Source organism: Schlesneria paludicola DSM 18645 (assembly GCF_000255655.1).
Taxonomy (GTDB): Bacteria; Planctomycetota; Planctomycetia; order Planctomycetales; family Planctomycetaceae; genus Schlesneria; species Schlesneria paludicola.
In genome coordinates this window covers 2873914-2931584 of sequence record NZ_JH636434.1, presented here as the reverse complement: position 1 = coordinate 2931584, position 57671 = coordinate 2873914, and the positions used below count along the sequence as shown (strand labels likewise).

General features: G+C 55.5%; 39 protein-coding genes (1 of these 39 running past the window's edge). 19 read left to right on the top strand and 20 right to left on the bottom strand.

The annotated features are described in order from the left end of the window. From OSO_RS0114470 to OSO_RS0114420, 9 genes are all read right to left on the bottom strand, one after another. Positions 1-871 carry the 5' portion of a DUF1559 domain-containing protein gene (locus OSO_RS0114470; protein ID WP_010583987.1) on the bottom strand. The gene continues 254 nt to the left of window position 1, outside the view, so 871 of the gene's 1125 nt are visible here — the first part of the coding sequence; it begins with the start codon at positions 869-871; its stop codon lies beyond the left edge, outside the window. Between the two features lie 811 nt (positions 872-1682). Further along, the gene (locus tag OSO_RS0114460) at positions 1683-3386 is read right to left on the bottom strand and encodes a tetratricopeptide repeat protein (protein WP_010583986.1); all 1704 of its coding nucleotides are present in this window, start codon (positions 3384-3386) and stop codon (positions 1683-1685) included. 80 nt (positions 3387-3466) lie between these two features. After that, positions 3467-3934 carry a hypothetical protein gene (locus tag OSO_RS0114455; RefSeq protein ID WP_010583985.1) on the bottom strand — a complete coding sequence of 156 codons (468 nt, stop codon included), beginning with the start codon at positions 3932-3934 and terminating at the stop codon, positions 3467-3469. A 117-nt stretch (positions 3935-4051) separates the two neighbouring features. Beyond that, positions 4052-5155 (bottom strand): DUF1559 family PulG-like putative transporter, encoded by a 1104-nt coding sequence (locus OSO_RS0114450; protein WP_010583984.1) that lies wholly within the window; start codon positions 5153-5155, stop codon positions 4052-4054. Positions 5156-5614: 459 nt separating this feature from the next. After that, positions 5615-7765, bottom strand: a complete 2151-nt coding sequence (locus OSO_RS43530; protein ID WP_010583983.1) for a sulfatase-like hydrolase/transferase — start codon at positions 7763-7765, stop codon at positions 5615-5617. Between the two features lie 10 nt (positions 7766-7775). Then, positions 7776-9542 carry a HEAT repeat domain-containing protein gene (locus tag OSO_RS0114435; protein ID WP_010583982.1) on the bottom strand — a complete coding sequence of 589 codons (1767 nt, stop codon included), beginning with the start codon at positions 9540-9542 and terminating at the stop codon, positions 7776-7778. 26 nt (positions 9543-9568) lie between these two features. After that, a complete protein-coding gene (locus tag OSO_RS47980; protein ID WP_157605190.1) occupies positions 9569-11227 on the bottom strand; it encodes an ABC transporter permease in 1659 nt (552 codons plus the stop codon). Next, positions 11220-12248, bottom strand: coding sequence for an ABC transporter ATP-binding protein (locus OSO_RS43520; protein ID WP_010583980.1), 1029 nt, complete (start codon positions 12246-12248; stop codon positions 11220-11222). Before OSO_RS43520 ends, OSO_RS47980 begins: the two co-directional genes overlap by 8 nt. A 4-nt stretch (positions 12249-12252) precedes the next feature. Beyond that, positions 12253-14844 (bottom strand): hypothetical protein, encoded by a 2592-nt coding sequence (locus OSO_RS0114420; protein WP_010583979.1) that lies wholly within the window; start codon positions 14842-14844, stop codon positions 12253-12255. Between the two features lie 1030 nt (positions 14845-15874). Between OSO_RS0114420 and OSO_RS0114405 the strand changes: the two genes are divergently transcribed. From OSO_RS0114405 to OSO_RS0114390, 5 genes are read left to right on the top strand one after another with little or no spacing between them, the layout of a single operon-like run. Then, positions 15875-17737: an HAD-IIIC family phosphatase gene (locus OSO_RS0114405; protein ID WP_202799936.1), complete on the top strand. Its 1863-nt coding sequence runs from the start codon at positions 15875-15877 to the stop codon at positions 17735-17737. Next, the gene (locus tag OSO_RS0114400) at positions 17734-17979 is read left to right on the top strand and encodes an acyl carrier protein (RefSeq protein WP_010583975.1); all 246 of its coding nucleotides are present in this window, start codon (positions 17734-17736) and stop codon (positions 17977-17979) included. The genes OSO_RS0114405 and OSO_RS0114400 overlap by 4 nt, the downstream gene beginning before the upstream one ends. Positions 17980-17984: 5 nt before the next feature. Beyond that, entirely contained in the window at positions 17985-19085 is a 1101-nt protein-coding gene (locus OSO_RS0114395; protein ID WP_157605189.1) for a hypothetical protein, read from the top strand. Continuing rightward, the gene (locus OSO_RS52270) at positions 19060-19194 is read left to right on the top strand and encodes a hypothetical protein (protein ID WP_261340380.1); all 135 of its coding nucleotides are present in this window, start codon (positions 19060-19062) and stop codon (positions 19192-19194) included. The genes OSO_RS0114395 and OSO_RS52270 overlap by 26 nt, the downstream gene beginning before the upstream one ends. A 2-nt stretch (positions 19195-19196) precedes the next feature. Then, positions 19197-20462, top strand: a complete 1266-nt coding sequence (locus tag OSO_RS0114390) for an MBOAT family O-acyltransferase (RefSeq protein WP_029247010.1) — start codon at positions 19197-19199, stop codon at positions 20460-20462. Between the two features lie 153 nt (positions 20463-20615). Here the strand turns inward: OSO_RS0114390 and OSO_RS0114385 are convergent, their stop codons facing one another. The 4 genes from OSO_RS0114385 to OSO_RS0114365 all read right to left on the bottom strand — a co-directional run bounded on the left by OSO_RS0114385 (position 20616) and on the right by OSO_RS0114365 (position 25066). Then, positions 20616-21515, bottom strand: coding sequence for a hypothetical protein (locus OSO_RS0114385; protein ID WP_157605188.1), 900 nt, complete (start codon positions 21513-21515; stop codon positions 20616-20618). Positions 21516-22005: 490 nt separating this feature from the next. Then, positions 22006-22413, bottom strand: a complete 408-nt coding sequence (locus tag OSO_RS0114380; protein WP_010583972.1) for a hypothetical protein — start codon at positions 22411-22413, stop codon at positions 22006-22008. Positions 22414-22429: 16 nt separating this feature from the next. After that, on the bottom strand, positions 22430-22948 hold the full coding sequence (locus OSO_RS50805; protein WP_157605187.1) for a hypothetical protein: 519 nt from the start codon (positions 22946-22948) through the stop codon (positions 22430-22432). A gap of 501 nt (positions 22949-23449) precedes the next feature. Beyond that, a complete protein-coding gene (locus OSO_RS0114365; RefSeq protein ID WP_010583969.1) occupies positions 23450-25066 on the bottom strand; it encodes a sigma-54-dependent Fis family transcriptional regulator in 1617 nt (538 codons plus the stop codon). 227 nt (positions 25067-25293) lie between these two features. On the opposite strand from OSO_RS0114365, the gene OSO_RS0114360 reads away from it, so the two are divergent. From OSO_RS0114360 to OSO_RS0114350, 3 genes are all read left to right on the top strand, one after another. After that, entirely contained in the window at positions 25294-25848 is a 555-nt protein-coding gene (locus tag OSO_RS0114360; protein ID WP_010583968.1) for a carboxymuconolactone decarboxylase family protein, read from the top strand. Positions 25849-25989: 141 nt separating this feature from the next. Then, positions 25990-26451: a nuclear transport factor 2 family protein gene (locus tag OSO_RS0114355; RefSeq protein WP_010583967.1), complete on the top strand. Its 462-nt coding sequence runs from the start codon at positions 25990-25992 to the stop codon at positions 26449-26451. 66 nt (positions 26452-26517) lie between these two features. Beyond that, the gene (locus OSO_RS0114350; RefSeq protein WP_010583966.1) at positions 26518-27150 is read left to right on the top strand and encodes a pyridoxamine 5'-phosphate oxidase family protein; all 633 of its coding nucleotides are present in this window, start codon (positions 26518-26520) and stop codon (positions 27148-27150) included. 123 nt (positions 27151-27273) lie between these two features. Here OSO_RS0114350 and OSO_RS0114345 read toward each other — a convergent pair whose 3' ends face one another. The 3 genes from OSO_RS0114345 to OSO_RS0114335 form a co-directional block, all read right to left on the bottom strand. Continuing rightward, positions 27274-28746: an arylsulfatase B gene (locus OSO_RS0114345; RefSeq protein WP_010583965.1), complete on the bottom strand. Its 1473-nt coding sequence runs from the start codon at positions 28744-28746 to the stop codon at positions 27274-27276. Positions 28747-28783: 37 nt separating this feature from the next. Next, positions 28784-31147, bottom strand: coding sequence for an arylsulfatase (locus tag OSO_RS0114340; protein WP_010583964.1), 2364 nt, complete (start codon positions 31145-31147; stop codon positions 28784-28786). Positions 31148-31751: 604 nt separating this feature from the next. Continuing rightward, entirely contained in the window at positions 31752-34649 is a 2898-nt protein-coding gene (locus OSO_RS0114335; RefSeq protein ID WP_083842870.1) for an autotransporter outer membrane beta-barrel domain-containing protein, read from the bottom strand. A gap of 714 nt (positions 34650-35363) precedes the next feature. On the opposite strand from OSO_RS0114335, the gene cysD reads away from it, so the two are divergent. Next, complete coding sequence (gene cysD, locus OSO_RS0114325; RefSeq protein ID WP_010583962.1) at positions 35364-36278, top strand: sulfate adenylyltransferase subunit CysD; 915 nt, start codon at positions 35364-35366, stop codon at positions 36276-36278. A gap of 1 nt (position 36279) precedes the next feature. Beyond that, positions 36280-38232: a sulfate adenylyltransferase subunit CysN gene (gene cysN, locus OSO_RS0114320; protein ID WP_010583961.1), complete on the top strand. Its 1953-nt coding sequence runs from the start codon at positions 36280-36282 to the stop codon at positions 38230-38232. Between the two features lie 277 nt (positions 38233-38509). Here cysN and dinB read toward each other — a convergent pair whose 3' ends face one another. Then, the gene (dinB, locus tag OSO_RS43515) at positions 38510-39580 is read right to left on the bottom strand and encodes a DNA polymerase IV (protein WP_202799935.1); all 1071 of its coding nucleotides are present in this window, start codon (positions 39578-39580) and stop codon (positions 38510-38512) included. A 1255-nt stretch (positions 39581-40835) separates the two neighbouring features. On the opposite strand from dinB, the gene OSO_RS0114310 reads away from it, so the two are divergent. Continuing rightward, positions 40836-41147, top strand: coding sequence for a hypothetical protein (locus OSO_RS0114310; protein ID WP_010583958.1), 312 nt, complete (start codon positions 40836-40838; stop codon positions 41145-41147). A gap of 1601 nt (positions 41148-42748) precedes the next feature. Beyond that, positions 42749-43657: a restriction endonuclease gene (locus OSO_RS0114295; protein WP_010583956.1), complete on the top strand. Its 909-nt coding sequence runs from the start codon at positions 42749-42751 to the stop codon at positions 43655-43657. Positions 43658-43832: 175 nt separating this feature from the next. Here the strand turns inward: OSO_RS0114295 and darG are convergent, their stop codons facing one another. Both darG and darT read right to left on the bottom strand, forming a co-directional pair. Then, entirely contained in the window at positions 43833-44930 is a 1098-nt protein-coding gene (gene darG / locus OSO_RS0114290; RefSeq protein WP_202799934.1) for a type II toxin-antitoxin system antitoxin DNA ADP-ribosyl glycohydrolase DarG, read from the bottom strand. After that, positions 44905-45558: a type II toxin-antitoxin system toxin DNA ADP-ribosyl transferase DarT gene (gene darT, locus OSO_RS0114285; RefSeq protein WP_010583954.1), complete on the bottom strand. Its 654-nt coding sequence runs from the start codon at positions 45556-45558 to the stop codon at positions 44905-44907. The genes darG and darT overlap by 26 nt, the downstream gene beginning before the upstream one ends. 435 nt (positions 45559-45993) lie before the next feature. Between darT and OSO_RS0114275 the strand changes: the two genes are divergently transcribed. The 6 genes from OSO_RS0114275 (at position 45994) to OSO_RS0114250 (ending at position 55070) form a co-directional block, all read left to right on the top strand. Next, on the top strand, positions 45994-47565 hold the full coding sequence (locus tag OSO_RS0114275; RefSeq protein ID WP_010583953.1) for a class I SAM-dependent DNA methyltransferase: 1572 nt from the start codon (positions 45994-45996) through the stop codon (positions 47563-47565). Beyond that, a complete protein-coding gene (locus tag OSO_RS43510; protein ID WP_010583952.1) occupies positions 47555-48874 on the top strand; it encodes a restriction endonuclease subunit S in 1320 nt (439 codons plus the stop codon). The genes OSO_RS0114275 and OSO_RS43510 overlap by 11 nt, the downstream gene beginning before the upstream one ends. Beyond that, on the top strand, positions 48871-49740 hold the full coding sequence (locus OSO_RS43505) for a hypothetical protein (protein ID WP_010583951.1): 870 nt from the start codon (positions 48871-48873) through the stop codon (positions 49738-49740). The genes OSO_RS43510 and OSO_RS43505 overlap by 4 nt, the downstream gene beginning before the upstream one ends. Positions 49741-49775: 35 nt before the next feature. Beyond that, entirely contained in the window at positions 49776-52904 is a 3129-nt protein-coding gene (locus tag OSO_RS0114260) for a type I restriction endonuclease subunit R (RefSeq protein WP_010583950.1), read from the top strand. A gap of 161 nt (positions 52905-53065) precedes the next feature. Next, entirely contained in the window at positions 53066-53911 is an 846-nt protein-coding gene (locus OSO_RS0114255) for a DUF2971 domain-containing protein (RefSeq protein WP_157605186.1), read from the top strand. 241 nt (positions 53912-54152) lie between these two features. Then, positions 54153-55070 (top strand): TolB family protein, encoded by a 918-nt coding sequence (locus OSO_RS0114250; protein WP_010583948.1) that lies wholly within the window; start codon positions 54153-54155, stop codon positions 55068-55070. Between the two features lie 367 nt (positions 55071-55437). Here the strand turns inward: OSO_RS0114250 and OSO_RS0114245 are convergent, their stop codons facing one another. Continuing rightward, entirely contained in the window at positions 55438-56577 is a 1140-nt protein-coding gene (locus OSO_RS0114245; protein ID WP_010583947.1) for a hypothetical protein, read from the bottom strand. A gap of 407 nt (positions 56578-56984) precedes the next feature. On the opposite strand from OSO_RS0114245, the gene OSO_RS0114235 reads away from it, so the two are divergent. Beyond that, on the top strand, positions 56985-57671 hold the full coding sequence (locus tag OSO_RS0114235; RefSeq protein ID WP_010583945.1) for a transposase: 687 nt from the start codon (positions 56985-56987) through the stop codon (positions 57669-57671).

The window sequence follows — 57671 nt, the reverse complement described above, 5'->3', positions numbered from 1 at the left end:
CGGCGAACACCGAGCCTGTCGGGGAGGAATCCACTTGCTTGTTCGGCCCAACATTTTTGCCCATGGACCACTGGTTACTTGGGTCGGCAACTTCCATGTTGAGGATCGTATTCGACGCGCCGTCAGTGATCGACGCGATTTTAGAGCATACGTAAGTGTTACTTTCACCGGCGGTCATGATCGTCGGTGCGCTATCCGGTACCCCAGCTATCGCTGTGTCCATGCCCCACATGACTGCGGGAGGCATGTAGTCGATCCCGCTGCCAATACTATACATGGGCACCGACCCAAAGCTGCCGAACCACCAGTCGTTGACGTAATTATACGTGTTTGACGCACGAGGGGCGCTGGGGCACATATAGCCTGAGATCACCGCAGATTTGATAGCGTCGTAGGGTTGCTGGAAAGAAGTCGTCCCCGAGAGGCCCGGGACAGAGCTGACGTCCATGGGGCCGCCCGTGGCGGTGCTGAAGCCCATCGGTCCGTTGAAGTTGATTTGGCTGTAGAGATTCCCCTGGTCGATGTACGGCAAAAGATACTCTGACCAGTTGTGAAGGCTCGCGGCAGCCGTGTTCGCGGGATTGTCGTAGATCCCTTCCCCAATTTCGTGGGGATAACCGACATCGTGCGTTCCAACCATCATCAGGCAAGGCGGGAACATTCCATACGTTGATTCGTAGTTGTGGAATGCAAGCCCCATCTGCTTGAGGTTGTTCTTGCACTGGGTACGGCGAGCCGCCTCACGGGCCTGTTGAACGGCAGGCAGCAGCAATGCGATCAAGACCGCAATGATGGCAATCACCACCAGCAGCTCAATCAGTGTAAATCCCCGCTGTGGATGTCTGCTTTTGTGGAAGATCGGTGTCAACATAATGCTCCCTAAGAACAGAAGGCATACCGCATCCTGATTGGATCGCGCCTCAACAGGATGTACAAAACTCGGCCGACACGTCTCGCAGTTCAGTTCTTGATGTGGGGACAAGCCGGGAACTCAAAGCTCAAACGCGATGGTTCTTGACTAAGGCACTCGTCTTTTCCCCAGATCTCGTCGATTCACTTCAAGGCACTGATGCGAGTCGTAGACAGAATGACATAGGGATCAGCATATCGTTGATGGGCGAAAATGAAACAGTCCTGGCAGGAAATTTCAGGATGCGCAGCGAAAGAAGTCGGTTATAAGAAATTGTCTGGGTTGCTGTGTCTCGGGACGTTCCAGGACTTCTTGCCGCATTTTCCAGTCAGAAACCGAGTGTTCCTGGGTGAAGACTCGCTTTCGAAGCCGGGTTCGAAGTGACTTCACTCTGGGGATGGGCACTCAGTCGATTTGGGCAAGAGAGTTTCGTCTGGCTCCGTTGCGTGTTTGCCCTGGCGCATTTGTGCTGAGTCGCCTATGGGGCGTACGCTGCCGCTTCGACCGTTGATGGCACCGCGCACCCCGATGCGCAATCGCGCTGGGTGCGACTCGAATGGTGACGTGAGTTGGACGCCTTTTGCTCGGAGCCGGTTGACAGAGTCACGGAGTGAGCAGAATCGGATCTCTGTTGATTCCTGTCGCCTCTTTTCTGGATGGAATCGTTGTGACGGTCCCTGGCGCTGCGAGTGCTCGTCGGATGCAGCGCGTTCGAGGGGGCCGATCCATCAAATGAGGGTTCAGGCGATCGCGCGCTGGTCTTCCATTCAGATCAATGGATTGTTTCACGAAGCTTTTGAATGGACACGTCGAGCTTTGGGTTGTCGTGCAAGGCTTCGGCGAATCGTGAGTCGGCCACGGCAGAATCGTGCTGTACTAAGGCGAGCTCACCCAATTTGAAGTTCGCGGAGGCTCTTTCTTTTTCGGTTCTTGCCGCTGACAACGACTTCTGCAGGTATTGGGCCGCCTGATCCATGTTCCCTCGGTACAGATGAATGCTCCCCAGTGTTAAATAGGCGTCGGCAAAGTCGGCGTGTTGCTGCAGCAGTTGTTCAAGTTTGCGAACCGCATCGTCGTTCGATCCAAAGTTTGCCAGCATGATGGCCGCGCGTAATTGGATCTTTCGATCGTCGGGGATCGCAGCTGCGATCGACTGTGTCGTCTTGAAATGCGAATACAACCACTCACGCTCTTTGTCTGTGCGGGGAAGAAGCGAGCTTCCGGTCAGTCCTCGAGAATAGACCTGGCTCAGCGTGTCCTTTTGCTCTGTGGTGAGCGGCGAATCCGAAACATCTGTTGCAAACAGAAGGGCGAGTCCGACAAGCGCGGGCGCCCACTTCAGCAGGTGTGTGAAATCCCCGGCGATCCGCTGCGGAGGGGCGACTGTTTGGGATCGCTGGTTCAGTCCAAGGCTGGTTTGGTTCGATTTTTCCCGAACTTTCCAGATGAAGCCATCGTAGTAATAGTGCAGGATTGTCGAAGCAAACAGGACGGCCATGAAGATTCCGTTGACTGTTCTGTCGAGAACCAGCGGCGCCACGAAGCCGATCGAGCCATAGGCGACGATCAACCCCAGGTAGAGCAGTACCATTCCGCGGCGAAACACGTATTTCATGAATCGACCCAATTGGTCGTTTGAAGTCACGCGGCGGCAATTGAAGAGCCAGACGATCGCCAGATACTGCACATCGTGGCAGATATCAAAGAGAGCGACGCTCAGCAGGAGGTTTTCGATGCAGAGCATGGCAAACCACCAGGTCCCAATCCCGCTGATCAGCATCATCAGCTTGATCGGGTTTGGCTTTACTCCGCGTTGCGATTGATTGAAGGTGTTTAACGCAAAGCCGATGACGACGACGATCGAGGCCGCCAGAAGCGTCCATCGCAGCGGGGTCAAGGCCCAAGGCGGGATGGCGGGGGCCCCCATCGCGTACCAGTGATCCAGAATGCTGGATGCCATGTCGGGACGTAAGAATTGGGGTGTCACGAACCCACACAGGCAAACCAGCCAATCCCAATGGGCTGTCGCTGGGGATGTTGATCCTACTTTCGCATCGTAGATGCGCAAAAAGCCGTAAAGCTGCATCAGCCCGTGCCAGGTCGCCCAGCTCAGGATGATCAACCGATACAGGTCAAAATGGTAGGTGTGGAGCGGGAAGTAGGCGAGGAAGACGAGCGGCGGGGCGAGCAGAAATCGCCAGCGAAACCGCTCGAACAACTCACGATCGCCATAGGCTCGCATCAAGCCGGGCAGATGGTGTCCCGTTGCAAAGAAGGCGGCAACGATCACCGAAATGGTTTCGGCCTTCACGCCGACCCAGTTGGAGGACAGGATCAAGACCGCGGGGGCCGCAATCAGCGGTGTCAGGACAATGAGGGCCAGGTCGACCCATGAGTTGACGATCCACCGCCGAGCGGCCGTCGGTGCGGCTGAGGTCGGCGGTGGGCTCGTGGGGTGAATGGTGGCGGTCGTCATGGCGATAATCTCACTATCCTATCGCAGAGTCGATGACGGCTAACCACAGCGTGAAATTCCTCGCGCCATCATGCGTCGGGCTATTTTTTGAGGCTCAGTTCGTAGTTCACATCCTTCTGCGGCTTGTCCTTTTCGACGGTGAGCTTGAAATCGCCTTTCATGGGGTTTTTGTATTTTCCCTTGAAGAGATCCACGCCGCTGTCGTTCTTTTTCTGCTTTGGAATGTATTCAAATCCCACGAGGTAACTTCCGGCTTCTACGCCGTCGCAAGAGAGGTTCGTGCTCCAGCAATACGTCCCGTTTTCGCCCGAGCGGCAAGTGGCGATCGGCGGTCCGCCTTTATCGGTGTGAAGAAAGAGGTTCACTCCCGCTTGAGGTGTGCCATCAATCGACACTGTTCCGCTCACGGGGACAGTGGCCTTCAATGTTCCGCCCGCCATGGATTTGAGTCGTTCTTGGGTGACATCGTCCTTCCCTGTTCCGCAGCCGATGGCCAGCGAGACAGTCAACGCGCCAATTGCTAGGTAGGGGCGCAACGCGACCTTCATTTTGTCTCATCCTCGATGTTAAATTCGATAGCAAAAAATCAAGAAAAAAACCGACTCGGACATGACGCCCGAGTCGGTGGCTTATCTGCAATGCTTTATCCACACTCGGCGTGGGGATTAGAATTCCCCGACGACCAAGCCGTCGCTCATGATCAGCATGCGGCCGAACGTGACGGCCGACATGTTCTGGTTCAGGAACCGCACCGAGCCATCGCCCAGCAGGGTGTGTGCCCCACCGACGTGGAAGCTGTAAAGGTTCCACTTGTTGTTGCAGTTGATGACGCAGTTTCCGTCAGAGCGACCACCCGGGCAGGTTGCGACGTAATCCTTGTTACACGATCCGGGGGTGATCGGTCGCAAGAACTGAACGGCGGTTGTCCAGTCGTTCCAGGCTCCACCGAAGACGCCGATCTGTTCGTCGGAGTTCACGGCAACCTTCTTGCCCATCGACCACTCGTTGCTGGCATCAGCCACTTCCGAGATAATGATGGTGTTCGAGAGTCCGTCCGTCACGTCCGAAATCTTGGCGCCGACGTAATCGCCTTCGTTGCCGCCGAGAATGTTCCGAGTGACGGTGGCTCCACTAAGATTGCGGAGGGCGCTCAATGGGCATGAATTCAGGTAATCCAGCGCGCTACCAACGGTGTACATTGGTGCCGAGCTGAAGCTTCCGGTCCACCAGTCGTTCAGATAGTTGAGGTTCGAGGACGCGCGAGCGGTCGACGGGCACATGAATCCTGTGATGACGGTGCTGCTCATCGCTTGGAAATTCTGTGTTCCGACGAACGTTTCTGATGTCGTGCCAATCGTGAAGTTTCCGCCGCCAGTGGCCGAGGTGAAGCCCATTGGCACGGAGAAGTTGATCTGATTGTACAGATTCCCCTGATCGATGTAGGGCAGCAGGAATTCTGCGAAGCTGTGCACGTTGTGGTTGACATAACCATTGTTGCTGTACATGCCTTCGCCGATATTCGACGTGGCCCCTGTGTTTTCAACGATCGTCAAGGCGGGCGGGAATCGATTGTAGGTCGATTCGTAATTGTGGAACGCAAGGCCCATCTGCTTGAGATTGTTCTTGCACTGAGTGCGGCGAGCCGCTTCACGCGCCTGCTGAACGGCAGGCAACAACAGCGCGATCAGAACTGCAATGATTGCAATCACCACCAGCAGTTCAATCAGCGTAAAACCACGCTGACGATTCGGTTTCCCAGTCACTAACATAAACGATCTTCCTTAAATAAAGAAAACGCAAAACACGAAACTCAAAGCGAACAACATGAAAAAGGGGGCAACACTTTTTCCAAGCGCTGCCGAACTCGATTTGAACGGAATGAAATCTGCATAAGAAAACTGCAGTTGGTTCATTGTGCTGTATAGGATCAGGACGCGATATCACGACTCGATGCGACGCACTCAATGCGTCGGGTGCCACGGAACGTGGCTGGAACTTAAGGCAGATGTGAACTGCGGCACGACGGCCGCAAATGCCTTATGAGTCCCATAAGTAAAAATGCGCTGTGATGGTATCATTCGAGGAGCAGATAGCAACTAAATTGGTAGGGAAAATTACGAAAAATAAAGGAAAATCGCAAGATTCCTGCCAGTGACGTGGTTTGCCACAATACAATTCACTTACGAAGGCGAAAGTGGATACGCGTGCAGCATCAAAGTGAGTGCCCCCTATTTTATAGGCTGTTTTGTTGCAGATTCGATCCGTTGGATCTGTTGCAAAGGGCGCGGGTTGTTTGGCTGCAAATGGTGTGCCTGACGTAGCTCCGCAACCCCTTCGGCAATCCGCTGCTGGGAGACGAGCAACAGCCCCAGATTGAAGTGACCTTCGAACGAGGCTGGTTCCAATGTGACCGCTTTTTTGCCATGTTCGATGGCGACTTTGGCTTGGCCCAGTTGAGCCAGGACTTGCATCAGGTTCAGGTGGGGGACTGCGGATCGTGGTGCTAATTTGGCCGCTTGAAGAAAGCAGGCCACCGCCTCGGTGGGGCGTTTCCGCATGACCAAGAGTTGGCCCAACAAGAGATGAGCTGGCACCAAATCGGGGGCCAGTTGTTGTGCGGTACGGAATTCTCGTTCCGCCTCGTCAAGCTTCTGAGAGCGGATGAGCAGTTGCGCCAGTTCCAGATGGGTCATTGCGGCAGTCGGGTTCGCCTTGATGTGCTCGCGAAATTGATCGGTGGCTTCGTCCGTGCGTCCCAGGGCGGTGAGAACTTTGCCGAGACTGAAGTGGGCCCGGTCGAAGTCGGGACGCTTTACGAGGACGGCCTGATACGTTTTTGCGGCGTCTTCCAGGCGACCTGCCTGGGCCAGACAATCACCCAGGAGCAGATCTGCTGCAGGAAACTGTTGTGTCTGCCGGACCACCTCTTCGAGCAAGGTGATCGCTTCTTGGACGCGGCCCTCAAGGCCAATATGCTTGGCTTCTTCAAACGACGACAAATAGGGAAGGAAGTCTTTGACGTCGGGAAGCAATTCGTGGTTTTTCGGTCCGCCATCGTCGCGTCGTGTTTTGCCGCCTGACACATAGCCGAGGGCTTGGAGCGCTGCCAGATCTTTCTCTGAAAGGTTGACGTGCTGAGCGTCAATCGGCACAAACGATTCTTGCATGACGGACAGGCGATCTTGCATTTGCCGTCGCTCATCGTGATGGCTCGCTGAATCGATCAGGTTTGTCAGTTCGCCGGGGTCGATCGAAAGGTCATAGAGTTCCGGTTGCGTCGTGTGAATGTACTTCCAGTGATCTGAGATCACCGTTTGAAGTGGTGACCAGCGATTTAAAAGAAACGGAGTTTCCGTCTCAGCATAGCAGTCACGAGGCTCGATTGGTTGCCCTTTTAAAGCGGGTAGAAGGCTTCGCCCGCTGACGTGCCTTGGCGCTGAAAGCTTCATGAGATCCAGCACGGTGGGCATCACATCGACCAGAGAAACGGCCTCGGGAACGCGCGTCCCTCGTTGACACGGCCGTGGCCCAAGGAAGGCCAGTGGCACGTGCAGGGTGGTGTTATAGACCAGCATTCCATGTTCGGTTTCCAGGTGTTCATTCAGTCCTTCGCCGTGATCACCGACGATCACGACGAGCGTGTTCGTGTCGAGTTTTTGGGTGTGAAGAAATTCCATGACCCGATGGAACTGCCTGGCTTCGTACGCAATTCCCGCATCGTAAGGGCTTTTCGCAAAATCTTGACCAAAGAGTTCCGGGCGAGGGTCGTACGGTGCGTGGGCGTCATACAGGTGAATCCAGCAGAAAAACGGCTTGGCGGTTCGATGCTGTAGCCATTTCAATGCCGAATCGACGACCTGTTGGCCATCGCGACGCGGTTCGCCCGCATGTCGGGCCGACCTTTGAATTTCATCATCGTACGTATCGAACCCCCGATCCAGGCCGTACTTGGAGTCGAGGACCACGGCGGCAATAAAAGCGCCGGTTTCGTATCCACGGTCCTTCAGGATTTCCGTTAAGACGGGAATCTCTTTCCCCAACTGTCCGGAGCCGTTCACGCGCAGGCCATGCTCGGGGGGATAGAGTCCGGTTAAGAGCGTGGCATGTGATGGCAGCGTGATGGGGGCCGGCGCATACGCGCGCTCAAAAACCACGCCGTCTTTTGCGAAGACATCGAACCCCGTCGTTTGAGCGTTCTGATCGCCGTAGATTCCCAACCGATCGGCCCGCGTGGTATCGAGCGTGATGAGAATGACGTTCAGGCGAGGGGAGCTCAAACGCCAAATGGCGAACGCTCCCAAGGCGGCGAGCGCGACAATTCCAATCCCGACCAGCCATCGATTCCGCCGCTTGGCAGCCAGCAAGGGGAGAGTGACCATATTGATTCCGTTAAGGGATTGGTTGCAGGAACCACGTTCCCTGGCTGGCAATCAAAGGCTCTGGCGGGGGTAACTCTTCACCCGTCAATTCTTTAAACGCCCAGCGCATCGCCAGCCTGAGCCGAACAGGAAGTGTCGTCGTCGTGGCCATTCCCCGCAAGAGGGGGGCCTGATCAACTTCCTTCATGCGAGCCAGCGAGATGGCGCACATCTCTTTGATGGAATTTCGTTCGGGATTTCGGTCGGCGAAATCATTGATTCGCAGGCTGAATGCATCTGCGATCTCGGCATTGGGTTGTCCTTCTAAGAGTTTCCCAATCGTCCACATGGCGGTGCAGCGAGGTCGTTCACGATATTCCGCTCGATCCGGCTTGGGGATGTAAACGGACAGCAGCGGAATTGCTTCGGTCGCTTTCAGGACCGCCAAGGCTTCAAACAGGTGCATCACTTGTTCTTCAGTGCTCTGTTTAGGTGGGTGCACGTGCAGTTCGGTCATTCGGCGGGCCCTGTCGATGAGCGCGGGGCTCGTTTCTTTGACCGCGACCTTTCGCAAGGCCCACGCGGTGGCAACCATGACTTCCGGGCGAGGCGACTCCAAGAGTTCAACGAGCCGCGTGGCACTCGGCTGGTACTCCAGCAACCCGAGCAGCAACGCCGCCTGTTCCTGTCCCTGCCAGCGATCCCCTTTCAGGATTTGCATGGCCGCTTCTTGGATCGGACCGGTAAGCTCTGGCTGTTTGGCCAGCCGGGCCAAACCTTCACCAACCGTGCCTCGGACGTCAGGATGGGGATCGGCGAGCACCTGTGCGAGTGGTGCGATTCGATCGACGCTGGCGTGACTCAAATACGCCTTTGTGCCTTCCCCTCGAACTCGAGGATCGGGATGTTTCATGGCGGTTTCGGCGAAAGGCACAACCAACACAGTGTCGATTTCATTCAATCGGCGCAGTGCGGCCGCGGCGACAGCAGGTTCGGCATGACTTGCGAATTCCATCAGAAGGCTTCGCGCACCATCGCCTTGGTCGCGGGCCAGCAGTCGAATCGCACAGAGTTGACTGATGAATCCGTTCGATTGGGGGGCTTTCGCCAGACGATTCGCGTTCTCTACGAGGCTCGATTCGGCGATCTGCCCGGCAGCCAAAGCCGCTTCCAGTCGCAAATCTGGATCAATTGTGGAATTCTCGGCCATCGCCAAGAGTTGAGACAGAACCGACTGTTCGCGCGCTACCGCCAATCCACGGATCGCCAGAACCAGATCCCGGCGACGGGTCTCGGGAGCCTCGAGACGTTTGATCCAGACCTCTCGAACCGGAACATAATCCCATCGGGCGAGAGTGGGTTCGATCAGTTGCCGCAGATCCTCGGCAAACTGTTGAGAAGCACTGAAGAGCTTTTGAGCAGAGGCGTGAGAATCGAGCGCGATGAGTGCACGAGCTGCTGCGAACCGAGCCACCTGGTGCGACGAATCGGCCAGCAGGATTTCTTCCAGGCGGGGAACGGCCTGGCTCAGTTCAGGAATGCCAAATTTGTGGCCGCGCGCGATCGTTTCGGCGGCCATTCGCTGCATGTCAATTTCGGGACGATTGAGCGCCGCAATCCAGAGCTCTTTGAGCGCGGGATTGAATTTCTGGACGGGTTCCAGATCACGAATTTCCGGATCGACGTCGGCCAGGAAATCAGGCTGAATTGCGGCTTGACCGTACGGCGTCGCACTGCCTAAAGAGGCGACCGCCAACATCAGGCTGAAAAGCCATTTCAAATAGTGACTACTTCTCATGCGAGTCATCTCACTGGGGTCGCGAATCACTGGGGTCGCGAAATGCGATAGGTTCGAAAAATTAACACCAGCAACGAGACCGCCGACCCTATTCCCAAGTACCACCAGTTAATGGGGATCAGTTCGTATTGCTGAAATCCAGGCATTCGAATGACCGATAGTGCGGCGGCAATCGAACTAAACGACAAGGCGGTTTCGACGGCCTCATGCCCGAAGGGGGCGTCACGTCCCATCCAGACCAGCATGGGAAGGCCGCAGGCTGCGAGTAACACACCATACGCACACGCGGTTGCCGCAGCCGTTCGCGTAAAAAAGCTGCCCACCGCGGCACTCAGCAACATGGCGAAAATCGCCGTCAATGCCAGGCAGATCACGACACGTTGGACTTGGGTTTGCATTCCCGGATCGATGTACGCCATCACGAGATAGCCAGGCATCGTCGCGAAAAGCACAAGCACCAGTGGCAGAAGAACGCTGATGAGCTTTCCCCAGATAATGCTAAACATGCTCATCGGAGTGGTCTTCAGAAGTTGCCATCCGCGATGTTCGCTTTCGACGCTGATCAACCCGGCCGATAAGCTGGGGGCCACCAGGATGATCAGCGCGACTTGCATCACCACCAAGATCGCACCAATGGTCTCGACGCCCCAGTCAAATGTTCCGGCGGTCGTGGCGTACGTCAAACCCAGAGACAGAATGGCGCACACCGCAACGAGGCGCAGCAGCCAATGGAGTCGGCCGAAACGACGGCAGCGAAACTCTTTGACCATGACCGGATTCAGGTACGACGGAATCGAGCCCGATCGCTTCTGGGGGTCGACAAGAAAAAACATTCGGCGGAGAAATTGAAGTGGCCTCGACAAGTCGTCGCTCATCGTTCCGGCCGCGCGCGAGACGTCGAAAATTCGGTGATTCAGGCGGCTGATGGTCCAGATCGATGCCACGAAGGCACAGCTGAGCGACCAAACCGTGAATCGGCCCAGCAGGTTGGCTTTTGTCATGAGCCCTTGGCTTCCGGGATCTTCGACTCCGGTCAATGAGATCATGGCGGCGAGTGGCGAGAAGCAGCGCAAGAGTTCGCCAAGTTGCGCCAGGTAGCCTTCCGTTCCTTGAAAGAAGTAGTGGGGCCCTAGCGTCAATACAGTGGTTCCCAGCACAATCCCGTATGTCAGTCTGACTGCGGCATCGATGGATTGAGCATAGGTGCTGACGAGCAGTCCGATGGCGGCATATTGCAAGGCGACCAGCATTAAAAGCTGATAGACCTTCCAAACCTCACCGTACAGCGACAGCCCGCCCATTGTGTAGCAAGCCCCGGCGGCGGGAAGGCTCATCGCCAGAATCATTCCGGCAAATGCCAGTACGGCGAGCAGCTTGCCGAAATAAATTCGCCATGGACCGAATTGAGAGTTCAGCAGCAGCCCCAGTGTGCCGCGCTTCTTTTCGCTGACAATACTCGTGGCAGGGAACACGGGCAGCAGCAGCAACATGGTTCCGAGCAGTCCGTATGCGAACAGTCGGAAGATTTGCTGGGAACGGGCTCCGCTGAGCGCAACCTGTCCGTCGGTCGGCCAGCGGATGATGACAAGCAGGCCAAACAGTGTTGCCAGCCCCAGCAGAAACACCATGATTCGTTTGCGACGAAGTGGGGTGAGGAGCTCTCGCCTGAGTAGTGCACTAAGCATCGGCTTTCGCTCCGGTGGTGGCCTGTTTCTTTTCTTTGTTGGAATCTTGTGGTCGCGTGAATGAGATGAACGCTTCCTCAAGATCTGTTTGAAGTTCGCGAAATTGCGTCACATTCAGATTCGATTTAATCAGACGTTCAAGCAGGGCACCGAGTACCGTTTCAGGCTGGGCGGTACGAAATCGAACCGTTGCTTCGGCGTGGGCCTCGACCACTTCCGCACTCGACTCGAGTGACTTCCGAATGATGTCTGCGGCCGTGGCCACTTGATCGGAGGAAAGAAACTGGGCTTCGATCGTTCGCTTCTGGCTGACCTGTCGCCCGATTTGCTCGACCGTTCCGAACGCTCGCAGCTTGCCATTCGTGACGATCGCCACTTGCTGGCAGATGCGCGCCAGCTCAGGAAGGATATGACTGGTGATGACCAGGGTTTTGCCTTGTCGCGCCAATTCGATCAGCAGATCACGCATTTCAATTCGTGCCTGCGGATCGAGTCCGTTCACAGGTTCGTCAAGGATCAGAACTTTCGGGTCATGCAGGATGGTGCGGGCAAGTCCGACGCGCTGCTGCATGCCGTGACTCAGGCTTTCGACGTAGCGGTCTTTCATGTAAGCCGTGCCGGTCATCTCCATCACTTCATTGACGCGTTTCGTGCGGATGGAACTGGGGATTTTGAACGCCGAACCAAAAAAGTCGAGGTACTCGCGCACTCGCATATTGTCGTAGGAACCAAACTTATCGGGCATGTACCCGACCAGGCTTTTGATATGCATGGGATTGCGTACGCAATCCACGCCCGCAATCGTGGCCGATCCTGATGTGGGCCGAATCAAGCCCACGAGGATCTTAATGGTGGTCGTTTTTCCGGCACCATTCGGGCCGATCAGCCCCAGAATCTGTCCCGCGTTCAGAGACAGTGACAGGTTGTCGAGTGCCGTGAATGAGCCGTAGCGCTTGGTTAAATTCTCGAGGCAGAGGATCGGCGTACCGACGGACTCTCCTTGGGAAACATTCAGTTTCATGCGGTCAGTCCTTCTCCGATCGGCCGGGCACTTTGGCCCAGATTTGCAACGCGAACGTCTCGATTTTCCAATAGTTGGCTGTTTTCATTCCGCCACTTGACATGTTGGAACCGCTGGATTGCGCGTGGCCTCCCTGGCTGGAATCCGAAAGATCCAGGTTTCCGGTGCTGATTCCCAGGGACAATTCGCCCTGGTCGGAAAGGGTCAACAGATCCGCATCGGTAATCTCGAACGAGAACGCGCCAATCGGGTTGACGACTGTTTTAAGGCTGACAGAAGCACCGCCCTTGATCCCCATGATTTCCGTACGGCCTGATGGACCCGAAATCTTGATTTCGACACGTGCCTTGGTCGCCTCCAGGGGGAGGAGATCATGAGGGATTTGAAAACTCAGCCAGGTCACGCTGGCGCCAGAGCGTTCCTGCCACACCTTGGCCTTGTCGTCCCAGAAGCCGGCCGCCGTCGACCCGTCAGGAGGACGCCGTGTCGAGATGGAAAGGAGAGGCGACGGAATCAGCACCTCGGTGCCACCGGCTGGCCGAGTGAGTTGCAGTGGGACGGCCAAGAGCGAGTTTCCATTATGGACGAGTCCTTCGCCGAACTCGTATCCGGCATCCCAATCCTTCATCCAAAGCAACAGGTGTGGAGTATCGAGATAATCCTTCCAACTTCGGTTTTTGAAGAGGTCTTCAAAAATTCGCCGCCGTCGATCTTGTTCGTCACCCAGGAAGGTCGCGTCAAGGTACTGGTCGGCCTGAAGGACGTTGTCGGCAGAGGCTGTGAACCGGTCGTCAGAGCCCAATTTGACGCCAATTCGACCGTAACGCGTCGCAAGCAAGGCGTCGGTCATGAGGATGGGCTGGCCCTGGTAACTTCCGACAATTCCCTGGTGATCCACTGTCGCCCGAGCTTCGATTCGATTCACGAATGACATTGAGTTTGCATTGGAATACAGTTGCTGGCCCGCAGCTTGGGGCAAACCGTCCCAGTGGAATGTTTTCAGGTCGGTGGTGACCATTCGGCGGGTAGAGCCTTCAGCGCTGGCCAGGCGTGGCCAGAATTTTCCGCCATTTGTTGTGCGAACGAGGGAATCGACTCCCTCAGGACGATAGACGGAAATCACGCCTTGCGTGCGCACGTCTTCTGTCCCTTCGAGCGCTTGAACCAGTTGGACGCTCGCGATGGTTCCGGGGACGCCATAACGGCTGGTTAGCCCAATACCTGTCAAGATGACACCATAAAGCAGTGCCAGCAGTGAGGCGCTCCAGCCGAAATGCTCGGCGCGATCCGTTCTCCACAGCCAGATGGCCGTCGCGAGCAACAGCGCCAAAAAGCTGCACATCGTGCCGACGATCAGTGTCCACCCCGGGACCTTGTACGAGATCCGCTCCTGAGCAAAGGATTCCTGAGTTGCCGGTGCAATCAACTCGGGCTCGCGTTTGCCGAGAACATACGCCGACAGATCTTCCATTGGCGATAGCGGGACATAAGGCGATACAAGGTTCGCAGATTGAGGACCTACAGGCTTTTTCTCATCCGGGGGAGTTGGCTTGATCCAGCCACGTGCTCCGAGTGTTGTAACAAGCAGTCGTCCTTCTCCGAACGATTTGGTCATTGCAACGGGCCAGCCGTTGACCGTATTCCAGACTTTCATTCCGGTCATGACGATCTGTGCCAATTCAACCGGAACATCATGCTCGACGACTGGCCCGCGCTCGCCGTCGGGGGCGGCCAACGTCGGAACCCGATCGATACCGAACGATGTCAGGCCGACTCGATCGACCAGATGCCCTCGGAACTCGTCTCCGAACAATCGTTCGAGGATCACCGGATCGGTTCGGTCCAACATAATCCACAAACGACCGCCGGCATGCAGCCAGCGACGAATGGCGATCAGGGATGCTTCGTCGTCAATCAGCCGATTGTCGGCGACGACAATGTGATCGAGATAAAGCAAACTCGTTTCGTCGCCGGGTAGGAACTGAAGATCAAGCGGCGTCGTCCTGTTGCTCAACCCCTGATCGACCCGACTCGCAATGACGAGATCCAACACCTCTTGCGGCAAATCGTCGCCCGATTCCCAACCTGCGACAATACCGGTATTGCGAGGGGACTCCGTCATTCGCAACGACGAATCATGACGAAGTTGTCCTGAATCGTTCTTGATCAGGACTTCATTTCCTTTGACCGTTTCGACTAGCAGCGAATGGACATTGATCGCATGGTCTTGAGCCTGTTCCACCTTGGGGAACAGGACCGGGTGAGATAGTGTCAACTTGGATCGAGCGGGCAACCAGAGCTGGCGACCGAATTGCAAGCTAGTGTTGTCGCCAAAGTAGGACGTGCACAGAAGGCTCCGGGCCGTATCGGCACTGTTTTCGAGCCTGAGCTGCAACTCGCCCCATTGTTCGGGCAGATAAGTGAGTGTACCAAGCCTCGAACTCGTTTCGACGGTGAATCGCACACCTGACTTCGCAGCGGATGGGTCAACATCGGGTTGACTTGGCGTGCTGCTTTGGGCATTTGTCGATCGAACGATGGCAGCCAACGACATCAAGAGAACGTACAACCGGAGGACAATCGTTTTGCGAAACATTGTGCAAGTCATGATCTCAGATGGTGGAAGATGACCAACGGATGCCTCGCAACGAATGAACGCACGTTACGCTTGATGGCCCCAGTCAATAGGAATTTGCGATCCTATCACTGGTGGCGGCTCGTAGCAACCATATGAGTTGCGAGGCTGGGCATTTGAGGCGGTTTGCCTGCGATGATAAAAATGCCGCGCCTGTGGAGCGGAAAAGCGTGGGACGATGCAAACCCCATCCCACGTCGAGCCCGAGATTTGTGGCTGAGGCGAAATGCGTTGCGGAATGGGGCAATTGTGGAATGGCGCAAGTCGCCCACGTCAACCAGGATTGCGGCTTCAATTCGTTGAGGTGTCATCTGCTTTCGAATGATGCCGTCTGGATCAATCAGATCGAACGTTGGCCAGCCGTTGCAACCACAGGCATTGGAAATGTCGCCCTTCAAAGAGCGATGATTCGGGAACGAACGCCAGCTCATTTTGTGTTCGATCGTGGCGCGCCTGGCGTCTTCGATCAACTTGTCCCCGTTGACTCGACTCCGTCCTGTTCCACGCGGCAGCCCCCAACTCTGGTCCCGAAAGACCTCCGGCTGCAAACCGGGGGACATTAAGAGAATTGCTTGTTTTGCAGCGGTTCTGTCTGTTGATTCCACCTCTCCTCGTTCGAGCCATGGACGTTAATCGTGTTTTCCCGAGTTCCAATTGACGAGATAAATGTCTTGCCCTATGAATCGCCGCCATTCGCGAATCCTTTTGGGCAAAAAAGACCACATTGCGGACACGATTGGGTGAAAAGTGGTTTGCTCAATCTTCTGCAGTTTGACACGTCAACGTTCAAGAGTTGGGGACTGATCCATTTTCATCGCACGCGAGGCGTGATACGGCGCGAAGTGTTCGCAACCAAAATACCAGTCGCCGCTGAAGACGGATCTGTCCCAATCTTTGATCCGTGAACGGTGGTGACCTTCGCAACAGTCGACGAGACAGTGGTCGACAAGACAGACGTCGACAAGACATTGGCAACAGAAAGGAGATTCTGATGGGCGTCATCCTCAACGAAATCAAAGATCTCCTTCGCCGCCATTCGCCCGAGTTCTGGGGGAAGCTGAAACAACAGACGCTTGATGCCACCACGTTCAGTGAGTTGTTCTTGCTTTCATCACTTCGAAAGAAAGCCTTGGCTCTGGGGATCGAACATGAAGGGGCCGCGAAGACGCCATTAAGGCTGGCAATTCTCGGTGGCTACAACCTCTATCCGCTGCATGAATTGGTCTCTCATTATCTTGAATCGAATGGCGTCACGTGCGAGTTGTTTCTCGGCGATTACGACAACTACGTCGCGGAAATGACGGAGGTGGATGGAGCACTGTATCAATTCCGGCCCCAGGTCGTCCTTGTATTACCTGGACTTCAGCGGTGCCGGTACGCAGGTGCGATCGGAGATTCGCGGGAGATTGTACAGGTCGCTGCCAACACCTTGGCGACGCAGCTATTGGGTTTGTGTCGAACGGTGCACGAACAGACCGGCGCGGAAGTCTTACTGGGCAACTTCATGTTGCCCGCGCGATACGATCTGGGTGAATTGCGCTCGCGCAGTCTTGGGACAGACTGGAATTTTCGAAAGTGCGTGAACCTGGAAATGGGACTCACTGCACCGCCGTTTGTCCGAATCCTGGACATTGAATTCCTGGCAAACCGGCATGGCGCTCTCGCTTCAGAAGATTCGCGAGGTTGGTTTGAAAGCAAGCAGTTCTGTGCGCCCTCGCTGCTGTTTGAAGTCTGTCGTGAGGTCGCGCATTTGATTTTTGGTCTGCGCGCGACGCCGAAAAAGGTACTCGTGCTGGATCTTGACAATACCCTTTGGGGGGGCGTCTTGGGTGACGACGGTCTAGAGGGGATCGAAATCGGTGATACGTCGCCGCGCGGGGAAGCCTTTAAAGCATTCCAAAAATACATTGTTTCACTCAAAGATCGCGGCGTATTACTGGCCGTGTCCAGCAAGAACGACGAACGACGAGCCATTGAGCCGTTCGAAAAGCATCCTGAAATGGTCTTGCGGTTGGACGACTTCGTATCGTTCAAAGCGAATTGGGATCCCAAGTCCGAAAATATTCGTCAGATGGCAGCCGAACTGGGGTTGGGAATCGATAGTTTCGTCTTCGTTGATGACAATCCGGCCGAAATCGAAATTGTCCGCCAATTTGTGCCCGAGGTGACGACCATTTTGCTGGGCAGCAGTGCTGCCGACTACGCTGGGCAACTGCAGGATTGCCGATTGTTTGAACCTCGCAGTATCACCGTCGAAGACGCCCAGAGGACCGACCAATACCTGGCCGAACGCAAACGACAAGATTTGCTTGCCTCGGCCACCGATATGCCGGCCTATTTGGAATCTCTTGGGATGGAGGCCGCAATCTGTGAATTCAATCAGATGGATGTCCCGCGACTTGCGCAGCTCATCAACAAGAGCAATCAGTTTAACCTGACCACACGCCGTCGAACCGAAGCCGAAGTTCAGTCGCTGATCAATCAGGAGGATTGGATTTGCCTGTCCGTGCGACTTCAAGATCGGTTTGGTGATCATGGACTGGTTTCCATTGTCGTGGGGCAGGCTCGAAGCGAGGCGGTTTATATTGACACGTGGCTGATGAGCTGCCGCGTGCTTAAGCGACAAGTGGAGGATGCCGTATTGAACGAGCTCTGCCGTCAGGCGCAGGATCGTGGGCATTCACGTCTCGAAGGCGTCTACTTGCCGACCGCGAAGAATGAAATGGTTCGAGATTTTTACTCGCGAATGGGATTCCAAACCAAATCAATCGCGCCCGATCGGGCTGACTTCGTGCTCGAACTCGGTTCCTTTTGCCCGCGTCCAACGAAGATCAACGTTCGGAGTACGACATGAATCAAGATGACGTGATGCTGAAGCTGCAGGGACTTTTCGAAGATATCTTTCTCGATCCTCCCCAATTGACTCGGGAATTGTCGGCCAAGGATGTGCCCGAATGGACGTCACTTATTCAAATCTCGCTTCTGCTGGCGGTTGAGCAGACTTTCAATGTTCGATTTCGTGTTGGAGAAGTCGAGGCGACCAAGAACGTGGGTGAGTTCGCCGATTTGATTCTCCGCCGAACGACAGAGAAATGAATCCGATGTCACCCGCATTTTCCTCGATTCGGCAAATGGTGGCATTCGTCCTGCTGCTCATGACTTTCATCGGATTGCCCGCGTTCATGGGGCGAACCGGATTGTTGGATCGGCGCGACGTCTACCCCACGATTGCGTGGAAGTATGGATTCTTTCCGTGGATCCAACAGCAAGTCTTCACCGAGACGGCGGATGTCGACATCGCATTTGTTGGCACGTCCCATCTGTGGTGGGCGGTCGACACGCCCTACGTCAAAGAAACGCTCAGCAAGCAACTCGGGCACGACGTCAACGCGATCACGCTTGGCTGGCCCTGGCAAGGATTCGACGGCGTCTACACGATGGCCAAGGATCTATTGGACCATCGGCACGTCAAGATGCTCGTGATCACCGATGAAGGCATCGCCAACGTGCCACACAACCACTCCTGTCGCTGGTTTCGGATCGGAGAGAACTCGGACTCACTGAAGGGGTTGTCGTGGCTTGGGCAAGCCCAATTGTACAGTGGCGCCATCCTCGGCATGCCCAGGCACCTGCTGAGTCTCGTGCGTCCCAACATCGTGGAATTCAGCGAGCAGACACCACCCAACTGGTGGAACGCGCGCGCGAACCAGACGGACCTGAATATTTCAGGAAATCTTGGTTCGATCAAGATGCGAAAGTCGATCGACACCTCGCATGATTTCACGCACTTCCGGCCAATGGGGCAGGCAACGAGCGAGGATGTCATCTCCTATTCCGACCGGACCGCGAGTCAGTTTGCATTCGCGGGTCCGCCTCCCGAGTTTCAACTCCATTTCGCCAGGAAGCTCGCCGAGTTATGTCGAGAGCGAGGAACCCGATTGGTTCTGTTGAATATTCCCCTGCTGAGCGATCGCGAGAAAACGGTTGTTCCTGAACGTTGCCATTGGCCGGACGTGTTGGGAACGCCTGTGGACATGGTCGGCATCCCGCCCGCAAAGTTGTTTTCCGGCGTCGAATCGACGGACCTCAACAATCTGTTCTACGACAATGACCATCTCAACCAGAATGGTCAGGAATGGTTCACACAACTCATCACCCCAATGCTGGGAAAACTCTATGTCACCTCAGCCAGCCGTCAGTGAGCGGTTCATGCTGACCCTTGTCGTCATTCTTGCTGTCGCCGCACTGTCATTGACCATGATCTCTCCCTGTTTCATGCTCGACAACGGGCTTGTTTACGGAGGGTTTTGAGCTTGGCAACGGAAACATTGTTGGCTCTTGGTCTCTATCTCCTCCTGGGTCGCTGGCTCGTTGGGCTCACGTCTTCGCTTCGCGATCCGGCGTTTGCCGCGCTCAATATTGGCGCAGTCTACTACTTTTTCTATTGGAACAACGAACAGCGTTTTCCCGTCAAGTTTCAGCTTGTCCTGAACCTGATTTTTGTCGCCTACCTTTTTGCGTTGTACGTCCAGTACCTGGCCATGCGGCGGTGGAGCGATCAACCGGGTTGGCAGCCATGGATTGCGTTCTTCATTCCGATCCTCTTCCTTATCGTTATCCGGTACGCGCCGGTGAAGGAGTTGGCTGCGCTGGTTAGTCCTTCGTTGGGGCGGTTGATCGAGCGTCGTCCGGACTTCACGCTGAATGCGGTCATGGTCGGTTTCTCGTACATCGCATTTCGATCGAGCTATCTGGTGCTGGAAGTTCGCAATGGCGTCGTACCAAAGCCTGGACTGTGGCAGTATTTTGGCTTTGCAATATTTCTTCCAACGCTCTCGGTCGGTCCGATCAGCCCCTATCGGATGCATCACCAGGGTTTTGTCCCATCGAACAAGCCTGAGATTCCGGTCGGCCGGGCCGCGCTGCGAGTGCTCGTCGGTGCAGTCAAGAACCGATTTTTTGGACCACTGCTAAATCAGCTCACGTACACGGGCCTGCTGCTCGACGAGCATCCGCACCACCTGATTGATCTGCCCATCGCGGCGGTGGCGTACTACTTGTACTTGTATTGCAATTTTTCAGGCTTCTGCGACATCGCCATCGGCAGTGCGGGGCTCATGGGGATCCCTGTCGCTGAGAATTTTGCGAATCCGCTTGTCGCAAGAAATCTTGGCGACTATTGGAACCGCTGGCACATCACCTTGTCTCATTACATGCGTGACGTGGTCTTTTCTCCGCTCTCAAAATTCCTGGTACGCACTTTCGGGCCTAAGAATGCCAACCACGCCATTGCGCTGACGATCCTGGTTGTCTTCCTGCTGGTCGGGATTTGGCATGGTGTCGGTTGGAACTATGCGGCATTTGGCGTGGCCCACGCGGCGGGGCTGATCGCGCACCACTACTACACGATCTACCTGAAAAAATGGCTGGGCCGGGAACGATTCGCCGCCTACAACCGCAATCGAGCGATCCATGCCGTCTCCGTGGCATTGACGTTCAGCTATGTCTCGGCCTGCTTGTTCTTATTCGCAAATGACGGCGAATCGATGGCTCGAATTTTCTCGATGCTGCGGCTGTAGATCGCGATCGGTCTGTGGAGATCGGAAGTAGTGGCTTCGCCCAGATTCAAAAACACCATGGCACCGTGAAGATCAACATGCCAATCCCCCTCAACACTTCGGGCGGCGAGCGGTGAGGCTCCCGTTGGCCTTGGCCTATTTCCACGATCACGCCTACTTCGCGGGCGAGAGTTCCTTTGCATAGGTGACGCCATCGACGGGGAATTTGATCGTGATCAGCTCCACGTTGTCGATGTCAATCAACGTTTCATCGGAGTTCAAAGGAGGGCTAAGCTTTGCTCGATTGTAAATACACAGAGCGTTCAGCGTTTGACCGGCTGTAATCGGTGCCAAATCGACAAAGTGTGGTTCGACCACGAGCAGCGGTGACGGCAGCGAGCCGGTGTCCAATTTGACCTTCGTCAGCTTGAGATCGTTTGTTTCAGCACTTGCTACTTTTCCAGTCAAGTAGAACGATCGACCGGTGTATTTATTGTGTGCCGCAGTCAGATCTTTCTTAAAGTCTTCTCCCAATTGCGTCGTCGTCAGAATGGGGCTTGGATTGGGGCCCGCCTTATAAATTTTCCATAAGAATCCGTCCAAACTGTCTTTGTTATACTTTGCACGTACCGTGACCGTTTGCCCTGGTGAGATCCGAGCCCAGGCCTCCGCTTCTTGCAGTGGAAACCCCGCGATATCAAATGTGCCGGGGCCATGCTTGAGCGCGAGACCCGTGATGTCTTTCAGCGAGTAGCCCACACTATCGACGGGACCCGTCACTTCAATCGTTTGCGTCGGATATTGTTCGCCTAGAGTGGTCCGCATTGATTTGGAGATCTCCGCCACCGTTTTGACAACGACATCTGATTCGGGCGAAGCGGTCGCTTGAGCGGCAGGAGCAGTCTGCCCGGCTGTTTGAGAATCTGCAGGCGAAGCCGTCTCGCTGGATTTGTTCGTAGGAGTGCTCGTGGAACTATTGGTTGGATTGCTTGCTGGTGCCGGCGTCGAATTCGGCGTCTTGCTACTGCATCCGAGCATCAATACCACCAGAGTCAATGACGTCGTCCATCGCATATTAACAACCCTTGTGATCGTTTGATGAGACAAGGCAACCGTTGAGAGGCTGGGGGTTGGTTCAATGTCCTGCGGCAAGAGGAAAGCTTCCTCAGGTCGAATCATTGTAAGTTCTCATGACGTCCGACAATGTCTCTGTTCACTCTCTTCATACTGTAAACAGTGAGAATGAGTATCTCACGCGCCGAATGGATATTCAACTCGGGAGATGAGATCGCAAGACACGCTGTTCCCAACAGCCTGATGAATCAACAGGGACTTGCTCCGCACAGTTTTAGAAATACCATGATATGGTGAACATGAAAGTGCTTGTTTCACGTGTTTCATCAGGCGTATCCGTCCACAGCCCGAAGAGAGAGAGACAGGCACCTGTTCCCGGTTCAATGGAAATCCACAGTGTCTCGACGAGGGACGTCCTTCCCAGTACCGTGGGAAAATGAGCCAGTCGCCGGCCTGGGAAAGGCTACTCATCGGGCGACTAACCCTGTCATCATTCTTCGAGTTCGTCGTCTGGGCTAATCTTCGCAATGCATTCAAGCAGTTTCTCGGACCAATGCCCGAAGTTGATCGAAAGCCGAAATAACTGTTCGAGGTTGCGAATTCGATCCTCTGGAACACCCAGCACACTCTTAAAGACCATTACTCCCCGAAGTACCGGCTTTGCTCTGAGGAATTCGATGTCGGAATCATCGTGTGACGAGGAAAAGCCGAACGGACTTCGTGCCAGGCAATCCGTCATCATTAGCAGATGTCGATTTGAGGCCTCCGTCTCGGTGTACCTGAAGACCGCAACCGGATGCGATGCCTTCAATTCACGTACTTCCGCCAAGGTTCCGACAATGCATCGTCCAGCGTAAATCCCGGTCTCTTGCTCAAAAGTGGCATACTTCCTGCGCACTCATCTTGATCGTTCGTTAGATATCCGACTTCAGAGATTCCGCCAGATCTGCAGGAATGGACGTCGACTTGCTGACCAGTTCAAACGCCGCGGTGCTGGTCGCGGGGGCTGCTGAGCTCCGTCTCGTCATCGTCGTTCCGCACGAAGTCGCCGAACTGCAGTTCGGTGTCACGCTACAGCAGGCAGGGGCATGCGTCGTGGCAAGGGCTTGGCAGCAGGGACGGTGCACGGCTCGACGGCCGCATGGACGTTGGTTGCCACATCCGTAGGGGCCAAAAAAAGAATGCCCGTAGCCACCACACCATCCCGCGGCGGAGTAGTTGGAACCAAAGTTTCGCTGATACCAACCACGGTGACCATATCCGGCACAGGCATAGCTGCAATCGTCCTGCTCAGTCGGGAGGTTCATGGTGCAGCATGTCGAGCAGCTCGTGCTATAGCCAGGCGCGATCTGAGCCTCGGCCGACGCTCCGTGATAAACAACGCACAGCAATGCGAGTGACGCACCAATGAGAGAAGGCAATTGTCGGTTCACGTTGGTTGCTCCTTGGCGATGACGAATCAAGCGGCCCAAGATTGTCGCGCGAGTTTGGGAAAACGTTGTCGAAGTCGATCTTTAAAAGCATCGACAACAACCACGAAAAACTTGCCGCTCCCCGCACAATCATCGAGTTTCAGGATTCTGCCGACTTTAGCGGCACCCGAGGCCGAAGCGTCAGAAGTGTGAAAAGAGGATCGAGCTTCAACGGCCTCGGCGATAAGCTGAAGTTTGTTTGTATACATCAAAAATGGGATGGCTGACGCCGGGCGATACGGAGGCTCGACCGTGCTCGGGACTGCAGCACAGAGGGGCTGAGCCACCCCCTAAAAAGGGTGCCCCTACCATTTTCATTTCGGCGTCACGCTGCCAGTGCCTGAGACCAACACAACGCTAGGACCGTCACTGGTCGTCAGATTCTCGATTAGTCGTGTGGTGATCATCGCGTGAGCGGATGGAGGCCCCGTTTTCGCAGCCCATGTCATCACAAAGGTTCGCTTACGAATTCTTGAGGTTGAAGGCTTTGATACGGGAATTGAGAGTCGTTGGTTTCATGCCAAGCAAGGCCGCTGCACCATCGGGACCGTAGATTTTGCCACGGCACTGGGCCAGGGCCGCTTCGATATTTTTGCCTTCGAACGCACGCAGTTCTTCGTCGGTCAGCACGCGTTGCGAAGTTGTGGATTCCGAAAGTGTTGCACGCTGCTTCGACGAGGCTTGATGGAAATCGAATCGCAGGCGGCCATCCGTGCTGACGATGCTGGCCCGTTCCAACGCGTGTTGAAGTTCGCGTACATTTCCGGGCCAGTCGTAACGCTGTAGTTCCTGCACATTGGCGAGCGTCAGTCGCAGTCGTGAACGCCCCAATTGACGAGCGAAGCGGCCGAGAAAGTGCTCGGCCAACAACGGAATATCTTCCACTCGTTTACGCAAAGGCGGCAGTTCCATCGGGAAGACACTCAGGCGATAGAACAAGTCCTGTCGAAACCGCCCCGCTTCGGATTCTGCTCGCAAGTCCCGATTGGTGGCGGCGATGACGCGAACGTCGATCCGCCGAGTTCGTTCTTCGCCGATTCGTTCGATCTCGCCTTCCTGGAGGACTCGCAACAGCTTCGCCTGCAGGTCCAGTGGAATCTCGCCGATCTCATCGAGGAATAGCGTCCCGCCGTCGGCGAGTTCAAAACGCCCGGCGCGATCTCGCAATGCGCCCGTGAACGCTCCTTTGGCATGTCCGAAAAATTCGCTCTCGTAGAGTTCTCGCGGAATCGCAGCGCAGTTGACTTTGATCAGCGGTCGATTGGCCCGTTGGCTGTGCCGGTGGATTTCTCTGGCAACGACTTCCTTCCCTGTCCCGCTTTCACCAAGGATCAAGACGGCGGAGTTCGTCGGTGCGACCAGTTCAATTTGACGCGTCACAGCCTGAAGGGCTGGTGCTTGTCCAATTAAATCGCCGAATGCGGCCCCCTGTTGAACTTCTTCGCGTAGATATTCATTTTCCAGTTCGAGACGTTTTTTCAACGAGTCGATTTCGCTCAAAGCACGGGCATTGGCGATAGCTGCGGCTAAATGATTGGCGATCATCCGCAGCCACTCGAAACAGGCACTCGTTGGCTCTTCCCGTGCGAACAGGCCGAGCACGCCCAGTACTTCGCCCCGGTAGATGAGGGGGTGGCCGACGAACGATGTGATCCGCTCTGCCACAATCCAGTCCGAGTTCGCAACCCACGCATGATCGAGATTGATGCTCGCGACTTCCAGCGACTGTCCTGTGGCCGCAATCTGCCCGACCTTCCGAACACCGATAGGAAAGCGACGAAAGGCTCCGTCGAGTTGTTGCCAGTTTTCGTTGGGGGCAACGAGCGAGCGTCCGGAACTCGCGACCAGATGCAAACAACGATCACGATTGGGGCACTCCTTCGCAAAGCGGCATCGTGCACAATCGTCCGGCATCGGCGGCATCGTGAGCCACACACGCACGAGCGCGACCGAGGCGGCATCGGACAATCGCTGAACCGCCAAAGGAAGCAGTTCTGTCAGGTGACTGAGTGACGCCAGTTCCAGCAGGAGCTGCTTCGGGTCACCCAGGATGCCGGTGCTTTCAAGTTCGTTCGTCATGTCGCGATTTTGACGAGATTTCGTTGTTTGTCAACGAAATCTCGCTGTTCGACGAAATTTCGTTGCGTCTTCATTTGTTCTGCGTTGTACTTAAGATTTTTTGTAGTAATGTGTTAAGGATTTCTGTGGAATCTGGCACGGAAAGTGATTTGTCACATCATCACGCAAGCTGAAACGTTCGGCTCGCAATGATGCCTTCTGCAAATCGCTTCTTGAAAGGTTCTAACATGTCACGCCTTCAACAAATCGCTCCCGATACCGCAACCGGAAAAGCCAAGGATCTGCTCGACGCGGTGAAGGGTAAGTTGGGTTTGGTTCCCAACATGACCCGTGCGATGGCAAACGCACCCGCGGTCCTGGATGGTTATCTGTCACTCAGCGGCGCGTTGGGCAAAGGTGGGCTATCAGCGAAGGCGCGCGAACAGATCGCACTGGCAGTCGGTGAGGCGAATGGCTGCGATTATTGCCTTGCCGCACATTCGGCCATCGGCAGGATGGTCGGACTCACCGTCGATGAGATTCTCGATAGCCGCCGTGGGACGTCCGTCGACTCGAAGTCCGACGCGATCATTCGGTTTGCCCGTCAAGTTGTGGAAAAACAAGGGCGCGTCACAGACACGGACTTGGCGGATGCTCGCACGGCTGGGTTGGATGATGCAGCCGTTGCTGAAATCGTCGCGAACGTGGCGCTGAACATCTTCACGAACTACTTTAATCACGTTGCCGAGACCGACATTGATTTCCCCAAGGCTGAACCGATCGTTCATCACGAACAAGCGTAGCAGCCTGTTGAAGTAACGAGGACTGGGGCCGGCCAGTTGAAAAGACGACATAGCATCGTCAACGCCAAGGTACCTGTCCTCGTTGTTTCAACGGGTACTCGGGCGTGTTGTCGGTGTGCACAAGATCGAGAGGATAATCCCATGACGATGATTCGACCACCCTTCACGTTTGAATCGGCCCTCGCCAAGGTTCGTGCCGCTGAAGATGCGTGGAACAGCCGCGATCCCGAACGAGTGGCCCTCGCCTACTCGGAAGACTCGGAGTGGCGCAATCGGGATCGATTTATTCGAGGCCGGGAACAAATTCGAGAGTTTCTGTCGGGCAAGTGGGAACGCGAGCTCGACTATCGACTGACAAAGGAGCTTTGGAGCTTTGGCCAGAATCGAATTGCCGTTCGTTTTCAGTACGAGTACCACGATGCACAAGGTCAGTGGTTCCGGGCCTACGGAAATGAACTGTGGGAGTTTGCCGACGATGGATTGATGCGAAGACGCGAGGCCAGCATTAACGACGTTCGCATTGCGGAACACGAACGCAAGTTTCATTGGCCTGCACCCGGCGCGCGGCCTGTGGACGATCCCGGTATTTCGTGCGTTCAATGATGCTTTGCTCGCTCTCGAGCAAAGCGTAAGACTCTTCGACAACATCCAGAGTCAAAGGTTCATTTCATGTCTCGATTCAGCAGCGACATTGCTTTCACACCCGCCGTCAAAGCGATCCAGACCGAGAAAGGATCTCGCTCAAGCTATGCCCGAATGGAAGAGGGTGGTAGTTGGGAGTCGACGGTCACTTCCGGGCTGAAGGAATTCCTGTCCGAGTTGGACATGTTCTATCTCGGGACGGCAAACGCCGACGGACAGCCCTATATCCAATACCGGGGTGGTTCACCTGGGTTCTTGAAAGTCGTGGACGCGAATACGTTGGGCTTTGCAGACTTCGGCGGCAATCGTCAGTACATCACATTGGGAAACATCTCCGAAAATTCCAAGGGGTTCATCTTCTTGATGGACTACGCCCACAGCCGACGCATCAAGCTTTGGGGCACCCTGCGTGTTGTCGAGGGCGATCCGGAACTTCTCGAACAGCTTCGTGATCCGTCTTACCCCGGTAAGGTCGAAAGGGCGATCCTTTTCACGATTGCCGCCTGGGATGTGAACTGCCCTCAGCACATTCACAGGCGGTTCTCGCAACGTCAAGTCGCCCCGGTGATCGAGACGTTACAGGCTCGAATTGCCGAACTGGAAGCCGAACTTCGTCAGGTGCGAGGCGAAGGACACGAATTGGATCATCCGTCGAAGTGAGCGAATCCAAGGAAGAATCTCATTCCTTTGCAGGTATGGGACAGAATCAATTGATCGCCTGTGGAAATCACAGGCGGTGGTTTCCCCGCGATTCGAAAACGCCCTGACATCGCAGTCGCTGCGTCATTTTGTCGGCAGGACCGGCTTCTCATGTGGAAGACCGCCGTCGGTACTATATCCCGGGTCAAGCAGCGTTTCGCCCTGGAAGCCAAGGTAGTCCACCTGCGATTTCAGCCACTCGCTCATCTTTTGCTGCTTGGCATAGTTCATGAGTCGGGCTTCCAGATCTCGGACAACCTCGGGAAATGCCTCCGCCAAGTTCTCTTTCTCACCTGGGTCCTGAATCAGGTCGAACAGTTCCGTCTTGCCCGGTAGGGTCGCGACCTTGATGAGCTTCCATCGGCCTTTGCGAATGGAACCGCGGAATGCCTCCACATTGATCAGGATCTCCTCATGAGGCGATGGCTTTCCCTCAGCAAGAGTGCCCCACGCGTCCTTGCCGTCGAAAGGCTTGGATGGATCGCCTTTCCCACCTGCGAGCGCCAAGAGTGTCGGCATCAGATCCACATGGTGCAGTGGTTCGTTCACGACCGAAGGCTTGAGCCTGCCAGGCCAATTCACGATCGCAGGCAGATGGACGCCTCCGTCCTTCAGACTTCCCTTGCCGCCGCTGAAGGGAAGATTCGAGCACGGTGGTTTGCTGCCTAAGGCGACGCCGCCGCTCGCCTCACGTTCCTCTGGTGCTCGCGCACCCGTAGCAAAGAGTGCACTGGTGGCACCGCCATTGTCTGTGGTGAAGAAGATGATCGTGTTCTCGCGCATGCCATTCGTCTCTAGTGCCGCGACGACTCGGCCGACTTGCCGATCGAGGTTGGAGATCATTCCCGCATAGGTCCGATGCATTTCGTTATCAAAGATGTCGTTGTACGCGTCGATGTCTGCTTTCGGCGCCTGATAGGGTGCGTGCGGGGCCAGCGATGCGAAATACAGAAACAACGGCTTGGCCTTATCGTGCCCTGCGATCAGTTTCACCGCCTCGGTACCGATCAGGTCGACGTAATATCCGTCTTCCCGCAAGAATTCGCCGTTCCGTTGCCAGTCGACCACTCCCCCTCGCTCCCTGGTGAAGTAGTCGACCTCACCAACCACGTTGCCGTAGAAGTGGTCGAATCCTCGGTTTTGTGGCCAGAACTTTTTGTCCGCGTGGCCCAGGTGCCACTTTCCGACCATTGCCGTGTGGTAGCCGACTTCCTTCAGTGCTTGCGGCAAGGTCTTTTCGTCAGTTGGTAGCCCGTACCTGTGGCTCGGGAAGATCACGAGCGTTTGCAGGCCTTGGCGCATCGGGTAGCGACCGGTCATCAGCGCCGCGCGGGCCGGGGTGCAAAGTGGCAAGCCGTAGTAGGATTCGAGCCGCACGCCGCCCTTTGCGAGAGCATCAATGTGGGGAGTCTTGATCTTGCTGCCCCGGTAACCGAGGTCGGCATTTCCCAGATCGTCCGCAACGATGACGACGATGTTCGGCCGTTCGGCGGCCGATGCCGCGCCGAACGAAAGCGTTGTGACGAAGATCGGCAAGAACCATTTGATGAAAGTCATAGCGAGTCTTTTGTTGATGATTTTGTTGATGATGAGGTTACTTCAGTTCGATTGTGACTTTCTCAATCGTGCCGTTGAATTTGAACGGCGATCGTTTGAAATAGTCACGTGCCACGGGCGAGCCAAGGTCCATGCCCACATCAAAGCTTTCGCTGGCCGTGAAGGCTGCGGGGACCGTCATTGCCGCTGTACCCCGCGCGACGTCATCGCCGTCCACGGTCAGAATGATGTCCGCGGGCGATCCCGGTTTTTCTTCTTTTAGCAACGTCTTCACGACGATCGTGTGCTTGCCCGGCAACAGTCTGTCACGTGACTTCAATACCGTGCGGTCGATAATCATGAGGTTGTATTCAAAGCAAAGGTGACCGTCGTCCATGTAACACGCGAGTCCACCGCCCGAGCCTCCAAGGGCGTACAAGACGCCGCTGGATCGTTCGCCAAATTCGAGATTGAGAGTGACGGCGTTGCTGTGATTGCCAACGGGCGGCGCGGTGAACTCAGGCATTCGAGTGGTCGTGTCATCGAAGGTCCACCGTGTGTGTGAAGTCTTGATTCGGTCTTCGGGGTGAAGCCGTAGCCAGATTCCAGCACCAATGGGAAAAACATTGTTTCTTTGCGCTTCTGCCAGAAACAGTTGTTTCAACTCAGCCAGCTTTTCCGGATGCTGAGCGGCCAGGTCCCGGGCCTGTGAGAAATCCTGTCGGAGATCGTACAACTCCCACACATCGTTCGCCGAATCCCATTCGGCAAGTCCCTTCTGTGCATTCAACCAAGGGATGAGGGGGCCAAATGTGCAGGCGAACCAGCCTTGGTGGTAGATTCCTCGACTCCCATTGTTGTCGAAATACTGTGTCGGTTTGTTTTCCGGTGCGTCAGCCGCGGTGAGCGACTTTGCCATGCTGACACCATCAATCGGGTCTTGCTCGAATCCATTCACGCTCTTTGGATGCTTGATCTTGAGCACTTCATAAATTGTGGGAGCGACGTCGTTGACGTGGTAAAACTGCGTGCGAGGTTGTTGATCTGCTTTGATGTTTTTCGGCCACGAAACAACCAGCGGGTTTCGCGTACCGCCGAAATGAGACGCAACAAGTTTCGTGTTGTGAAATGGCGTGCTGCCAGCCCACGCCCAGCCTGCATGATACATGTTGTCGGTCACGGATGTTCCGAGTGCATCCAATCCGCCGAGTTCCTTGAGTGCACCGATCTGCTGCGTGATCGTATTGGGAATCTGATTTTGCGCAAGCAATTCGCTGATCGACCCGTTCTGCCCTTCTGCCGATGATCCGTTGTCACCCCAAATGTAGAAAATGAGAGTGTTCTCGCGCAGGTTCATCTCTTCGAGGGAATCGATAAGTCGGCCGACCTGTGCATCAGTGTGCTCGCAGAATCCGGCATAGATTTCCATGAGGCGTGTCTGAAAGGATCGCTCGGAGGCTGGTATGCTGTCCCAGGCGGGCATGGTCTTATGACGGGGAGTGAGTTGGGTATCCTCAGGAATCCAGCCGAGTTGTTTCTGACGAGCGAAAATTTCTTCACGCAGTTTGTCCCAACCTTGGTTGAACTTCCCTTGATACTTATCCGCCCACTGCTTCGCAACATGGTGTGGGCCATGTACGCCGCCAGGTGCCCAATACATGAAGAACGGCTTGTCGGGGGCAAAGGCGCGATGGTGCTTCAGCCATGTGACGGATTTGTCCACCATGTCTTCGGTCAGGTGGTAGTTCTCGTTGTGTGGAGGTTCAATCGCCGTCGTGTTCTCTATCAGGCGTGGTTCCCACTGTGATGTTTCACCCGCGAGGAAACCGTAGAAGTAGTCGAACCCATAACCTGTCGGCCAGTAATCAAAGGGACCCATTGAGGTCGTTTGATCCGCCGGAGTGTTATGCCATTTGCCGAATGCGGATGTCTTATAGCCGTAATGATGAAGCGTCTCGGCGATGGTCGCAGACGACTTAGGAATGATGCCGGTGTAACCGTCCCAGTCCACGGCACGTTCGGCAATCGTACCAGACCCAACCCGCTGATGATTGCGGCCCGTCAGCAGCGCGGCGCGAGTGGGTGAGCAGATCGACGTGGTATGAAAGCGATTGTAGCAAAGGCCCTCTTTGCGAAGTCGCGTCAGAGTCGGCGTGTGGGCGAATCCCCCAAACGTGTCAGGCACGCCGAAGCCTGCATCGTCCACCAGGATAATCAGGATGTTCGGTGCGTCGGCGGCGACACGGATGGGCTCGGTTCGGCGCTTGTGAATTGAGTCCTGCAGCCGAGGTTTCGCGACACTGGCTGAAGGTGTTGACGGAAATGGGAGCACCGACCCGTCATCGGGCGAGGCTGCGGCGATGGATCGATCGAAGAAGCCGACCAAGGCGACGAACAGAACAAGTGGAATAATGGTTCGCACGATTGGTGTGTCTCATTTGAGGAAACTGTGACGAATACCCGCCTTCGTTTTCGCCATCCCACTCTTTGACCGTCTCCATTGCAGTCCCGATTCGCTCCTTATACACAGGGCCTCGGTAGGCTTCGGCGACTGCGATTTCGACTCAGAATCAGTGAGTGCGAAGATGAGAAAAGTGTGCGATCTTGAATTGGAGCTAAGAATTGCGGCAGGTAAGCAAACGATAAGCCAAACAGGCAGAGATTGTTCACCACTTGAGATTAAGTCACTTTCGAACGCGGAAGTAACGGCTTCCACGAGTGCCGGCGAGCGCCCTCTTGAAATCTCGAAGACTGGCCCGACCCCGATTCAAAAAGCACCGTTCAAACGCGAAAGCAACGCGCCTGCCCCCTGATTTCAACAGGCCGCAAACGCCGGCATTTCGTCGTTGAAAGTGGAAATTAATTGTGCAGGTGGTCGAAACTTTGACGTCACAGCGATTCACGATGCGTCGGCATCGACATTCGATGGTTAGGTCAAAATGCCGGAAACTCGCGGGGATTCCATCGCCGCAAATCAAGGAAAGGACCGCATGCGGTCCTGCGTCGAGTTGGGGCGCCCCCAGCGTCTACCAGATCGCGACGGCGCCGATCGAGCCTGTTCCGATCAGAGTTCGATCACCGGCTGTGATCTCGGCCGCGCCCAGGTATGACCATGTCTCGTTGACGCGGACTTCCAGTCCTTCGCCCACAATGCCATACACCTGCCCGATCCGCGTGCCTTGCGAGGTAAACGCCCCCCCGATCGGTGCACCGCTGAATGACGCATTGATGATGCGGTCATTGTCGAGCATGTCGCCAACGAGTCGTGCATGGGTAAAGGGTGTCCACAGTGATTCGCCCGGGCCCTCGATCGGATCGAATGCTGCTCGCACGCCGATGCTGGCTCGCAGGGAATTTGCGCGACTGCGCGCGACGTCAAGCGCTGCAGGCCCGCCCGACTCTTCAAACCCTTGCTGGCACAAATAGAGGTATTGCAGGCCGACAAGCGGCTGAACGCGAAGGGAGCCCGCAGCCAGCTTCAATCCTGCTTCGATGTTGGCCCCGATCTGACTTCCCGAGAATCCGGCCGTCAGCCGTTGAGCGTCACTGCCGATCACGACGTCACGATGCGTGTAGTATTTGTTGTAGCCATAGTTCGCGGAACCCAGCACATACGTGGAATCGCCATCGATCAGCGAATAGGCTCCAAGCTGGTAGGAACTCAGCTGGCCGCCTCCACCGAAGCTATCGCTAAAGCGACCATACGAACTTCCGCCGACAACGCCGATGCGAAGGCCGTCATCTTCGGGGAGTTCTGTGCCGAAGATCCCACCGCCTTGTCCAAAGTGCAATGACCCGGCGTTGCCATCGTTGCGATAGTTTCCACCGAATCCGAACCCTTGGGTCCACGTTCTCGGTCTTCCATAAGAGACCGACTGGCCTCGAATGCCTGTGTCAGTCGATGGTCGGGCGCCCTCCCCGACCAGAAAACCGATGTTACTGACGAGGGCATTCGTGACGCGTTGCTGAAATTGACTGCCAATCTCCAGCCCTTGCGTTTGCAAGTTCCCGAAGACCTCGCCGTTTAATTGATTGAGCGATTGCTGCTGTTGGTCAACGGGTAGCACTCCCAAATCGCCAATCATATTGAACAGAGCCCCACTGGATGTTTGCGCAATGTTGTCCAGAGCGGTGCCCACATTCAGTTGATTTTGAGTGGTCGCGGCGACAGCGAGACTGGTTGTCGGCTGAAGAGAAAACACCACATCATTCGGATCATAGATCACGTTGACGCGGAAAAAGGGGAGATCGGTTCGAGCCTCTGAGAATTGACCCGAAACTCCACCTCCCGCCGTGATGACCGTGTATTGGGTCCCTGGTAAGAACGTGCCGCCGCCAACTCCCAGGACTTTCAGCGTTCCCCCAAGCGTCGCATGTCCCGTGACATTCAAGACGTCGTTATTGACGTTGGGGACATTACCCGTGGAATTGAATTTGATTTCCGTCGTGCCCGTTGTCTGGGTGAACGTTCCGTTGACGGTCAACGTACCAATGCTGCTCGTCGCCGGTGCAACCGTACCCGCATTGGTGATATTTCCGACCGTTCCCGTCCCGCTGAGCCGTCCCGCATCGCTTGTCAGGTTGATCGGCCCCGTCAATGCCCCCATCACCTGCAAGCCACCCTGGCTAATCGTCGTGGTTCCAGTCAGGCCGCTGGTCCCGCTCAGGATCAAGGTTCCGGCACCGCTCTTCGTGAGCGTGCCAGTCCCATTGATATCCCCCGCGAAGGTCGCGTCGGTGGTTTGATTGAAGATCAAAACACCATTGTTGGTGATGTTTCCGACCAGGCTGTTTGAGTTCCCTTGAAGTGTCCCCTGGCTGACGATCGTTCCGCCGGTGTAGTTGTTTGTTCCCGACAGCACCAAGATTCCGGCCCCGGTCTTGGTGAACTGACTCGGTGCCGTCTCGGTCATCGGTCCGCTCATCGTGGCTGTTCCTGACGCGACACCAACGGTGAGATTGTTTCCCAAGGAAACCGGATTGGAGATCACCAGTCCGGTCGCAAGATTCAGAGTCAGGTCACCGGCATTCGACAGAGTTCCCGTTCCGAGTGACGCATTGTTCTGAACCTGCAGCGTGCTGTCGTTCGCGGCATGGACACCCCCCGCAAATGTATTTACACCGCTCAGAGTCAGTGTCCCCGGACCCGTCGTGATCAAACCATCGGTCGCGTTCGTTCCGCTGATCACACCGCTCAGTTGGCTCGTCCCTCCTAAAACCGTTTCGACCGTGAGCGTCGTATGAAGTGCGATCTTGTTCGTCAGTGTGACGGCATTTCCCAATTGGAGTGTCGGTGAACCCACCACATCCGTGGCCGTTAACGTGCCTGTTCCGAGCGAGGCACTATTGAGAACGCGGATTGAGCCGCCGTTCGTCGTGGTCCCGCCCGTATAGGTGTTGACGCCCGAAAGCAGTAGCGTCCCCGTCCCGTTCTTGACCAAGCTGCCGGGCGAGGTTCCGTCGGACAGGATTCCATTGAGCGCAAGAGTTCCGTCCCAATTGATCGTCAACGGGCCCGCAATCGTGTACGCATGGTTGTCGGTAATCGCGATCGCAGTCTGGTCGTGCAGCGTGACCGCCGTGGTGACGGATAGGGTTGGCCCATTTACCAGCGTAGAACCGTCCAGTCCTGTTTGAAACGTGAGCGTGTCGCCGGAGGTCGCGGCCGCCAGTCCCGCGCGCAGAGATCCAGCACCTGAATCGTTGATCGTCGTGACGGGAATGTCCGCCGCCGAAAGCGTCGACAGTGAAATCCCTGCCGCGCAGACGGCCGCAATGCTCCACCGCAAAAGGTGACGCCGGAGTAAGTTATTCCCCAGTGTGAGAGCCAGGACCCACGCCGAAATGCGGTCAGACTGTTTCCGAGAGAAACGGTGCAAACTCAACAGAGGATGTTTGCAGGCTCGTTTCATATGTGAATTCATCTCGCAAGTTCAACCGGCTGCATGTTTCGCCGATTCCCGGCGTGAAACCGTTGGATCACTCAAGCGTCTGAACTTGGAGCATCGTCTTCCCCGAAATCTACGCTCCGCACCCACTTGATCTATCGAGCATGGACCGATTCAGAATCCCTCAAAAATCGGCAATTCGGCCGCTCAAACGCCCCAGGCAGCAAGGTTGATCGTGACTCCGGCGAAATATGCTGTTACCCGATGATTGATGAGGAGACACCTGTGTTTATCGCCATCTCCAGAGTTCGCCATCGACGTAAGAGTCCGAATCCCCGTCTGACGCGTGGCAGCGAGCCACTGTTTTCCTCGTGCTCAGGCTCCCGTGTGGCAGCACCCCGTGCGATGTTTTTTCTGCCGTGCAGGAATGTGGATTCCGTTGACGTCACGCTCATTTCAGAGGGAAACGACACCCTCCGCGCGGGTGACTTACCTACGACGAAACGAAAAAAACGAATCGGGCTGATGCCCCGCTCCCATTCTCGAATTCGACTTGAGGGCCTCTTTTCGCTGCCGGAATTCTGATTCAGCCACATCGGCGAAGGATGTGTCATTTTTGATCGTTCCCCGGAACTCGTCAGATGACTTGCAGCGGGGCGGAGCGGACTGCTGCTCGTCCGGGAAGTGCCCTTCGCTCTGGCGAAGCAATTTTGTATGCTTCAACCAGACAGACACCAACGAGGAGGGCGGATGACCAGCAGCAGTTACAACTTAACACATTTGAAGGTACTCGAGGCAGAGAGCATTCACATCATCCGCGAGGTCGCCGCTGAGTTCGAGCGACCGGTGATGCTCTATTCAATCGGCAAGGATTCGGCTGTCATGCTGCGTCTTGCGCAACGGGCGTTCTATCCTGGACGATTGCCGTTCCCGCTGCTGCACGTCGATACGACTTGGAAATTCCGCGAGATGGTCGAGTTCCGGGATCGGTTCTGTCGCGAACAGGGCCTTGATCTGAAGGTCTGGATCAACCAGGAGGGGGTCGAGCAGAATATCAATCCGTTCGACCACGGATCGAAAAAACACACCGATGTCATGAAGACGGCCGCCCTGAAGCAGGCGCTCAACCATTACCAGTTCGACGCGGCCTTCGGTGGTGCGCGGCGAGACGAAGAGAAGAGCCGGGCCAAGGAACGTGTCTACAGCTTCCGCGACAAGCTGCACCAATGGGACCCCAAGAACCAGCGGCCCGAGTTGTGGAATCTGTACAACTCCAAGGTGAACAAGGGCGAAAGCATCCGAGCCTTCCCTCTGAGCAACTGGACCGAACTGGACGTCTGGCAGTACGTCCATCTCGAGAACATCCCCATCGTTCCGCTCTACTTCGCCGATGTCCGCCCGGTCGTCGAACGCGACGGGGCCCTCATCATGGTGGACGATGACCGGATGCGGCTACGGCCCGGTGAAGTGCCGATGATGAAGCGAGTCCGGTTCCGTACGCTGGGCTGCTATCCGCTGACCGGGGCGATCGAGAGCGACGCGACGACGCTGCCGGAAATCATCGAGGAAATGCTGGTGGCGCGGAACTCCGAGCGGCAGGGGCGGGTGATCGACCATGACGAGTCGGGGTCGATGGAGCAAAAGAAACGCGAGGGGTATTTCTGAAATGCAAGCTGTTGATCTGAGTCAGGAAGATATTCACGCCTACCTCGCGCGCCATCAAAATAAGGAACTTCTGCGCTTCCTCACCTGTGGAAGCGTCGACGATGGCAAAAGTACGCTCATCGGCCGCCTGCTGCATGACACCAAGACGATTTACGAGGATCAGCTCGCCGCCGTGAAACGCGACAGCGAGAAGGTCGGAACCACGGGCGCTGGCGAGATCGACCTCGCCCTGTTGACCGACGGCCTGAAAGCCGAACGTGAGCAGGGGATCACGATCGATGTGGCCTATCGCTATTTCTCGACCGATCGCCGCAAATTCATCATTGCGGATACGCCCGGTCACGATCAGTACACACGCAACATGGCGACCGGCGCCTCGACGTGCCAATTGGCAATTATTCTCATCGATGCCCGCTACGGCGTCATGACCCAGACCCGCCGGCATTCGTACATCGTGTCGCTGCTGGGAATCCGGCACGTGGTCGTCGCCATCAACAAGATGGACCTTGTTGATAATTCTCGTGAGGTCTTCGAACGCATCAAGAATGACTACACCGGTTTCGTCGCCAAACTGGATCTGCACGACATCACCTTCATCCCCATGTCGGCGCTGAAGGGTGATAATGTCGTAACCAAGAGCGATTCAATGCCGTGGTATTCCGGGCCGCCACTGCTGGACTACCTCGAGACAGTGCATATCGCTGGCGACCGCAATCTCACCGACCTGCGCTTCCCGGTCCAGTACGTCATTCGTCCCGATCTCAATTTCCGCGGCTTTGCGGGCACGATCGCATCCGGCGTCCTGCACAAGGGCGACGAGGTCATGCTGCTTCCCTCGGGCAAACGCACCAAAGTGAAGTCGATCGTGACCTACGACGGCGAGCTCGAAGAAGCGTTCGCGCCTCAGGCGGTGACGGTGACGTTGACCGAAGAGGTCGACCTCAGTCGCGGCGACATGCTGGTGCTGCCGGGCAACCTGCCGCAAGTCAGCAGTGAGATCCAGGCCATGGTCGTCTGGATGGCCGAGCAACCGCTTGTCCCCGGTCGCCCGTATACCTTGAAGCAGACCACCAAACAGGTGACGGCCGAGGTCGCGGCATTCCGCTATGGCGTCGACGTCAACACTCTGGAGCATCGGCCTATCGAAAGGCTCGGTCTGAATGAAGTGGGTTACGTGCAGTTTAGCCTGACGCAGGCACTCGCGTGTGACCCCTACCGGACCAATCCAGCCACGGGTGCATTCATCCTGATCGACCGACTGTCGAATAACACGGTCGGGGCGGGAATGATCGTCGAAACCGGCAGCGGCCGAGTTTCTGGCGATGCGTGGGAAGCCGAACCCGAAGTGCGCGTTAAACCGCGTGAGAGCCTGATTGATCCGGTGGAGCGTGAGCAACGTTACGGTCAATTGCCCGTGACGGTTCTTCTCGTGGGTTTGACCGGAAGCGGCAAGAGCCGCATCGCGTTCGGGCTGGAACGTCGCTTGTGGGACGAGGGCCGAGCCGTCACGGTCTTGTACGGCCAGACCATGCGTCAAGGTCTGAACCGCGACTTGGGGTTCACGGCAGACGACCGCTCGGAAAACCTGCGAAGGTCGGCCGAGGTCGCAAAGTTAATGAACGAAGCCGGGGTGATCACCATCGGTGCCTTCGTGGCACCTCATGAGGCGGTGCGCGAGAAGGTCAAGCAGTTGATCGGCCGCGACCGTGTCCTGGAGATCTACTGCACGGCGCCGATGGACGTCCTGCGAGCCCGTGACCAGTACGGCATGTACCAGATGGCCGATGCGGGCAAGATCGCGCAAATGCCGGGTGTGAGCGCTGCGTTCGAGGAACCGAAAACTCCGGACCTTGTGCTGCAGACCGATAAGCTAAGCGTCGAAGAAAGCGTCAGCCGCATCATCGAATTGATGCGGTCGAAGGGCTATTTGACGGGTGACCGCAGCAGCTCGTGAGAATCGCTGAGTTGCGTCGTTTTGCATGAAAAAGGGGACTGGAACCGGGGACGGAGCCAGTTCCCTTTTCTCGTTCGGCACTCTCCATGGGAAGCACCAGCCCGTGGGAATAAGGGGACTGGCTCCGCCCGCGGTGCCTGTCCCCTTATTCCCACACGAAGTGCGTGTCGCAGCGAGTTCAAACCGGACATCACCTCCTACGGGCCAAAGCCCCACCCCTTCCACCAGCCGAGCCCAGAGCAGACCGCAGGGCTGGGTTATCGTCCCTCGCAAGCCCTCATTCATCAAATCCCAGATTCAGTTGGTGAGCCTTGCCGTCTATTTTCGGCCTGAAATTCGAGATCCCGACTCCAACCAGTCGAATCGCTTGCCGCAGCGGAAACACAGAGCGCACGAGCCCGACGCAGATTTCTCGCAGCAGTTCAGGGCGATCAACGTACTCGCGTTCGCTGCGACTTCGAGTGATCCGCTGAAAATCAGCGAATCGAAATTTCACCGTGACGGTCCGACCAAACATCTGCGTCCCGTCGCACCATTGCCAAACATCCTCCGCCAAGGCCAGCACCTGTGCTTCAATGTCAGCAAGCTGTTCGAGATCTTGGCGGAACGTCGTTTCTGAACTGAACGATTTTCGAATGCGGGCATGTTCGACGGATCTGGAATCCTCACCGCGTGCGATCCCGTAATACCATTCCCCAATCCTGCCAAAGTGCTGCCGCAGTAGCTCCACCGATTGAGCTTTCAGGTCGGCACCTGTATGGATTCCCAGGTCACTCATCTTCTTGGCTGTGACGGGTCCGATCCCATGAAATCGGCTGACGGACAATCCCGCCAAGAACGCTTCTGCATCGCCGGGCAAGATGGCGAACTGACTGTTCGGTTTTTTGTACCCCGACGCCAGCTTGGCCAGAAACTTATTGAACGACACCCCTGCCGATGCCGTGAGTCCCGTGAGTTCAAAGATTCGAGCCCGAATTTCGCGAGCGGTCATCCAGGCCGTGGTCTCACCCTGCAGGCTTTCGGTCACATCCAGATAGGCTTCATCAAACGCAACCGGCTCGACCTTGGGGGTGTATTCGTAGTAGATCTGTTTGATGTCGTGCGAAATTGAGCGGTAGACGTCGAACCGTGGCGCCACGAAAATCAGTTCTGGACATCGGCTTCGTGCTGCGGCCGAGGACATCGCAGAACGAACTCCAAACGTACGTGCTTCATAACTGGCCGCGGCGACAACACCTCGTTGTTCGGAATATCCCACCGCCACGGGCTTCCCACGGAGGTCAGGGCGATCCCGTTGTTCAACGGACGCATAAAACGCGTCCATATCGATGTGAATGATCTTTCGCACGATTGACCCAAAGGCAACTCAACAGCACCACGTCTTGCGAACGTACTGGCCATTCCATCGTACCTGCCCGGACGACGACACCGCTCAATTTCGTTCAAACTGTTTTTTGCGCCGAATTGCCAAACAACAACGCCAAGCCAATCTAAAATTTGAACATGTTGATCGGTTTGATCATTTCGTTTTAGATCGTCGTGATGGGAAACAACTTAAGTCTTCTTGCTCAAGATGCTTGAATGAACGCCTTGATCAACATCCGTCTGCTTCCTGTTGAGCGAGCAGGTCGAGTTCTCTCGCGGCAACGCCACCGCCGGCAACGGGGTAAGACGCATTGCCCTCGCGAGACGATCGCTGTTGTGCGTGATGCAGCACATTATTAAAGGCTCCTTTCTGACGGTGGCTCGTGCTAACAACGCGATGAAACAAAGGGGACTGGCTCCGCCCAGGTGCCTGTCCCCTTTGTTTCATCCCACTATGAGCAACTAGTGAAAATCACGAGAACAATCTCCGCCCAGCCTCAAAAACCCCACGCCACTATGAACGTCCAGGTGCCCGCCCCGCTGAGTTCAACAGGCAACTCCTCTTCGAGCCAACCGCGAATCCCGAGCGTGCTCGCGCCACGCGTCCTCAACAAAGCGTCCTAGACATTCACGGAAAACGACCGCGAGTTGATCTTACGATCTCCCTCGTTCCTGTCATGACCAATTCGGTCCAATCTTCCAAACGTTTAGAAGACTCGTCGAGATGAAAGGCGTCTTCGCTGGCATTCACAGCCTGTTGCAAAAGGGGGACTGGCTCCGCCCTGGGTGCCTGTCCCCCTTTTGCAACGAACCGCGCACCCGCAGCCAATCACAAGGACTCACTCCGCCCAGATCCCAAAAACGCCATGACGGCCTGCACACCACGCACCCTGTCCCTCCGATTGCAACGCACCGCTCAAGAGCGTGCGGTTTCTTGGTGGACATTCATCGGAGTTCGCATAATATTCGGGCGCAACCGTTCACAGCCCGAAGAGAGGGGTACAGGCACATTTTCCAGGTTCAACTGGAATCCACAGTGCATCGACGAGAGTCAGCCTTCCTTTACTGCGGGAAAATGAGCCAGTCCCCGGCCTGTGAACGCATAACATTCGGGCGCAATGAAATTGGACAGAAACGTGGATCAGGTCGACTTCGCCGCGGATTGAAATCACGGGGACGGGCTCTTTCCCAGGTGCCTGTCCCCATGATTTCAACACGGCAATGCTGAGGAATGTGGTATGGGAAAAGCAGGAAAACGAGACTGGGGCCGGATTCGTCAGACGTTTAAGGACGCGCTGCCAGACAAGGCGGACTTCAATCGTGTGGATAGTCTCAATCTGCTGATGTTTTTGGCTCACAATCCCAACGAGGGATTGCTGATTCAGGACCTGGAAGTCCGACTTCCGGATTTGGGTCCCAAAGTAGAATCAATCGTCTCGAAGTTGGTCGCGTTGGGGCTGGTGAAAAGTTCCCTGCAGCGCGGCACTCAGCTTTCGCCCAAGGCGATCGAACTGATGTCCGCCCCGCCTCAGGAGGAAGAAGAGGAGTAATCGCCGCTGAGGAGCATCGAGCGAATCCGATGGGGGATTTTGTTCGACGAGCAATCGTCGTTCACCGATTTGCCCGCACGGGGGAGTTTTTATTTGTCCTCGTTTCCAAGCGCCCGCTTGGCGACGCTTCCGATACATCAGGCGGGTGTACGCCGGTTCGATGTCACCTTCCTGCTTGGCAGGACATGGGAGTGCAAGAAGTGTTACCAAGCGGAGCTTGGTAACAAGGGAAAAGCGATACGCAAATTGATCGAGCGCGTTGCCGTGAGCGTCGCGTCGCGATCGATGAACAATCTGCCTGGGTCTGAATGGTCGGCCTTACAGGCCTTCTTATGCTGCGGGGGATGATGACCCAGCCCGCCGGAGACCTTGCGGTCTCCTTTGGACTGGGCTGGTGGAATGATTGGGCCGTTGGCCCGCAAGAAATGCGGCGGCGGCGTCCCATTTGCCGAGTAAACATCGTTCAGGGCGTCACCCGCACGGGGGATTTTCGTTTCCTCATTTGTCCTCGTTGCCAAGCTCCCGCTTGGCAACGCTTCCGATACATCAGAAGTGTGTATGTCGGTCCGAGGCCACGCTCCTGTTCGGGAGGACATGGTAGCGCAAGAGGCGTTACCAAGCGGAGCTTGGTAACGAGGGGACACGAGGAAACGAGGGACATACCGGGGAGCTTGGTGACGAGGGACGATGAAAAAATCATGGCGTTTCCCTCGTTGCCAAGCTCCTGCTTGGCGACGCTTCCGACACATCGGGAGTGTGTACGTCGGTCCGAGGTCGCTCTCCTGTTCGGCAGGACATGGGAGCGCAAGAGGCGTCACCAAGCGGAGCTTGGTAACGAGGGGACACGAGGGGACACGAGGGAAACGAGGGAAACGAGGGAAAACACCGGCGAGCTTGGTGACGAGGACCGATGAAAAAATCATGGCATTTCTTGCGGGCCAACGGCCCAGCCATTCCACCAGCCCAGCCCAAAGGAGGCCGCAGGACTCCGACGGGCTGGGGCATGGCCCCCCGAAATCCGTGAAGGCCCGTAGGGCCGGCCAGTCTCTTTCCTCAGACATCCCTGACGCTGGTCATGTCACCGATCCATCGACGTGATCGAGCACCCAATTGGGCCGCCCCCTGCAAACATTCGCAAGAGGCGTCACCAAGCGGAGCTTGGTAACGAGGGGAGAACGAGAGGAAACGAATGACGGGAACGTCGTTCAGGGAGTGGCCCGCACCAGTGAGCCCCACGTCGCTCACGAAGGAGATGTCCGCACGATCTGCGTCCCTCTGACCACCACAACGTGGTGGAGTGAACAAGCCCAGGGGTGCGATCGTTTCGATCGCTCCCCTGGGTATGACCATCGTCAAAATTTTGCTCTGTCAGGGAGGGCGGCGGGACTCAATCGACACCCGATTTCGATTGCTCCTTTGCCCTTACAGGGCAACCCTTTGGGATGGCAAGTCGCAGGGGAGCGATCGAAACGATCGCACCCCTGAAGGAGAATATCCTTGTTGTCACCCGTTCCAGAAAATCATTTGTCAGAACATGTTTTTCGGAAACGGCTTGATATCCTGCCGGAACAACTTTTGTCCTCCGTTGAACACGAGTTCCGATGTCTATTCCCGATTACCAAGATTGCATGCTGCCGATTCTAGAATTGATCTCTGATGGCCGAGAGCATCGGATGAACGATCTGACGCGCAGAATCGCGGATCGGTTCGAACTTTCGGAACCCGATCGCACGGAAGTTTTGCCCAGTGGTTCCCAAACCGTGATTGCCAACCGCGTTGGCTGGGCCAAAACCTATCTTAAAAAAGCCGGACTACTGGCGAATCCGGTGCGAGGAATCGTCAAGATCACAGCCGCAGGAACCGAAGTTCTCGCAAAACGTCCTTCCCGGATTGGGAATGAACTGCTGCAACAGTACCCCTCGTTCAACGAGTTTTTGAACCGCGAAGCGGTTGCGAATTCAAGTTCATCCGCCCCCGATCAGTCCTCGACACCCGAAGAATCGATCGATACGGGTTATCGGGAACTGAACGCGGCGCTTGCCGATGAACTGCTGGAGAAGGTTCGCAACTGCTCACCCCGTTTCTTCGAGCAGCTGGTTGTCGATTTGTTAGTCGCCATGGGCTACGGCGGTTCACTGAAGGACGCTGGCCAAGCGATTGGAAAGTCCGGAGATGGCGGGATCGATGGAATGATCAAAGAAGACAAACTCGGACTCGATGTCGTCTGCGTTCAGGCCAAGCGCTGGAACCAGACGGTCGGCCGTCCAGAGGTGCAAGCATTCGCAGGCAGCATGGAAGGGGTCAGAGCCAAGAAGGGTGTTCTGATCACGACCTCGAGTTTCTCAAAAGAAGCTCAAGACTACATACAACGTATCGAGCGCAAGATCGTCCTGCTCGACGGAAAAACCCTGACGAACCTGATGATCGAACATGGCGTCGGCGTCGAGATGGTTCGAACGTATGTCATCCGAAAGATCAATTTCGACTACTTTGAGAATGACATTGGATAGGCGGAGAGGGTTCAGTACCGATCGCAACTGTGGCGCGCAGCGCCCGCCGAGCTAGGCGCGTTCTGCAAGGCGAAATTGGTGGCGGGCCGCGCGGAGCGCTGAGAACGACTTGTCTTCCCCAGGGGGTGTGCTTCAATTGATGATTGCGCACGCTTCGCAGGTGAGCTACTTCGGCCTAGGTTCCAATGAACCCGTTTGCCAACAATCGTTCCCATGCAACTCGAATGTGCTCTTTCGCAAACATTTTCTTCTTACGCGGATTCCACTGTTGAATAAGGCGCACAGCATCGTCAATTGTTGTCGCTCGATGCTCTTCGTGCTTCGCAACCCAATGAACGCTCGCAAGCAATTCCATTCCAAAGGCAGTCTCGAAGCCACCAATCAATTTTTCCACTCGCTGCAGTCGTGACTGAACTCCTTGATCGGAGGCAAGCACTGCTTTCGCCTTGTCGAGAGCGCCTCTCATGGGCTGCAGAATCTTTTCGGGTTCCTCGGAGGCGTCGCCGAATCCCGTGATGAAGTGCCCTTCTAATTTCCGAAGAACGAACCGAAGCTTTTTGGAGTACGGTCCGTATGTCCCCTTGGTGTAGTCGAGCTCGGTCGGTTGCCCAGCTTCCTCCAGGAAATACATAAATTTGTGTACTTCGAGAAGAGTAACAACATCATCCATTAGCGCTGATAGGTACCTCCTCATCAGTTCAAGGAGGGCCGCATTAACTGTAGTTAAGTTTGGCGTTTTCGAAACGACGGCCATCTTCGATGCGTCTGGCTTTCCTACTGGCTCGAATACGAGAATTCGCACATTCAAAAGTGATTTGAGGACAGTTTCGATCTCATTCTTGACTTGAGACCATCCCAGTCCTCCAAGACCGCAGCCAAGCGGAGGTACTGCAATTGACTTGATATTGAGGCGTTCGATTTCTGATCGCAATGAAGCGAGGCCAGTCTGAATATATTCAAGCTTTGAATCACCTTTCCAATGTTTTTTGGTTGGAAAGTTAATAACGTATTTTGGCCCCGTAAGCGTTTTGAGCGCCACGGTAAAGACGCTTCCGACCTGCAATTCACCGGACTTGCATGCGTCCTCGTAAGGCTTCATGATCTCCGGATACTCCCTGGAGAACTGCAATGCGATCCCTTTTCCCATCACACCGACGGTATTCACCGTGTTGACGAGCGCGTCGACTTCAGCGTCGAACAAATTGCCCTTCACAAACTCGATCATCATAAACTTCCGACTAATTGGATCAGTAATACCAGCCGCGCTCTTCAATTACGGCGGGCTTGTGTTCGGTGCTTTCTAAGATTCCTTTGACGCGGCGTGCGACAGCGTCGTTAATTACCCCAATTTTTGTGACCGCTGACCAAGGGAAGCAGTCATGAACGAGAAACTCCGCCATTTTTTTCGTCATGAAAGATCGCTCGATATTTTGTCCTCGCCACCATTTCGCATTCACGGCATCCCAGTTGACGAACGTGCGCAGTTGAGAAAGGTCATTGCAAAATTGCGCAAACCCCGCGCCTGCGTTGTTGTCTGAGAATGCCCATCTCTGTCCAGGCGTCGCGAATATCGACGTCTGGATAGTTGACGCAAGATGGATAATTTCCTCTTGCCCTCCTTGGTATTCCAGGTCTGAACTTTTCATATGGATGAAATACAGCATTGGTGACCTTGGGCAAAAATAGAACGGCACATAGTCGCCCACAAAAGTCCCAGGATGGCAATGAACAGGCAATTCCTCCATGCGTCTTTGCTTGATGTGGCTCAGGCCGATCATCGTGCGATCATCGCGAACGCCCACGAGCCTGCGGTCTGACCAGAGGCAGCCATCATCGATGATCCCGCTGAGGTTGTTGACATGCGTGATGTGATAAATGTCGATCGGTGGTAGCTCGGTCATTCGTTTCCTCATGATGGGCAGGCCATCATGAGCATAACATGCCGAGCCTAGCAATTGGATTGCAGCGACGATGTTTCTCAGTTTTTGGCCGTTTCTGCAACTCCAGTCATAAGTCATTTCCGGAAAAACCCTTGCTCCCTAGACTTTGGCTTTGGCACACCCAAATTTTCCTGATTGTCGACTGCAAAGTCGCTTCGATTTTTTGTCGAATCCGACGATGCTCTCGCGCTGAATCAACTTCGAGTTCGAATCACTGTCAAAAACAGTCCCGCAGTTTTTTGGCCTGGAGTCCATTGCTTCCTTAACTGGTTGATGCGATTTAGGACTCGCTCGACCATGACGCATTACCCATTCGTTGATTTCTCTCATCTGCTGACCGTACCATCCTGTTTCAGAATGGTTCAGGCAAATATGTACAGCATTTGATGAGACGCAATGGCGAAGAAACGCTCGGCGCAGAACGCGAATGGCAAGGGGAGTGGTGCAAACCTCGGGTTTGAGGCGAAGCTTTGGCTTTCTGCTGACAAACTCCGAAACAACATGGACGCGGCAGAGTACAAGCATGTTGTGCTCGGTCTAATCTTCTTGAAGTACATTTCGGACACGTTCGACGAACACCACGCGAAACTGGTCGCGGGCGACGGTGACTTCGAAGGGGCGAATCCGGAGGACAAGGATGAGTACCTGGCCGCCAATGTCTTCTGGGTGCCGAAGGAAGCTCGCTGGGCGTACCTCCAATCGCGAGCGAAGCTTCCCAGCATCGGCAAGGATGTCGATGACGCGATGGTCGCGATTGAACGTGACAACCCGCGACTGAAGGCGGCGCTCAACAAGAACTACGGCCGCGCCGATCTCGACAAACACCGCCTTGGTGAGCTAATTGACCTGATCGGCTCCATCCAGCTCATCGACGTCGCCAACCGGTCCAAGGATTTGCTTGGCCGAGTCTTTGAGTACTTCCTCACGCAGTTCGCCAGCGCCGAAGGTAAGAACGGCGGCCAGTTCTACACGCCTTCCTGTATCGTGCGCCTGCTTGTCGAGATGCTCGCGCCGTACAAGGGGCGCATCTACGATCCCTGCTGCGGGTCCGGCGGGATGTTCGTCCAGTCTGAGAAATTCGTCGAGGCTCACGGGGGCAAGCTCGGCGACATTAGCGTGTATGGCCAGGAGAGTAACCCGACCACTCGACGCCTGGCGATCATGAACTTGGCGCTTCGTGGCATCGAGGCCGACTTCGGTATCGAGAATGCCGATACGTTCCGTCGCGATCTTCACCCTGATTTGCGTGCAGACTTCGTGCTCGCGAATCCGCCGTTCAATGATTCGGACTGGTTTCGAAAGGATGATGATGTGCGATGGAAGTTTGGGGTGCCGCCCAAGGGAAGTGCGAACTTCGCTTGGGTCCAGCACTTCATTCACCATCTCGCGCCGAACGGTTTCGCTGGATTCGTTCTCGCCAACGGGAGCATGAGCAGCAATCAATCCGGTGAAGGTGAGATTCGCAAAGCGATTGTCGATGCAGATCTCGTCGACTGCATGGTCGCGATGCCGGGACAGCTCTTCTACAGCACGCCGATCCCCGTTTGTCTGTGGTTTCTCGCCAGAAATAAGGACGATGGCAAGCGACGAAATCGCAAGGGTGAGACGCTCTTCATCGACGCCCGAAAGCTCGGCGTGATGTTTGATCGAGTGCATCGCGACCTGACTAATGACAACATCGCGCTTATCGCCGACAAGTATCACTCCTGGCGCGGCGACAAGGGTCACGTGAAATATGCGGATGTAGCCGGATTCTGCAAATCAACCATCGCTTCGGAGATCGCCGAGCATGACTATGTGCTGACACCGGGACGTTACGTGGGTGCCGAAGCGGTCGAGGAGGACGACGAACCGTTTGATGGAAAGATGAAGCGGTTGGTCGCCGAATTGAACATACAGTTCGCCGAGTCCGCCAAGCTGGAAGCTGCGATCAAGGCGAACCTGGAGGACTTGGGATATGGCGACTAGTAATCCAGGATTTCAACTTGGTGAACGATGCTTAGTGAAATCTAGCAAACGAGTCTTCGCCGAAGAGTACGTCGAGGTGGGTATACCATTTTTGCGATCGAAGGATGTCATTGATAAAGCGTTGGGTGTCTTTAGCCACTATGACCTGTTCATTTCGGAGGAACGATATCGCGATCTGAAAGACTCCCACGGCTCGCCACGTAAAGGAGATGTGCTGATCAGTTCCGTCGGAAACAGATCCGGCCAATCCTATGTTGTTCAAGATGAGGGCGACTTCTATTTCAAAGATGGAAACATACTATGGCTAAGCGATTTTACTGATCTAGATGCGCGTTGCCTTTCGTATTGGCTGAAATCCAGCCTTGGGCAGCATTCACTCGCATCGGTTATGATAGGCAGCGCGCAGAAGGCCCTGACGATCGACGCACTGCGAAAACTGCGAGTTACGCTTCCTGGATTTTCCGAACAAAGAGCGATCGCGAACATTCTTGGCGTGCTGGACGAAAAGATCGATTTGAACCGGCGGATGAACGCGACGCTGGAGGGTATTGCGCGAGCGATCTTTCAGAGTTGGTTCGTTGATTTCGACCCGGTTCGGGCGGAGCCTATCAACACCGCTCACGAGATGGGCAAGCGCGTCGCCGAATCGCTTTTTCCTGACAGTTTCGAGAATTCTTCGCTTGGACCGATTCCCAAGGGGTGGCGAGTCGCAAGGGTACGCGATTGCTGTGCGAACATCGGAAATGGCGGCACTCCCAAGCGTGATGTCCCGGATTATTGGATTCCAGGAAGCATACCATGGCTGACCTCTGGCGAAGTCCGACAGAGCATCGTCACTTCAACTGAGGCTTATATCTCTCAGCGCGGCCTTGAAAACAGCAGCGCCAAACTGTGGCCGATCTGGACGACAGTCGTTGCACTTTACGGAGCAACTGCTGGGCAAACATGTTTAGTTGCTACCGAACTCTGCGCGAACCAAGCATGTTGCGGGCTAATCGCAAAGCCAAACCATCGCTTTTTCAACTACTTTTATCTTTCTTCTTCTGTCGAACAAATGGAACGTCAAGCTCGAGGATCGGCACAGCAGAATTTGAGTAAACAGATCGTTGAAGACCTGCCGGTGGTAATCGCTCCCGATGCGGTATTGAGTGAATTTGAACTAAGAGTCTCGCCAATGGTCGATCGATGGATTGCTAACCTTCGAGAATCGAAGACGCTTGAAGCAATTCGCGACGCTTTGCTTCCGAAACTCTTGTCAGGCGAGATCAGAGTCGCCGACGCCGAACGTCGATTGCAGGAATCAATATGAACGAACTTAAGTATGCCAAGCACGAACGTCTCTGGCTCAAGACTGACTCTCCCTTCAATGAGAACTGGCTTCAGGAGCTAATCGCTGACGATCCGACGATTTTAGGCTTGGGGCAGCTGGAGCTCTTGCAGTCGGAGCGAACGCAGGATCGCGCAGGCCGCCTCGACTTACTCCTAGTCGATCCGCAGAAAAATCGTCGGTACGAAGTTGAAATCATGTTGGGTGCCGCTGATCCCAGCCACATCATGCGGTGCATCGAATATTGGGATATCGAACGAAGGCGATACCCATTCTATGATCACGTCGCCGTACTGGTGGCTGAAGACATTACGGGTCGGTATCTCAATCTTCTCGGGTTGTTTGCCGGTTCAATCCCACTGATCGTAATTCAACTCAACGCCTTGAAGATTGGTGAGCACATCGTTCTCGATTTCGTTCAGGTGCTCAATCAAACTTCGCTTCGGCGTGATGACACGACGCAAGCGACACCTCGCGGATCGACGCGTGAGGCATGGCTGACATACGCAGGAGAGATGATTCTCGGTCTGATTGATCAGATGCTCCTGATGACGAACGAAAAGGCAACGGTAAAACTCCAGTTGAACTATTTGAAGCAATATATTGGCCTGAAAGACGGAGCGCGAAGTCGCAATTTTATTTACTTCGTTCCCCGCACGAAATTTGTTTACCTTCAAGTGATGGAGGATATCGGGGAAAGCTGGCCCGCTCGCCTTGAGGAGGCTGGCATACCAGTCACGCAGGATGGTTCAAAGTTGCAAATTACGATCGAGCCCGATGGATTCGCGAAACAGGAGGTAATCATCCGCGAACTGCTACATGCGGCAGTTGCCAGTTACGAGGCATAACTCATCCGTCGATTGCGGCTCCTTGAGGCATCGAAATGTCACTGTTCGAATCTCACGTCGAAGAAGCATCGCTGAGTTGGTTTGGCGAACTTGGCTATTCCATCGGCCACGGCCCTGACATGGCCCCCGACCAAGCGAGCGCCGAGCGTGCATCCTTCGGAGACGTGGTTCTCGTCGGACGCCTTCGTGATGCAATCGATCGGCTCAATCCAAGCATCCCTCCCGAAGCGCGAGAGGAAGCACTTCAATCCGTCCTTCATCCTGACGCGGCAATCGCTTCGCGAATCAATCGCGCCTTCCACGAGACGCTACGCGATGGAGTCGAGGTCGAATACAAGCGGCCGGATGGCTCCGTCGCGGGCGATCACGTGCGCCTCGTGGACTTTGGCGATGTCACCAAAAACGACTGGCTCGCGGTCAATCAGTTCACCGTGATTGAAAGCCATCACAATCGTCGACCTGACATCGTCGTTTTCGTGAACGGCTTGCCACTGGCAATACTGGAACTGAAGAACGCGGCGGATGAGGAAGCGACGATCTGGACGGCCTACTCGCAGTTGCAGACGTACAAAGCCGAGATCCCCTCGCTGTTGAACTTCAATGAACTGCTCGTGGTCAGCGATGGATTGCAGGCTCGCATCGGATCGCTCACTGCCAACCAGGAATGGTTCAAGGTCTGGAGAACGATTGACGGTGAATCAGACGCGCCGAAAGCGACGCTCGAACTGGAGGTCCTGATTCGCGGAGTGTTCGAGCGTCAGCGATTTCTCGACATGCTCCAACACTTCATCGTGTTTGAGGAAGATCCTGACAGCGGTTCACTGAACAAGATCGTCGCTGGCTACCACCAGTTCCACGCAGTGAACGCGGCACTCGAAGAAACTGTTCGCGCCAGCGGAATGGGGAAATCAGCTCGCCAGGCAGGGGGCAAGCCAGGCGATCGTCGCGCGGGTGTTGTTTGGCACACGCAGGGGAGTGGCAAGAGCTATTCCATGCTCTTCTATGCCGCTCGCGTGGTTCGTCATCCGCCGATGGAGAATCCGACGCTCGTCGTGCTGACTGACAGAAACGACCTCGACGAGCAATTGTTCGGTCAGTTCCAACGTTGTCACGAAATCCTCGGCCAGACACCGGTTCAGGCTGCGAACCGCGAACATCTGCGTCAACTCCTTTCCGTGGCAAGCGGCGGCGTGGTCTTCACGACGATCCAGAAGTTCCTGCCCGAAAAAGATGAGCGGATGCCGATGCTCAGCGATCGGCAAAATATCGTCGTCATCGCGGATGAAGCGCACCGAAGCCAGTATGACGTGATCGACGGGCTGGCCAGGAATCTGCGTGATGCGGTGCCGAACGCGTCATTTATCGGCTTCACTGGCACGCCGATCGAAAAAAAGGACGCTAACACGCGTGCGGTCTTCGGAAACTACATCTCGATCTATGACATCCAGCAAGCCGTTGCGGACAAGGCCACCGTGCCGATTTACTATGAAAGCCGGATCGCGAAACTTTCGCTGAATGAGGCTCAACTCCCGAGGATCGACGCGGAGTTCGACGAGATTACCGAAGGCGAAGAGGAGTCGAATCGCGACAAGCTCAAATCGAAGTGGGCCGCAATTGAAGCCCTGGTCGGAAGCCCCAACCGTATCGCACTTGTCGCGAAGGATCTCGTCGCACACTTCGAGAAGCGAGTCGAAGCGATGGACGGTAAGGCGATGGTCGTCTGCATGAGTCGCCGAATCTGCATCGAACTACATAACGCCATCCTCGCGCTCCGCCCTGGCTGGGCCAGCGCCAAGGACGACGACAAAGAAGTCGAGAACCGCCAGGACTGCGTCGTTAAAGTCATCATGACCGGCGGTGCCGACGATGGCCCCAACTGGCAACCGCACATCCGCAACAAGGAAAAACGTAAAAAGCTGGCGACCCGCTTTAAGGATACAAAGGATCCGTTCCGCATCGTGATCGTGCGCGATATGTGGTTGACGGGTTTCGACGCGCCGTGTCTGCATACGATGTACGCCGACAAACCGATGCAGGGCCACGGGCTGATGCAGGCGATCGCACGCGTAAACCGAGTCTTTCGCGACAAGCCTGGCGGGCTGGTGGTCGATTACCTCGGTCTCGCCGACCAGTTGAAGCAAGCCCTCGCAACGTACACCGAAAGCGGCGGGAAGGGCGATCCAACTTACGACACGCAGCGAGCCATTGAAGCGATGCTCGAAAAGTACGGCATCGCCACGGCCATGCTCCACGGCGTCAATTGGGACAAGTGGACCACCGGCACTGCTCCGGAACGGCTTTCGCTGATTCCCGCCGGGCAGGAAGTCATTCTCGGTCAGAAGGACGGTAAAAAGCGATTCGTTCAGGTCGTCACGGAACTGTCGCAGGCGTTCGCTTTGTGCGCCGCCAGTGATGAAGCGATTGAACTTCGCGACGACGTTTCGTACTTCCAGGCGATTCAGGCCGCACTCAATAAGCAAAGTACTGGAAGTCGAAAAACTCCCGAGCAACTGGACGCCGCCGTGCGCCAGCTCGTGTCTAAGGCGATCACAACCGATGGCCAGGTAATCGACGTCTTCACGGCCGCCGGTCTCCCGAAGCCCGATATCAGTATCCTTTCCGACCAGTTCCTCGCGGAGGTTCGGGGCCTGAAGCACAAGAACGTCGCCGCCGAGCTTCTCGAAAAACTCTTGAAAGGCGAAATCAAGATACGTGCGAAGCGGAGTCTCGTTCAGTCCCAGTTATTCAGCGAGAAACTGAAGAAAACGCTCAACGCGTACCACAATCGGGCGATCGCGACGCAGGAAGTCATCGACGAACTGATCAAGCTTGCCAAGGAGATGGAAGCCGCCGGAAAACGCGGTGAAGACCTCGGTCTGACCGACGACGAGATCGCATTCTATGACGCGCTGGCGACGAACGAATCCGCCGTTCAAGCGATGGGCGACGATAAGCTCAAAGTGATCGCCGCCGAGCTCATCACGCAAGTTCGCAAAAGCGTCACGATCGACTGGACCCTCCGCGAAGGCGCGAGGGCCAAAATCCGTGTCATGGTCAAACGCATTCTCAACAAGTACGGCTATCCGCCGGACCTCCAAGAAGAAGCTGTCAAAATTGTGCTGATGCAGGCTGAGCTACTTTGCGCCGACTGGGCTGAAGTTTGATCTCGTACTCGTGATCCTCAGATCTTCGTACCGTAACTACGCATCATTAGTACAAACAGACGGGTCAATTTCGATGACCAATCGATACATGACTCGGTTCTTCTGCGATTAACGTAAATGCGTTTTGTACGATCTGGAATTGGTGCAATTTGGTGTTATTGGTGTCTATCCAAGCGGAGGATGAACACCCTTTTATCTCCCCGCATGACAGAACTGGTTTCCAACCGAGACACATCATGTTCGATATCAATGGTGGACTCGTGCCACTACCCAACGGCGGCAATGTCACGATCTGGCGGTATGTGGGTTTCGCTCAATTTGTGTCGCTTCTCGAAACTCAATGCCTCCATTTCTCAAGACCCGATCAGTTTTCAGATCCATTTGAAGGAACGGTTCCTCGACGTTTGTTTGAAAAATTAGCAAAGAAATATCGCGATTCAAATTCCGTGTTGGGAAAGTGCCCGACATTTTCTCACGACATGTTTGCAATGCTCACCTGCGTCAGTTGCTGGCACGTGAGTGATCATGAATCGGATGCTATGTGGAAGCTCTATTGTAAAAGCGGCGATGGCATCGCAATTCGATCTAGCTACAAGAGATTGGACGAATGCTTCAATAACAACCGCAGCCTTCAAATCGATGTGGGCATGGTGAAATACATCAACTTTGAAGAAGAGAACCTTGACGATGAAGAAGGTTTTTCGACGGTATTCATCAAACGCAATCATTTCGAGCATGAGAGGGAGTTGAGAGCTATTGTCTATCCGGTAAGCGATGATGACGACGAAGAAATTGTTGACCTGGACGCCCCGACTGGGTCCGCTTTTCCCACGGGGAGGGATATCCCCGTCAATCTCGATACATTGATTGAGAGCGTGTACGTCTCACCCTTTGGCCAAGGTACGTTCTTGTCGCTCGTCCAATCCGTCGTGAAGCGTTACGGCCAAAAGTTTCCCATTTACCATTCTGAAATGGCGAAGCTTCCACCGGCGGCGAGGAAGGTCTAGGTTCATTCCTGAAGGTGATGCTGTCGGGGTGGATGACGGGGGCCACGCGAAGAAAGCGAGACAGCGAAGGCGAGCTCCCGAAAAGAGAAAAAAGGGGGACAGGCACCTGGGGGAGCCAGTCCCCCTTTTTTCGGGGGGCTGCGGAAACTGGTGTGGTTTGTTTTCAAGGCAGAATGTTTTAAATTGGGGTGGTTCTTCGCGAGCTTGCTCATCGGTTTTGGCGACGCGACGGGAGACGGTCATGAATTGGCTCGGGCGCATGCAGTTCCTGATTGTGATCATCTTGTCGAGCTTCGCCATCACTGCGCGTGCCGATGAATGCTTGATCTATTCCTTCCGCATTGATGGGACCGGGCTGCGGATTGAAGTGCCTCAGGAATCCTGTCCTGAGTTTGTGGCCTTTGGTTCGCCGGATTTCTCGCCGGATGGCCGAAAGCTGATGTTTGATGCCACGCCCACACTCGGGCTCTTCCGCAATGCGCGGGTGCTCGTGATGCATGTGATGGGGGCGACGAAAGGTCAGATTGAAGACTTGGATTGTGGAAACTGTCCGGCCTGGTCGCCCGATGGGAAACGAATCGCGTTTGAAGTCTGTGTGATGAACCCCAAAAACTTTGAACGAGGTGTCTGGATGATGAACGCGGACGGCAGCGATGCCGTTCGACTCGGCGATGGCGAGTACCCTCGGTGGCATCCGAGCGGTGAGTCTGTCATCTGCGCGTTCACGGGGGGGCCGGTCTCGCATCTGCAAGTCGGAATCGAGACCAAGACAACGACTCCCTTCTTGGACGAATACAGTCACCGTGTACCGATTCGCTGGTCGCCGGACGGAAAAAAGGTGCTCGCGGTGATTCAAGTCGGCGAAGAGATCCAGCTTGTCACCATGGCACCCGACGGGGCGAGAGACTCATTGGTGAAATTGGCCGATGGCCCCATGGAATTCCCGATCTTCTCGCCCGATGGGCAATCCGTGGCCTATGCGGTTCGACGCAACAACGAGGGGAACGACATATACATCGTCGCCGTCGATGGCAAATCCAAGCCCCAGAAAGTGGATGTCGCCCCTGGGGTCAACAAGGAGGATCTCTGCTGGTCCAAAGATGGAACGCGAATTCTCTTCAGTGCTCGCACCAAGTCGCTGTTGACGGAAGAGCAGTGAGGTCACCGTTCACACGCCGGGGCCTGGCTCATTTTCCTGCGGTGAAGGAAAGGGTTGGGTTGCTCTGGCCGATGTACCGCGGATTCCGAGGAACCGGGAAATTGTGCCTGTTCGCCTGACTTCAACAGGCCGCGGTCGATGCTGAGGTCACGAATACGCCAGTCGCTGCGACCGTTTGTGTGGACGTCGGGGGTGACGTTGTTGGGGGCTGGGGAGACTAAGACGAAGAAAGGCGAAGAGGAAGGCGAGAAAAAGCGAAGAAAAAAAGGGGGACAGGCACCTGGCGGAGCCAGTCCCCCTTTTTTCGCGGCAAGACGGGGTGGCGGGCGTTGGTGGCTTGTGAAGGGCTCAATCACACGCCTGCGGGTTATTTTTGCGAAATGCCGACGGGCGGCTGAAAGTCTTTGATGACCCACAAGTCGCCCCACCGCTTTCGCTTCGTGGCGGGATCGGCGTACAGGTTATTCGATGACAGAAACAGTTCGCGGGTCGCGGGAACGTATTGGTGCTTCATGCAATGCACCGGGGTTCCATTCGGGGCGGTCAAATGGATCTCATCCCATTGCGTGAAGGGACCCGCCGGTTCAATGCGGCTGAGAATGCCCATCCCGTGATTGGACACGCAAAACAGGCGGAGATTGTCTGGCGTGCTGGTGGCCACATCGAAGTGAAAATCCTGTGGCATCTCGGCAAAGCGGACTTCAACGAGCGTGGGCGGATTCCAGTTTGATGTCAGCGAATCACGTGTGACAACCCAACACTCTTTTGCATCTTTCTTTACATCCTTCGCATTTGTTTTTGCCAGGTCGAGATACAGCGTCAGGCCGTCGACGGTCAGCCAGCTCGGCGTCGGATCGAGTCCGGGAAACGAGAGGGACGGCACGACGACCGGTCGTCCGAAGTCCTCGGTTCGGCTCTTCCGCGTCGAAAGACTGATGGAGTCTGAGTCGGAATCTCGAAACAGCATTTCGAGTCCATCGGCACTCAAGACCGGAGCTTGTCCTGAAAACAACTGTTTCTTGTCGCCGAACAGCGTGTCAGTCGATTTCCGTCGTGCCGACCAAATGGAATAGATGGATTTTCGGCCCACCGTCTCGCTCGCCCAGAAAATCTCCAAGCCATCGGACGTGACGCAGGGAGCGAAGTCTTTGTGGGGGCTGTTGAGTTCTTCCAGATTCAAGACGTCCAGCCTCGGGCCGAACTCGATTGATGACGCGACCATCAGTTTCGAATTGTATTTGACGATGGCGTCACTGCCCGGCTTGATGGCGTCGGGGCCAACGGTCACGGCCTTGGAAATGATGTTTGTCTTGCGAGTCAGTTCCAGGTCAATGGGCTTCTCGTGGCCGGGGACGGCGACACTGATCGTGCGTTCGAAAAGGTCGACCTTTTCAATCTTGCCCTTCACGGTGACGGTCTCATTGCCGTGAGCGATTCCCAGGCATGAGGTGCATACGACGAGCAACCAGGTTCTGAGGTGTCCGGCAAGAGTCTGTTTTTGTGCCATGGTGTGATGCTCCGGTAAGAACAACCCGTTGAAGTTACGGGGACTGGCTCATTTTTCCGCGATAAAGGAAAGGGTGACTCTGGTCGATGTGCTGCGGATTCCAAGGAACCGGGGAATTGTGCGTGTTCCCCGGACTTCAATGGTCCGTGGATTGCAGAGGTGGGGATGATGGTATCACAAAGGTGGTGGTGGTTGAAAAGAGAATTCGAGGGGGGTGGATGCCGAGGTCACGAATATGCAAGGCGCGGCGGCTGTGGGTGGGCGTTATTGGCGGGCGAAGATGAAGAAAGGCGAGGAGGCGAGAAAAGCGAAGACAAAAAAGGGGGACAGGCACCTGGCGGAGCCAGTCCCCCTTTTTTGGGGAGGGAAACGTGGGCGTTGGGGAACTGGGTGGGTAGAGTGATGGGATGGCAAGAACCGCGCGAGCTTCGCAGGGTGGGTATGTGTATCACGTCCTCAATCGAGGAAATGGGCGGCGTGATGTCTTTCATAAAGATGGGGATTTTTCGGCGTTCGTGAAGTTGATGCGCGAGGCGCACGACAAGGTGCCGATGCGGCTTGTTGGTTATTGTTTGATGACCAATCATTTCCATCTCGTCCTGTGGCCCCATGGTGACGGTGATCTCAGTCGATGGATGCAGTGGCTGATGACGTCGCATGTTCGTCGATATCACCTTCATTACGACGGAAGTGGCCATGTCTGGCAGGGGCGGTTTAAGGCGTTTCCCATTCAGGCGGATGATCATTTCCTGACCGTGCTGCGGTATGTCGAACGGAATCCGTTGCGGGCAAATCTGGTGGAACGGAGTCAGGATTGGGAATGGTCGAGTCTCAACCCGACAGCACGGAGCGGTCCAGAAGGATTGTTGTCGGAAGGGCCGGTGACGAAATCGGATCAGTGGACGCGATTCGTGAATGGGATTGAGACTGACGCGGAGTTGACGGCGATCCGGCAGAGTGTTGAGCGGGGAACGCCGTTTGGAGATGCGGATTGGAACCGAGTGACGGCGGAGCAGCTTGGGCTTGAGGCGTCTTTGCGGCCGCGCGGTCGGCCTCGGTTGGGGGTGGATGGGGGTGCTGTTGGGTTGGAATGA

Bases quoted from the DNA above. Each gene is read 5' to 3' on its own strand.
- OSO_RS0114450 (WP_010583984.1), bottom strand. From the start codon at position 5,155: ATGTTAGTGACTGGGAAACCGAATCGTCAGCGTGGTTTTACGCTGATT.
- cysN (WP_010583961.1), top strand. From the start codon at position 36,280: ATGCAAGCTGTTGATCTGAGTCAGGAAGATATTCACGCCTACCTCGCG.
- OSO_RS43510 (WP_010583952.1), top strand. From the start codon at position 47,555: ATGGCGACTAGTAATCCAGGATTTCAACTTGGTGAACGATGCTTAGTG.
- cysD (WP_010583962.1), top strand. From the start codon at position 35,364: ATGACCAGCAGCAGTTACAACTTAACACATTTGAAGGTACTCGAGGCA.
- OSO_RS0114335 (WP_083842870.1), bottom strand. From the start codon at position 34,649: ATGAATTCACATATGAAACGAGCCTGCAAACATCCTCTGTTGAGTTTG.
- darT (WP_010583954.1), bottom strand. From the start codon at position 45,558: ATGACCGAGCTACCACCGATCGACATTTATCACATCACGCATGTCAAC.
- OSO_RS0114345 (WP_010583965.1), bottom strand. From the start codon at position 28,746: ATGACTTTCATCAAATGGTTCTTGCCGATCTTCGTCACAACGCTTTCG.
- OSO_RS0114435 (WP_010583982.1), bottom strand. From the start codon at position 9,542: ATGAGAAGTAGTCACTATTTGAAATGGCTTTTCAGCCTGATGTTGGCG.
- OSO_RS0114400 (WP_010583975.1), top strand. From the start codon at position 17,734: ATGAATCAAGATGACGTGATGCTGAAGCTGCAGGGACTTTTCGAAGAT.
- OSO_RS0114405 (WP_202799936.1), top strand. From the start codon at position 15,875: ATGGGCGTCATCCTCAACGAAATCAAAGATCTCCTTCGCCGCCATTCG.
- OSO_RS0114310 (WP_010583958.1), top strand. From the start codon at position 40,836: ATGGGAAAAGCAGGAAAACGAGACTGGGGCCGGATTCGTCAGACGTTT.
- OSO_RS0114460 (WP_010583986.1), bottom strand. From the start codon at position 3,386: ATGACGACCGCCACCATTCACCCCACGAGCCCACCGCCGACCTCAGCC.
- OSO_RS0114275 (WP_010583953.1), top strand. From the start codon at position 45,994: ATGGCGAAGAAACGCTCGGCGCAGAACGCGAATGGCAAGGGGAGTGGT.
- OSO_RS0114260 (WP_010583950.1), top strand. From the start codon at position 49,776: ATGTCACTGTTCGAATCTCACGTCGAAGAAGCATCGCTGAGTTGGTTT.
- OSO_RS0114360 (WP_010583968.1), top strand. From the start codon at position 25,294: ATGTCACGCCTTCAACAAATCGCTCCCGATACCGCAACCGGAAAAGCC.
- OSO_RS0114250 (WP_010583948.1), top strand. From the start codon at position 54,153: ATGAATTGGCTCGGGCGCATGCAGTTCCTGATTGTGATCATCTTGTCG.
- OSO_RS43505 (WP_010583951.1), top strand. From the start codon at position 48,871: ATGAACGAACTTAAGTATGCCAAGCACGAACGTCTCTGGCTCAAGACT.
- OSO_RS0114420 (WP_010583979.1), bottom strand. From the start codon at position 14,844: ATGTTTCGCAAAACGATTGTCCTCCGGTTGTACGTTCTCTTGATGTCG.
- OSO_RS43520 (WP_010583980.1), bottom strand. From the start codon at position 12,248: ATGAAACTGAATGTTTCCCAAGGAGAGTCCGTCGGTACGCCGATCCTC.
- OSO_RS47980 (WP_157605190.1), bottom strand. From the start codon at position 11,227: ATGCTTAGTGCACTACTCAGGCGAGAGCTCCTCACCCCACTTCGTCGC.
- OSO_RS0114245 (WP_010583947.1), bottom strand. From the start codon at position 56,577: ATGGCACAAAAACAGACTCTTGCCGGACACCTCAGAACCTGGTTGCTC.
- OSO_RS0114365 (WP_010583969.1), bottom strand. From the start codon at position 25,066: ATGACGAACGAACTTGAAAGCACCGGCATCCTGGGTGACCCGAAGCAG.
- OSO_RS0114350 (WP_010583966.1), top strand. From the start codon at position 26,518: ATGTCTCGATTCAGCAGCGACATTGCTTTCACACCCGCCGTCAAAGCG.
- OSO_RS0114295 (WP_010583956.1), top strand. From the start codon at position 42,749: ATGTCTATTCCCGATTACCAAGATTGCATGCTGCCGATTCTAGAATTG.
- OSO_RS0114355 (WP_010583967.1), top strand. From the start codon at position 25,990: ATGACGATGATTCGACCACCCTTCACGTTTGAATCGGCCCTCGCCAAG.
- OSO_RS43530 (WP_010583983.1), bottom strand. From the start codon at position 7,765: ATGGTCACTCTCCCCTTGCTGGCTGCCAAGCGGCGGAATCGATGGCTG.
- OSO_RS0114385 (WP_157605188.1), bottom strand. From the start codon at position 21,515: ATGCGATGGACGACGTCATTGACTCTGGTGGTATTGATGCTCGGATGC.
- OSO_RS0114455 (WP_010583985.1), bottom strand. From the start codon at position 3,934: ATGAAGGTCGCGTTGCGCCCCTACCTAGCAATTGGCGCGTTGACTGTC.
- OSO_RS0114235 (WP_010583945.1), top strand. From the start codon at position 56,985: ATGGCAAGAACCGCGCGAGCTTCGCAGGGTGGGTATGTGTATCACGTC.
- OSO_RS0114395 (WP_157605189.1), top strand. From the start codon at position 17,985: ATGTCACCCGCATTTTCCTCGATTCGGCAAATGGTGGCATTCGTCCTG.
- OSO_RS52270 (WP_261340380.1), top strand. From the start codon at position 19,060: ATGTCACCTCAGCCAGCCGTCAGTGAGCGGTTCATGCTGACCCTTGTC.